This window comes from Bifidobacterium sp. ESL0790, from assembly GCF_029395435.1.
Lineage (GTDB): Bacteria > Actinomycetota > Actinomycetes > Actinomycetales > Bifidobacteriaceae > Bifidobacterium.
In genome coordinates this window covers 1,038,087-1,095,757 of the sequence record NZ_CP113915.1, presented here as the reverse complement: position 1 = coordinate 1,095,757, position 57,671 = coordinate 1,038,087, and the positions used below count along the sequence as shown (strand labels likewise).

Below are 57,671 nucleotides of genomic sequence, written 5' to 3'. Positions count from 1 at the left end.
GCCGTCAATACCATCAATGCCATCGGCATGGCCAGAACCACTTAAACGGTCACCGTCTGCTTGATAGCCAGAGCCACCTAAACCTTCATCGCTTTCTTGGTAGCCAGAACCATCCACGCCATTATCTCGGTTCATATTGCCAACGTCATTCATGTCGTGTGAATTGTATGAGTTGTTGGGGTCTTGTGGCGTGTTCGCCATATTCAACCCACGCAAGCTCGCCTTGCCTTCCGTCGCCTTCTCCCCTGGCTCGACCATGTTCCCCTCCGGTTCTCGACTGTGAAACAATATATTCAAAATAGCATATCCGTATTGATATTCATAATTTATTTAATGTTTATCGTAAACTTCTTGTTGTTTAGTGATATGATACTGCTTGAAATCATACCCCACATGCAAGCAAAGGAGCACCGCAATGTACGAGACGAACAAGGTGGACACCTTCATCAGGTACGCGGCCAAGGTCTGCGAATGGCTCAACATCATCGCCGCCCTGTGGTTGCTCCTGCTCATGCTGTTCCTGGGCGTTTTCGGCAGCATGCCCTGCCCCGCGACCTTCAGCAACGACAAGCTGCCGTCGATCTACGGATTCACGCTCGACGCGACATTCGCCACCGCCACGCAGCACAAGTGGATCCTCTATTGGTACACCCTTGAGGGCATCCTCATCCTGCTCGTCTTCGCGTTCGCCCTGCGCAACCTGCACGATGCGTTCAAGACGATGCAGAGCGAGAGCGACGAGCACGAGGCCACACCGTTCAGCAGCGCCATCACCAAGAACATCCACTCCATCGGCGTATGCCTCATCGTCGCCGCCGTCATCGATTTCATCATCGACGCTAGCATGGGCGCCCTCGCGGGTTGGGACGCGGCGTCGGGTTACGACATCATGGACGGGGTGGACATTGACGGGGAAAGCGGCGGCTTCACCTGGCTCGTCATCGGACTGCTGATATTCTGCATCGCGCGCATCCTACGTTATGGAGAGCAGCTGCAACGTGAGCACGACGAGCTGATCTGAGGAGGGCGACGATGACACTCAACAGGCAGTCCGATTCCGCCAGCGGATCACCAGGCCAGGATTCCTCTCCTGATCAAAGTTCGCCGATAAATGAAACCGGCAACGATATTACCAACGAAACCGTCTCAGACACGGGGAACCTCGACCCGTCCGCGTTGACGTACGACCAGAAGGTGGCCTTGGCCCAGCGACAGCACACCACCATCGACGCCATCACCAATCCGGCTCCCGCCGAGCTCAAAACCAAGGAGCCGCGGGGCAGCATCATGCTCGAGCTCGACAAGGTGATGGTCGACCGGCACATGTCGCTCAAGGAGCTGGCGGACGAGGTGGGCATCTCCAACGTCAACCTCTCGAAGATCAAGAACAACCGCGTGGCCGCCATCCGGTTCAGCACGCTCGCCGGCATCTGCGAGGCGTTGGAATGCCAGCCCGGCGACATCCTCAAATACCAGACCGAGAATGAAGATGACTGAAGGATTCTAAAGAGTCAGGGAGCCCATTACCTATCAACGGCACAGGACCTACTTGTCGGCGTCAGCTTTCGTGTCTTTGCCCTCGTCCTTTTCCGGCAGTGGCAGGATCATATGATGGCGTTTGACGGCTCCGGGCACCTTCCAGTCGAAACGCACGGAGAGCACGCGCAGGATGACGACGAAGGCCACGATGGCGATATCGCCCGCCACCTGGAGCGCGAACGAGATATGACCGCCTTGGTACGCACGGGTGACGAACACGGTCAGAATGCTACCGATCAGCGCGGGGACGGTGTACCAGTGGCTGTCGCGGATGACCGCCGGCACGTCGTTCAGCAGCATGTCGCGGATGAGCCCGCCACCGATGGCCGTGATCAGTCCCATAAAGACGGCCGTCATGCCCGACATATGGTAGATCAGCGCCTTCTGTGTGCCGTTGACCGCATAGAGGCCCAACGCCAGCGCGTCGAGCGCGACCATGGTCCATTTGAGCCGGTCGACCTCCGGGTAAATCACCGTGACGGCCACGCTGGTGAGCAGCGAGGTGATGACCAGGCCGCGGTCGGAGACGCCGACGGGCGGGAACACGCCGAGCAGCACGTCACGGATGATGCCTCCCCCGAGGCCGGTGAGCCAGACGGTGATGAGGATGGCGATGAAATCGTATTTCTTCTTGACGGCGCATAGCCCGCCCAACAAGCCGCAGCAGAAGGTCGCGATGTATTCGATGGCCCAGAAGAAGGCATTGCTTTCCAGCGCCAATTGCATACCGCACACCCTTCATTTCCGTGGCCGATGACCAATAAGCAGGATATACCAGATTGGCGCCAAATTCCACGCCAACACGGCCGTCAGCGGCTCTCCCCTGCCTGCGCATAACAACGTCCGTCGTCCACGACGCGAATCGCCCCGCACGCGACTTCCGTTCGAAAACGTGTCGCATGCGGGGCGATCCATCCAAGCAATAACCCAGATGACTGGTTGCCGAACACTGCCGAAGTCCAAGCCAATCGGTCAGTCTCCGGCGTGAGGTCTCAGCAGACCTTCCACATCCAGTCGTGCGGATCCTCAATCTCGCCAAGCTGGATGCCGAGCAGCTCGTCACGCAGCTTACAGGTCAGCTCGCCGGAGCCGCCGTCCGCGACGGTGACATCGAACTTCTCTGACTTGAAGCGGCCGATAGGCGTGATAATCGCGGCGGTGCCGCAGGCGAAGACCTCGGTGACCTCGCCGGACTTGATGTCGTCGAGCAGCTGGTCGAGCTTGATCATGGTCTCGACGACGTCGCGGCCGTGGTCCTGGGCCAGCTGGATGAGCGAGCGACGGGTGACGCCGGGCAGAATGTTACCGGTCAGCGACGGGGTCTCCAGGTGGCCGTCCTTGTGGACGGTGAACATGTTCATGCCGCCGAGCTCCTCAAGGTAGGTCTTGGTGGCCGCGTCGACGAAGCAGACTTGCTCGCAGCCGTGGTCGGCGCCGCGGTACTCGCCCAGCAGGGACGCCGCGTAGTTGCCGCCGCACTTGGCGAAACCGGTGCCGCCGGGGCCGGTGCGGAACCACTTGTCCTCCACCCAGATGCTCACCGGCTTGACGCCGCCCGGGAAGTACGGGCCGGAAGGCGAGGCGATGACGCAATAATCAACGGTCTGTGGTGCGCGCACGCCAAGGAACGCCTCAGAGGCGAACATGAACGGGCGCATGTAGAGCGTGTATTCGCGGCGGGTCGGCACCCACTCGACGTCCTTCTTGACCAACGCGGCCACGGAGCCCAGGAAATCATCCTTGGAGAGCTCGGGCAGATAGAGGCGCTTGGAGGAGTTGGCGAAACGCTCGGCGTTCGCGTCGGGACGGAAGAGCCAGGTGCTGCCATCGGCGTGGCGATAGGCCTTCAGGCCCTCGAAGCACTCCTGGGCGTAATGCAGGACGGAGGCGCCCGGTTCCATCGCGAGCGGGCCGTAGGGCTCGATCTTCCGATCGCCCCAGCCGCTGTCCTTGTGCCAGACCATGTGGGTCATGTTGTCGCTGAAGAGCTGGCCGAACGCCGGCTTGTCAATGAGCTTCTTGCGCTCTTCATCGCTTGCGGGATGGGGGTTTGGCATGACTTTGAACGGCTCCGTGAGCTTGTTCAACGCTGCTGGATCATGATGGGTTTGCTCAGTCATTTTCACTTCTTTTTCACTGCGACCGCCTTGCGGCCTGCGGATTGTTTTCGCCGTGAGCTTGTGGCTGCGGACTATGCTGCCACTTTCGCACATTGACCCAAGGCTATGAGTGAAAAGGTTCACATACTGAAAAGGCCCACCCGAAGGTGGACCTTTCACATTGATATTCATCCGTTCGCGCCAATGGATTCGCCATGCCACGAAAGCACGATGGCCCCGGCTTGGCGGACGGACGGAGATTCGGACGAAAAAGCCTTACTTCTCCTCGGCGTCGCCGTCGGCCGCATCGGCGTCGCCCTCGGCGGCTTCGCCCTCGGCGCCCTCGGCGGTCTCGCCCTCGGCACCCTCGGCCTCTTCGCTCACGGCGGTGGTCGCGGTGGCGTCCTCCGGGATCTCGACGGAGACGACGGAGTCATCGTCGTTGACGTCGACGAACTCGACGCCCTCGGGCAGCTCGACGTCCTTGGCGAAGACCTTGTCGCCGTCCTGCAGGCCGTCGACGTTCACGTCGATACGCTCGGGGAGGTTGGCCACGTCGGCGCGCACGACCAGGGTCTGCATGTCGACGAACGCGACAGCCGCGCCCTTCGGGGTGCCCACGGCGAAGACGGGCACGGTGACCTCGATCTTCTCGCCGGCCTTGACCTCGTAGAAGTCGATGTGCTCGACGATGCGCTTGACGGGGTTGCGCTGCACGTCCTTGACGACGGCGAGCTTGGAATCTTTGCCGTACTTGATGGTGAACAGCGCGTTCGTGCGTCGCAGGGCGAGGGTGGTCTCCCTCATCGGCAGCTTGACAAAGACGGGCTCGTTGCCGCCGGCGTAGATGGTGGCAGGGATCTGCTGCGCAACGCGCATGCGGCGGGCGACGCCCTTGCCGAACTCGGTGCGGACCTCACCCGAAATCGTGATGGTGTTTGCCATGATGTTCTCCTTGGTATAACCGTTATATCTATCTGATATCGTTTCGTTGTTCCGGCGCACCGATGCGCCGAAGAAACGGTCCAAAAGGAAGACCCATCATTCAGCCCAGTCGATAACGGGAATCGCTTCCCCTCGCCAAAGCGCGACAGGCATTCAGACGTTATGGTCCGATACCCGCCAAAACAACATTTCTATAATACCAGCGTCGGCGACAAACCTGAAGCCGGAAACGACACACGACCACAACGAATACGCGATGATGCCGAAATGACATAAAAGATACCCCTTGCCCTCCCTCCTGCTTATACAATGGAGGCGTAACGGTTGCCTCGCGCCATTCCACCCGTCAAAGGAGTCCTCATGATTCAGCGATCCGCCAGCAAAGTCTGGGGCAAACGCCTGCTCATCGGGGCTTTGGCGGCAACGGGCGCGCTCTATGCCACCGCCGACTACCTCTTCAGGCTGACCCTCGAGCCACGTTGGAAGCACTCGATGCTTCACGGTGAGAGCGACGGCGCGCAACTGCCCGGCCTGAACCCCTCGCACACGCTCAGCCTCGACACCCAGGAGGAGGCCGAGGCGGCGGACTGGTTCGAGGACGCCAAACGCGGGGTGAGCCTCAACGCGGCCGACGGCACCAGGCTGCACGGCTGGATGCTTGATCCGGACTGTGCCAACCCCCAGCGGCATCTCTACGCCATCTGCTGCCACGGTTATTCGGGTGAGCCCGCTGAGATGGCGAAGTACGCTCACCGCTTCGCGCGCCTCGGATTCCGCGTGCTCACACCGGCCAGCCGGGCCCATGAGCTCAGCGGCGGGCACTATATCGGCATGGGCTGGCTCGAGCGGCATGACCTCATGCGTTGGATCGACAGTATCCTCTCCGAGGACCCCGAAGCCCGCATCCTCCTCTTCGGCATCTCAATGGGCGCCTCCACGATCATGATGACCGTCGGCGACCGGCACCTGCCCGAAAACGTCGTGGCGGCGGTGTGCGACTGCGGATTCCACGACGTGTGGCACCAGTTCATCCACAGCGGCAACTTCCTCTATCACCTCCCCGTGGCCCTGATCCAACCGGTTTTGGAGGTGATGAGCCTGATTTCGCGCCATCGTGCGGGTTACGACTTCCATGAGGCCAGCTGCGGGCCTTCGTTACGCCAGGCCAGCATACCGATGCTCTTCATCCACGGTGACGCCGACAAGTTCGTCGATCCGGCCTGCCTCGACGAGAATTTTCGCGACTGCGCGAGCCCATTCAAACGCAAGCTGCTCATCCCCGAGGCCAACCACACGATGAGCGCCTCCACCGACCCGAAACGATATTGGAACGCCGTCACCACGTTCGTCAGGCAGACGTTTGACCTGAAATAACGACCGAGGAAATTCCGCCGTCCGCGTCAAGTTGCAGAACCCGTATATATGAAACAGGACACTCATATATGAAGTGTCCATCCCGATGCGGTATCCGGAATTCCCTCGTTCTCAAAGCCGCCAAATACGCAAAACAGGCCATCGAAACACGCCTACGGCGCAACTCCAGGCTCGGTCGAAATGACCGCGATCCGGTCTGCCCAATAGCTCACAAAAGGCTCTATGACGCCGTTTCCTACGCTACCGTAAGGTGACGGGACCAACCAAATCCGCTAGTATTGGCGTTATCGAATCAAGAGAACGCTAATATTTGGGTCGAGGAGTACCACGTGTCCGTCATGAACTCGTTGAAAGAGCAAACGCTCAAGCTGAGCCAGAAGGCCTTCCATCTCGGAAGCGACTTCGTCCATCCCGTCAACAGCGAGGGCCCCGAGTCCCCCGATTTCAACGATGACAGGCATTTGGCCTCGATCAAGCCGGTCGATATCTCGTCGCTGCCGAAAAGCCACGAGTGGGGCCCCGGCTACCCGACCACGCTCTACGTCGACAAGGAGACCGGCCTGCTCACCGTCTCCACCGCCGGCAACGCGCCCATCGACGACGACATGTCCATCTACGACCTCTACGCCGAACGCTGCGAGCGTATGGGCGATGACCCGCTCTACACCTTCAAGGTTGGCAACACCTGGGTCACCAAAACCGCCAACGAGTTCCTCGCCGACGTGCGCGAGGTGGCCAAGGGCCTGATGCATTATGGCATCGACAAGGGTGACGGCGTCTCCTTCATGAGCCACACCTCCTACGAATGGGACGTGGTGGACGCGGCCGTGATGGCCGTGGGCGGCGTGCTCGCCACCATCTACGACACCGATTCCGCCGAGCAGATCCGCAACATCGTCAACAACTCCGACTCCCGCCTGCTCATCGTCGAATCACTCGACATGCGTGAGAAGGCCGACGGCGCCGTGGAGGACTGCCCCACCCTCGAGAAGATCTACACGCTGGAATCCGGCGCGCTCGACGAGCTCAAAGCCTACGGCAAATCGATCGACGACAAGACGCTCGACGAGCGCATCGACTCGATCAAGAAGACCGACCTGTGCTCCATCGTCTACACCTCCGGCTCCACCGCCGCGCCCAAGGGCGTGGAGATGACGCACGAGCACTACTGCACCACCGCGCTGAACCTGCGCGACTACATGCCCAAGCTTTTGAAGCAGAAGGGCAAGTCCGTGCTGCTCTTCCTGCCCCAGGCCCACACCTTCGCGCGCGCCGTCAACTACATCGTCGTCGCCAGCGACCTGCGCATCTACATCGCCGGCGGCATCAAGACGCTGATCGGCGACCTGCAGGTGGCCAAGCCCATCGTCACCATCCTCGTGCCCCGCGTGCTCGAGAAGGTCTACAACGCCGCCTCGCAGAAGGCCGGGCATGGTGCCAAGGGCGTCGCGTTCGCCGCCGCCGTGGTGGCTGCCCAGGAATATGAGCGCGAGATCAGCGAGACCGGCAAGGCCAGCTTCGCCACACGCGCCCGCCGAGCCGCCTTCGACCCGGTGGTCTACAAGTCGCTGCGCCAGGTGCTCGGCGGCCAGGCCGAATGGTTCGTCGCCGGCGGCGCCCCGCTCGACCCGGAGCTGCTCGCCTTCTTCCGTGGTGCCGACGTGCCGGCCTACGAGGGCTACGGCCTCACCGAGACCACCGCCCCCTGCGCCTTCAATCCCAAAGGCACCCCGTTCCACGAGGGCTCCGTCGGCGTGCCGTACCCGGGCTTCACGATTCGCTTGGCCGAGGACGGCGAGATTCAAGTCAAGGGTACTTGCGTCTTCCATCGTTATCACAAGAACGCCGAGGCCACCGAGCTCGCCTTCACGTCCGACGGCTGGTACGCCACGGGCGACCTTGGCCGCATCAGCGACGACGGCTTCCTCTACATCACCGGCCGCAAGAAGGACCTCATCATCACCGCCGGCGGCAAGAACGTGGCCCCCGGCCCGATCGAGGAGATCATCCAGCGCTGCTCCTTCGTCTCGCAGGCCCTGGTGCTCGGCGACAAGCGTCCGTTCATCTCCGCGCTCATCACGTTGGACGAGGAGTCCCTGCGCTCGTGGCTCGACGCCGCTGGCCTCGACCCGCAGATGCCCATGGAGGAGGCCTGCGAGAACGCCGTGGTGCGCGCCGAGGTGCAGAAGGCCGTCGACAAGGCCAACGAGGGCGTCTCCCGCGCCGAATCCGTGCGCAAGTTCATCCTGCTGCCCGAGGAGTTCACCCAGGAGAACGGCCTCTTGACCGCCTCCATGAAAGTCAAGCGCCCCGCGGTCATCAAGCGCTATGAGAAGCTGCTCAACACGCAGATGTACACCAAGAAAAAGAAGTAAGCTGACGTAGCTGTTTCTGCGCTGCAAGGCCGGATGGGTTGGATTCGTCTCCTGCCCATCCGGCCTTTCGTTTACACGCGGGAATAATCAGGGTAAATACCGAAACCAAAGGTATATATAAAATCCTCGCCCGGTGTTCTAAACCGAAGGCGAGGATTTTATGTTGTTATGGGCGTTTTGCTGATGTCACCATATTGCGAGCGTCAGAAGCCTAGGCGCTCCAGCTGCTTGGGGTCGGACTGCCAGCCTTTGGCGACCTTGACGTGCAGATCGAGCTTGGACTTCTGGCCGACGATGCGGTTGACCGCGGTGCGCAGCCGCTTCTTGACCTGCACCAGGTGCTCGGCGCGGTGGCCGATGATGATGGGCTTCTGGGAGTCGCGCTCCACGTATATGGAGACCATGACGTGGGCCTTACCGTCCTCGGTGGCGGGGTTGTCGGACTCCCCCGGCCGTTCGATGGAATCGACGACCACGGCCAGCGAATGGGGCAGCTCGTCGTCCAGCTCCTCGAGGAACGCGCCGCGCACCAGCTCGGCGATGGTGTCCTCGGGCCGTTCCTCGGTGACCTGGTCGTCGGGGTACATCTGCGGGCCTTCGGGCATGTTGTCGATGAGCACGCGCTTGACCTCGGCCACGTTGTCGTGCTCCAAAGCGCTGACCGGCACCAGTTCGGTGAAGTCGGCGAACTGGTTGATCTCCATGAGCTTGGCCATGAGCTGCTGGCGGTTGAGCTCGTCGATCTTGGTGACGATGGCGATCAGCGGCACCTTCCAGACGAACTTGCCGGTCTTCTCGTCCTTCCGCGCAAACTCGCCGCGCAGACGGCTCAGGATGCGCTTGTCGCCCGGTCCGATCTCCTGGTCGGCGGGCAGCAGGAACGCGATCTCGTCCACGTCGCTGAGCGACTCGTCGACGATATCGTTCAGGCGCTGGCCCAGCAGGGTGCGTGGGCGGTGGATGCCGGGGGTGTCGACCAGCACCAGCTGCGCGTGGTCGGTGGTGACGATGCCGCGGATGGCCTTACGCGTGGTCTCCGGGCGCGAGGAGGCGATGGCGATCTGGGTGCCGACCAAGGCGTTGATCAGCGTGGATTTGCCGACGTTCGGGCGGCCGACCACGGCGACGAAACCGGAACGATATGGTTGTGCGGACTTGATGTCCGTCTTCGTCGCGCTGGACGGTGTGGTCGTGGTCTTGGTCGTGTCAGTGGGTTCAGTCATGCGTGTTGGTTTCCTTTGCGTCCTTCATGGCGTTGTCATCGGTCGTGGTTTTGGTATTGTCTTCGTCGTGTTTGAGCGATACCGGCTCGACCACGATCATCGAGACCTTCTTGCGCCGTCCTGCCGAATCGACGGCGGTGAGCTTGAGGCCTCGGGTGACGGCGCTCATGCCGACCAGCGGCACGCGGCCGAGCAGTTTGGTCAGCAGGCCGTAGACGGTGTCGACGTCGTCCTCGTCGATGTCGACCTCGAAGATCTCCTCCAGGTCGGCGATGGGCGTGCGCGCGGGCATCTGCCAGGTGTGCTCACCGATCTTCTTCGGGTCGGTGTGCTGGATGCGGTCGTGCTCGTCCTCCAGCTCGCCGACGATCTGCTCCAAGGTGTCCTCGATGGTCACCAGGCCGGCGATGCCGCCGTATTCGTCGACCACCACCGCCACATGCTGGCGGGTGCGCTGCATCTCGTGGAAGAGATCGTCGACGGGTTTGGATTCGGGCACGAGCATAGGGTCGCGGCAGATACTCTCCATGGTGCGGGTTCGCGCCTCCGGGTTGAAGGCGGTGACACGCACGGCGTCCTTGAGATAGGCGATGCCCTTGAGGTCATCCACATCCTCGCCGATCACCGGGATACGCGAGAAGCCGGAACGCGAGCACAGTTGCAGGAACCGTTCCAGGGTCTCGCCGTTCTCCACGCAGATCATATCGGTGCGCGGCACCATGATCTCGCGGGTGAGCGTGTCGGAGAGCGTGAGCACATTGCGCAGCATCTCGGCGACCTCGGGGTCGAAATCATCAGCCTCCACCAGGCGATCGATGGTGGCGCGCCCCTGCTCGCGCTGTATCTTCTCAAGCTCCTCGTCGTCGGAGAGCTCCTTCTGCTCCTCGCGACGGCGCTGGGCCTTGTCCTCGCCGTTCTTGGCGAACGGGGTGAGACGCGCGGCCAACGAGACGACGCCGGCATAGCGCAGCATGACGTCCAGCGGCTTCGAGGCTCCCGTCGAGCGGGGACGGAGTAGCACGGAAACCACCGCAACGATCAGCGCGAAGACGATGCCGGAGACCAGCACGGCCCAGAACGGTGCACCGACCAGCATGGCGATGATGGCCACGAGCACGCCGTCGAAGACGTTGCAGGTGATCCTGAAGAAGGCGCAGGAGCCTGATGTGGCGTAACGGTCGACGATGAGGCGCTGGACCTTGTGGATCTTGCCGATCTGCTTGACCTGGGCGAGATGGCCGAGCTCCTCGTTGGTCTGCACCTCGAGGATGCGGTTGTTGAGGCTGGCGCGGGTCACCCTCGAGACGGCGGACTCGCTGGATGCCATGATCAGCGAGAGCCATACGAGCAGCGCGGCGATCACGACCAGAATGGCCATGGTGGTCACCGTCAAAGTGTCCATCTGCAACCCACATTCCTTTCGAAAAATATGTTCAAGGCAATCCTACGTCCCCGGCTCAACCGAGCTATCTCTGCCTTTGCTTTGTTACGACAATAGTGAATATTATCCGGCTTTCACCGTGAACGTTATGCGATATCAACGCGACTAAAACTTAAAGGCATCAAGCATTATCGGCATTATCGACTCGTCGTTGATACGCAAAACTTGTGGCACGAACGGCCCTATCGCCCGATTCCTGGGATATGGCCGCCTCCGGGAAGATTGCCATGGCCCTTGCCCTCCTGCTTGCCCTGACCGTGCTCGGCGTCCCAGCGGTCGAGCAGGTTGGCCGAACCGGCGGGCAGCACGGCCTCGGGGATCGACTCGCCGCGCACCGCGAAGAAGGTGAGCAGCAGCTGGCGTTGCAGGTCGAACATCTGGCGCTCCTGCTCGGGGTCGACGTGGTCGTAGCCGAGCAGGTGCAGGGTACCGTGGATGGCGAGGAGCATCATCTCCTCCATCGTGGAATGGCCGGCCGCGGCGGCCTGCTGGCAGGCGACCCACGGGCAGATGACGATGTCGCCGAGCACGCCTTCCATCGTCACGCCGTCATCGCCGGGGCGCAGCTCGTCCATGGGGAAGCTCATCACGTCGGTGGGCCCCTCCAGCTGCATCCAGCGCATGTGCAGCTGGGCGATGGGGTCGGGGTCGACGAAGAGGATGGTGAGGTCGGACTTGGTGCTCACCTGCATCCGGTCCATCACCCACAGGCCGAGGTCGGAGAAGATCTTCGGGTCGATCTGCCAGACGGTCTCGTTGGTCACCTCAACGCTCACTGCCGGCTCCTTCGCTCGAATCCATGGTCCTGCTACTTGTTTCTATGCTGCTATTCACGTCGGCTTGTGTGCCGTCACCGTCACTGGAATTATCGTGACGCGCGCTTCTGCGCTGACGGGCAGCGTCGTGGGTATCATAGGCCTTCACGATTCTGCCGACGAGCGCGTGTCGCACCACGTCCTTGGCGCCCAGATGCACGAACGCGATGTCATCGATGCCGCCGAGAATCGATTCGATCGACCGCAGTCCGGAATGGGGCACCGTCAGATCGATTTGCGTCACGTCACCGGTGATGACCATCTTGGTGTTGAAGCCGAGGCGGGTGAGGAACATCTTCATCTGCTGCTCGGTGGTGTTCTGCGCCTCGTCGAGGATGACGAACGCATCGTTCAGGGTGCGGCCGCGCATGTAGGCAAGCGGGGCGACCTCGATGGTGCCGTCGGACATGTAGCGGTGCAGCTGGCCGGTGCCGAGCATGTCGGAAAGCGCGTCGTAGAGTGGACGCAGGTAGGGGTCGACCTTGTCGTTGAGGGTGCCGGGCAAAAAGCCGAGGCTCTCCCCCGCCTCCACGGCCGGGCGCGTGAGGATGATGCGGCTCACCTTGCCGTCCTGGAAGGCGCGCACCGCCTTGGCGACGGCCAAGTAGGTCTTGCCGGTGCCGGCGGGGCCGATGGCGAAGGTGATGGTGTTCTCCTCGATCGCGCCGACGTAGAAGACCTGGCCCGCGGTTTTCGCACGCACCGGCTCGCCCGCGGCCATCGTGATAACCCCGGGGATGCGTGGCTTGCGGCGTCCCTCAGACACTGTCTCGTCATCCTCACCGTATGCGGTATCGACGCTGTAATCACGCGCGGCCGAACGATAATCGGAAGAGCCTGAAGCGTTCAGCGAAGCCTTGCCGCTTCTCTCGCCCGTCGCCGTGCCACGTTCCGCATTGCCGTTGAGTCTGGCGTGCCTGCCGATCTCACGGGCCTCAAGCATCCTGCGCACATTGCCCGACTCGACCGGCGACTCGTATGCGGATTGGATGATCTCGGCGAACACATCGGCGACCTTGTCGGCCTCGATCTCATCCCGCTTGGAGTATGCCGAAACCTCGATGCGGTTGCCCCGCACGAACACGGCGACGTGCGGGAAGGCGCGTTCGACCTCGCGCAGCACGTCGTCGCCCGGGCCGAGCACGGCCACCGGGTCGAGGGTGGTGGGGATGGTGATGACTCGTTTAGCGCTTGCCACCGCTCTCCTACTCTTCCAGCTTCTCGCCGGTGAGCACATGCGCGTGGGCGTGCAAAACGGACTGGCCGGCATCCTCGCCGGTGTTGAAGATCAGGCGGTAGGCGCCGTGGAATTCCTTGTCGGCGATCGATTGCGCGACCTCGACGATGTGGGCGAGCTCGGCCGGGTCGGTCTTCGCCAGCTCGGTGACGTTGGCGCAATGCTTCTTCGGCACGATCAGCACGTGGACCTTCGCCTTGGGATTGATGTCCTTAAACGCGTAGGTAGTCTCGTCCTCATACACCTTGTCGCTGGGGATATCCCCCGCGATGATCTTGCAAAACAGGCAATCGTCAGCCATGATGCTCCTTTTACGAACTCGTTTCCGCACGTTGTCGTGCGCTTCACCATTGCCTCCATGCTATTGCCTCGCACGGATAATTACGCTGCCAACCCCACCCTCAAACTGGACCGATATGAATGCCCACAACTAGCGACAAGCGACGATGCCACAAGTAGCAGCACTATTGTGGTGGCTAGGCGAAACGGCCCAGGGCACGGGCCAGTAGCGACAACGCGACCGGGCCGGCGGTGGAAGCGCGCATGATGTTGTGGCCGAGCACACAGACCTCGGCGCCCGCTTCGGTGAAGTTCGCCACTTCCTCGTCGCTGATACCGCCCTCGGGGCCCACGACCACGTAGACGGTCCTCGGCTTGCCGTCATCCAGGCAACGCTGCTCGAGTTTCGCCACGCACTCCTCGACGCCAGCCCAGGTGGTGGTCGCGTCCTGGTGCAGCACAACCACGAGGTCGCCATGCACGCATGCCCTACGGCATATCGCCACCAGCTCCTTGCTCGAGATGCAGTCGTCAAGACCGGGAACCCAGGCGCGGCGGGACTGTTCGGTGGCCGAGACCAACGCCTGCCGCCATTTCCTATCTGTTTTGCCGGCCTTCCATTTGGCTATGGAACGACCAGCCTGCCACGGAATCACCTCGTCCACACCGATTTGGGTGGCCATATCGACCGCATCCGTGTCGTGCCCGGTCTTGGCCAGGGCCTGAACCAGGGCCAGACGAGTGATAGGCCGAGGCTCGGTGGTGAAATTCATGACTTTCGCGGCGCCGTTTTGCGTGTCGACGATCTCGGCGTCGATGCGCAGGCCCTTCCCGTCGGAAAGCTGCAGCTGGTCACCGACCGCGAGCCTCATCGCGCCGATCGCGTGGCGTTTGACGGCGGGAGGCAGGTCGATGGTCCAGCCGGCGTGCAGCGCGTCGGCGTTGAGTGGCACGTCATCGCGGTCGGATTGGATCACGTAGAGGGGATTGGTCATGTATTCACGATAACCGAACACGACAACAAGCGGTGCCGTATAAACCCATGATTTTGGCGAAAGCCCTAAAAACTCCAGCAAGAAGAATCGGCGACGACCTTCGTCAGCCGTGCCTGGATATGACAAGACCCCTTGAATTCCAAGGGGTCACAGGTCTTCAGTTATCGTGCCCAGAACGGGAGTTGAACCCAGTTTCAGCCCCAAATTAAGATTAGCAGAATGTCGATGAAAAACGAGCTAGTCTTACTCCCGATTGCCGTTCAACCCATGAAAATCACGCAAATCACAAAAATGACACGGTTTTAGAAAAATCGTGCCCTTTTTGTGCCCTCGAAATCAACTCGTAGGTGTCTTCGCCATGGTCGTAACCTAGCAAAGACACCTAAAATATAATCAGATGTATCAAAAATGATATCTTCTTTAAGATTCGTAATTTATTTCTTCGGTCTTTGGTACATTTTCATTGTCAATCCCAAAAAAGCTATTTCACTATCCTGGCGATTCTCCATCATTTCAGCTTCGGTAAATAGCTGAGGATAATCCTCATAGGAAGCTAACTGCTCTTCCCGTTGTGGAATGGGCTCATCAACGCTGGAATCAACACATTGCTTTTGCAACTCCATAACCATGACTTCATAAGGTTGTAGGGTATTTTTGATTAATCGATAATCAAGAATCAACCCTGTGGCGTTTGGCAAAATAAGCATCTCTTCTTGATCCCAAAGTGTTCCACCTCCAGAACGATGGAATTGGGATATGTACCCTTCTAATGATTGAGGATTTACCAGTACTATAAGCATCACCCGTTCAGAATCGTTTGGTGTAATATCACCTAAATCAGAACGTAAACTAGATGACCAGAAACAGGGAGTCTCAAAAGAGATCCTGTACTTAGAACGTGTATTTTCATAATCATCTATAATATCTTGGATATCTTTCTTTTTAGCAAGTCTATAAAGTATATAATAATCATCTAAATTTTGAGGCAAACCGTTAATAATTTTATTTGCAGTCACTAGAGCTATATCGTTTAAAAAACGGGTAGGCTTCTTGTTTTTTTTATTCAAATCAGCCAAAACACCATTAATCCGTCCATAATTAATCTTACCTTCGTCCATTGGATGAAGAGGCTGAATAGTTTTTAAACCGACATAACAGTCAAGTGCTTTAAGAAAATCGTTATCTGCATCATTAAAAAGAAATGCCGTTTCCACTTCAAGACAATTCCGGCGCGTGAAGGAACACCGTCTGAACTTCGCGCAACGTCTTTGGTCTAAATCCAAATCTCTTTCATCCCATTCAGCCAATTTATTAATAAGTCGCAATTCGTACCTCATCCATCCTTGCATGATTACCTCCTTTTTAGAATTACTTCTATTAAAATTAACAATATACGGTCTGCGATAATCAAATGCTGAATCTAGTAAATGATTCAGTTTTGAACGTTGCCTCGTGCGACTCCTCATCATTAATAAACATTGTAAATAAACAGACAAATTAGGGTTATAGGTCAAATATTTAGTTTATAATTCTGGCCTATAACCCATAATTCTCAATTGCCTATGCCCTTCCCGACATAGCGTCAGAACTTTTATAAACATCCTATGAACCCCACGACAAGAATCGGCGGCGACCTTCGCCGGCCCTGCCCTTTTGTGCCCCTCTGCCTTGTTAGAGGACTGGGGAAAAGACGAGACCCCTTGATTTCCAAGGGGTCTCAGGTCTTCGGTTATCGTGCCCAGGACGGGAGTTGAACCCGTACTCCTGTAAAATTATAGGAACTAGCACCTCAAGCTAGCGCGTCTACCATTCCGCCACCTGGGCAGGTGTCGTTAAGCAACAGATAGTACTATACACCTTCTCGGCAGAATCCGGCAAGGGTGTGTCGCGGATACCATCAGTCATCAGAAAAGAGGCAAAACGTGCCGGCATGTATTGAACAAGGCTTAAAATGAACACTCGTGCGAGAGAACAAGAAGAGAGCAGAGATTACGATGAGCACCCGCTTCCATACAAAGTCGTTAACGCGAGTCATCTCAACGATTCGACGGTTCATGCCTCTTTTCACCGTGATTCTCACACTACTTATTGGTGGCTACGGCCTCCTGACCACCACACCCGGCCACACCCCTGACGTTTGGGCACACACCTACCGCATATCCGCCATACTCAATGGCTCATCAACACATCACGTCGATTCTCAAAGCTTCCTGCACCACAGCACCGAAAACGTGGGTGGCAAGGTTGATTGGCAATCAATTATGTTTTCGCAGAAAGACTATGACGGCTACGATCCTACAAGGGTGAATTTAAACTCGATTAACGTTAAGGATTCTCAAGGTGCGGACGTCCCGTTTAACAACACCGCAACCAACAGTCCGGTCGCTTATCTTCCTCAACTCATCGGGTTCGGTCTTGGAAAGATTCTGAGTCTGAACACTAGAACCGCGTTCATTCTCGCTGAAACGGTAACGCTGTTGTCGTTTGCCATATTTATGGGGCTTGCCGTCGCGGCGCTACCTGAATGGCACATCATTGTAGGCTGCCTTCTGCCCTTGATCGCTTCCCGTTCGTTCGCGATTTCAGCGGACCCATACACCCTGATGATGGCGACGCTTTTCACATGCATGCTCTACCGATCCATCACTCGAAGAGTTTCCACAACCTATTCGGTCCTGCTATCAGTTACTGGCATCCTACTGTCAATGGGCAAATTCGTCTATGCGCCGTTGACGATTCTGCTATTGTTCGTCCCATGGTTGCAAAGCCATATGGAACAATCGACAAGGTCAGAGCCGACTCGAAAGCGAGAAGCAAAATCACATCCAGCCGAGCCCACTGCACAACCTTCGCAGAGCAAGCTCAAGCGCGTTTTCACTTTCATCCCGATTCTCGGCACCCTGGGCTCGTTCCTCTGGCTTTTCTATTGGATGCACGCGACCAACTGGTTCACCACGACTCCGATGCTCGTTTCCTATGAGTCGATGAACGAACGCAAGCGCAGCTTGTTCACCATCCAAGGTATCACCAGATTTCTTCACGACCTGTGGATCTCAATCTCTCATGTTCAGACCGGCTTTGGCCAACATCGCTTAATCGTAGCTGCAATCTGGCTTCTCCTGGCTATCTTGTTTGTCATGCTCTTAATGACCACATGTTTGCGTCGCCTCGCCACTCAGCAAACAATCTTCTGGTGGACCGGCTACATCATCTCCATCGGCATCATCGTGCTTACTTATCTGGCGATTTGGTTGCAATACAACCCAAGCAACTTCAACGGCATCGATGGCATGCAATACAGATATTTCCTGCCCCTAGCACCTCTTTGGATTCTTTGCGGGCTTACATGCCTCGCAAGTCTCGTTTCCATGCTCTACACCGACACCCATCAAACCGACAAGAAAGCCAAGGTCGACGAATGCCCTCCAAAATCCGTGATTGGAGATACGAACTCCTGAGAATCCTGGCCATGCTGCTCATCGTGGCCACGCATTTCTTCTACAACAGCAACTGGTCGATCAGGACGAATTCCACGAATCTATCGACGTGGTCCAGCGCGCTCTACGACTCGCTATACATGACCGGCCAGATTAGCGTGACCCTCTTCGTGCTCATCTCGGCCTATTTCCTCGCGAACAGCACCTCCAGCCCAGTACCCCGTGCCACACGCCTGTGGATACAGGTTTTCTTCTATTCGTCGGTGATCGTGATCATCTCGCTAGTCATGCACGCGGCCATCAGGTCCACACCGGTCAAGCTCGGTGCCAGGAACATCATCGCAATCTTCCTGCCGATCTCGATGGACAACTACTGGTTCATGTCCGCCTTCTTCTTCCTGCTCTTCCTCGGGCCGTTTCTCAACATGGTCGCCAACACCCTTAACGCACGGAGCACGATCGTTCTGCTCACGGTGATGGTCTGGATCACCTTCATGATCGACATCCTCGACCCCGAACTCCACTATTTCAGCGACATCGCCTACCTGTACACCATCTACATGATTGGTGTCAACATCCGTCATTATGCCGACAAGTTGCCACGAATGCGCCTCTGGTTGGCTTTGGTAATCAGTGCGGTCTGTTTCGCAGTGTGCGTTGCAGGCACGTACGTCATCAAAAACAGCCCGACGCTGCGCGACCAATTCCTCTACCCCACCAACATCCTCGTCGCGGGCTTCGGCGCCTGCCCTATACTCGCGGTGATCGCCGGAAGCTCGATATTCCTGTGGCTGGCGCAACGCCCAGCGCCCATGCATACCGGCATCTTCGGCAAAACCGTGCTGTTACTGGCTTCGGCGACATTCGGTGTTTATTTGATCCATGAGAACGACATCGTTAAACATCACCTTTGGCCGTTCGTCTTCTCCCACCCCGAGCCTGTCTCGTTGTTAGGCAAAATCGTGTTCAGTGTCGTGGCCATCGTGGTGCTATACGTAGTGCTGCTCGTGGTAAGTCTCATCATCAATCTTTGCGTTCTCAAGCCGTTGATTCATCTGTTTGACAAGCTGGTCATCAGTAGAATCCACTTCCGGACACTTGACGATTTGATGGTCAATCTTCCACTGAAAGAACAAGAAACTAGCAAAGTTTGATGGCATCGGAAAGCAGACAAGAACAGCAGTCGTTTGGACACCCCTATCTTCCCGGATTATATTATGCATAAACGATTTCCAACGATTGTGCGACCGAGCTGACAGAGCGACTGATACAGTCGTAGGCAGACTCAGAAACACTGGCATTATGGCAACACGAAAGAAGCGGACGGATGCGACTTATCACCATCGATTCCATTGACGACGAGCGATTGGCCGACTACACCAGCCTCACCGAAGCCCAGCTGCGCAACCGGTTGGAGCCGGAAAAGGGCATCTTCATCGCCGAATCGCCAAAGGTCATCGACCGGGCGTTAGCCGCTGATCGCGAGCCGCTGTCACTGCTAGTCGAGGAGCAGTGGATCGAGGGCATGAGCGACATGTTCGCACGCATCGACGCGCGCTGGGGCGAGGATGTTCCAGTCTATGTCGCCTCGTCGGCGCAACTGGAAAAACTGACTGGTTACCGCCTGCATCGCGGGGCGCTGGCGGCCATGCGCCGGTGGCGTCTGCCTAGCGTGCGCGAGGTGTGCCGTGGGGCGCGGCGGGTGGCGGTGATGGAGAACATCGTCGACCACACCAACGTCGGGGCGCTGATGCGTTCGGCGGCGGCGCTCGACGTGGACGCCGTGCTGGTCTCGCCCTCCAGTGGAGACCCGCTCTACCGTCGCGCGGCCCGCGTCTCCATGGGTACCGTCTTCCAAGTGCCGTGGACCAGAATCGACGCCGAGACGGTGGATGAGGACTCGAATGAAAGCACGGATGCTTCCCTTGACAAGAGCAACGTCACCGCGAACGGCGACGCGAACAATCAGGACCGCACCACCCACACCAAGGAAGAGGACCGCAAATACTGGCCCGACCGCGGCACCGCGCTGCTGCTCGAGCTCGGCTTCACGACGGTGGCGATGGCGCTGACGGACGATTCCATCAGCCTGGACGAGCTGACGCGCCGGCTCAACAACGAGGCCACGGCTCCCGACCATATCGACAAGCTCGCGCTCATCTTCGGCACCGAGGGCGACGGCCTGACGCACCGCACCATCGCCGACGCCGACCTGACCGTGAAGATCCCCATGAGCCACGACGTCGACAGCCTCAACGTGGCCGCCTCGAGCGCCGTCGCTTTCTACGCCACGCGCGTGCGAGAATAATCGCACGTCCCAAGACGATGCACGGTCAAAATAAATAAGACATCGCATTGGCGCATGAGCGGTCATACTTTGGCCAAGAAAATCATCAACTCACATCGCCCGTAATCCGATATCGGCACCCTGCTTTTCGTTGTTCTTAACAGCGTTTTATCGTAACCAAATTCCGTAATACATAAACGGTCAGAGCGCGATATACCGACCAGTTCGCCCGACTCCGATGATGGACTGTGACGGTCGTCTCAATCCGATAGAGTGAGGGCAGCAAAACACATGGCGAGGTAATGGCGGGCGCCGCACGGCAGAAGCCATCGGTTCGAGGGGAGTTGCTGTGGCGAAGAATCCGAAAGTGTTGGCTATCGTCCTGGCTGGCGGCGAGGGCACACGCCTCATGCCGCTAACCCGCGACCGCGCGAAGCCCGCGGTGCCGTTCGGCGGCGTCTACCGACTCATCGATTTCCCCTTGAGCAACCTGGTCAATTCCGGTTACTCGCAGATCGTCGTGCTCACCCAATACAAGTCGCATTCGCTGGACCGTCACATCTCGAAGGTCTGGCGCTTCTCACCGCTACTTGATGCCTACGTCTCCCCCGTCCCGGCCCAGCAGAGGCTCGGCAAGCATTGGTACTTGGGCTCCGCCGACGCGGTCTACCAGACCATCAACATCATCGAGGACGAGCAGCCCGAATATGTGGTCATCGTCGGCGCGGACCACGTCTATCGCATGGACTTCGGCCAGATGCTCAGGCAGCATATCGAATCCGGGGCCGCGTTCACCGTGGCCGGCATCAGGCAGCCGATCGAGGCTTCGAACCAGTTCGGCGTGATTGACGTCGACCCGGACCATCCGCATATGATCCGCGGATTCAAGGAGAAGCCCGCGACCACTGAGGGCATGCCCGGCCATCCCGACCAAATCCTGGCTTCAATGGGCAATTACATCGCCACCACCGACGCGCTCTTCGACGCGCTGGCGCACGACGAGAAGGCCGAGAACACGAAGCACGACATGGGCGGCGACATCGCCCCCTTCTTCTCGCAGCGCCACGAGGCGGGCGTCTACGATTTCAGCGAGAACGAGATTCCGGGAGCCACCAAGTACGACCGCGCCTACTGGCGTGACGTGGGCACCATCAAGCAATTCTACGAAGCGCACATGGACCTGATCGAGTACAATCCTCCGTTTAACCTCTACAACCAGGATTGGCCGATCTATACGCTTTCCGGCAATCTGCCGCCGGCCAAGTTCGTGCGTTCGGAGACCAACCGCATCGGGCGGGCCACCGAATCCATCATCGCCCCCGGCGTCATCGTCTCGGGCGGTGACGTGCAGCATTCGGTGCTCTCGCCAAACGTGCGCATCAATTCTTGGTCGCAGGTGGTCGATTCCATCCTCTTCGACGGGGTCATCGTCGGGCGTCGCGCACGCGTCTGCAAGGCCATCCTCGACAAGAACGTCATCCTCGAGGAGAACGCGACCGTGGGCATCGACCACGAGCACGACCGCGCCCGCGGCTTCACCGTCAAGGACGGCATCACCATCGTGCCGAAGCGCACGGTCATCAAGGACTGACCGGTCAACTAAAAGCTATTACGCATAAAAGGAACGTTGCGCTGAAATCATTTCGGCGCAACGTTCCTTTTGTTTTGCGATATTTAGGATTCAGTATTTCGGCATGTTGTCGAAGTTGAAGCCGATGGCCTCAAGCTGCTCGCGGCCCTCCGGACGGATCATGTCGAGCGACCAGCGCGGCTTCCACGTCCAGTCGATGCGGAACTCCTCGACCAGCCCGGCCAGCGTGGAGGCGCATTCGTCCTCGATGAGGTCGGTCAGCGGGCAGGCGGGGGTGGTGAGCGTCATCGTGATGATGGCGCGGCCCTTCTCGTCGATCTCGATGCCGTAGACGAGACCCAGATCGACCACGTCGATGCCCAGCTCGGGGTCGATGACCTGGTGTAACGCCTCGCGCACATCGGCTGCCGTGGCGCGACCGATGTCGTCGACCGCCGTCAGCGGGATGCCGGTCTCGTCGTCCTTGACGGTGTTGTCGTCGCCGTCGGTCTGGTCTGCCGACTTGCCTCCATCGTCCACGCTCGTATCCGCAACGGAACCATCGCGGGTCAAATCGCCGACCGTCTGCGGATTGGCCACGGCCTGCTGCCCTTTCTCCTCGCTGCCCAGCGCGCGTGACGCCGAATCCAGGATGGTGGACGCGGGCTCGGGCACGAGATTATCGTCGTTGGCCATGATGCTCCTTTATTGGTCGAACGTGTACAAATTCGAATTGAGAGAACGGTTTTTGCCGGCTATTTCGTCGCCAGGGCCTTGGCCAGCGAGTCCTTGAGGCCCGCCCAGCCCAGCAGCGCACACTTGATGCGCATCGGGTACTTGGAGACGCCTTGGAAGACGACCGCGTCACCGATCGCCTCGGCGTCTTCGTCGTCATCCAGGCCCGCGCCGCGAGACTTCATGAGCTTCTGGAAGATGCCCTCGAGCCGCATGGCCTCGTCGACAGTCTTGCCCTCGACCAGGTCGACCATCATCGACAGGCTCGCCGTGGAGATGGAACAGCCGCTGCCGTCCCACACCAGGCGCTCGATCTTCTTCGGATCATCCTTCGAGACCTCGACGTGCACCGTCACCTGATCGCCGCATGTGGGGTTGAACTGGTGGGATTCCCCCGGCATGCAGTATTCGTGGCTGGCACGCACCGTGGTGTCGGCGGTGGAATCGGAGCCACCGTCCTCCTGGGTCAGGTCCGCGGCGAATTTCTCCTTGCCGTGCGGGCGCTTGGAAGCCTCGAGAATGACCTCCTGGTACATCTGTTCGAGGTCGTCGTCACTCATCGCGAAATCACTCATACTCACACCTTAAAGAACGGACGGACTTTCTTGGCCACCTCGACGACCTTGCGGGCCTCGTCGACGGTGTTGTAGATGCCGGTCGAGGCGCGGGTGGAGGCGAAAAGCCCGAAGTGGCGGTGCACCGGCTGGGCGCAATGGTGGCCGACACGCACGGCGATGCCCTGGGCGTCGAAGAACTGGCCAACATCATGCGGATGCACGCCGTCGACGTCGAAGGAGACGGTGCCGATGCGGTCCTTGCTCTCCACCGGCCCGATCACGCGGAAGCCCGGCACATCGTTGATCTTCAGAAGTTCCTCGGTGATGGTGCGCTCGTGGGCCATGAGGTTCTCCATGCCGATCTCGCGCATCCAGTCGGCGGCGACACCGGCCGCGACGACTTGGGCGACCGGCTGCGTGCCGGCCTCGAAACGCTCCGGCGGGGCCATGTATTCCGCGGGCTTGTCCATCCACGCGAGCTCGACCATCGAACCGCCGAAGTTGGCCGGCGGCAAGGCTTCAAGCAACTCTCGCTTGCCGTAGAGGAAGCCGACACCCGTGGGACCATACATCTTATGGGCACTCCACGCGGCGAAGTCGACGTCCATCTTGTGGAAATCGATCTTGAGGTGCGGCACCGACTGGCAGGCGTCAAGAATGAAGATGGCCCCGACCTCATGGGCCCGCTTGACGATGGGCGCGATGTCGGTGATGGCACCGGTGACGTTGCTGATGTGGGTGACCGCCACGACCTTGGTGCGCTCGGTGATGACCTCGTCGGCGGTGTCGGAACGGATACGCCCATCGTCGGTCAGATCGAACCACTTCAACGTGGCGCCGGTCCGATAGGCGAGCTCCTGGAAGGGCAGCAACACCGAATGGTGCTCCGCCTTGGAGACCACGATCTCATCGCCCGGTTTCAACGCGAACCGTTTGGCCGCCTCACCACCGCGCCCGAGCGAGGCGTTGCCAAAGGCCGTCGCGAGCATATTCAACCCACCAGTAGCACCCGGAGTGACCACAATCTCCTCCTGGCCTTCCTCGCTGTTGGCTCCGACGAGCTTGGCCACCTTGGCGCGAGCCTCCTCGAAAGCGACGGTGCTGCGTGCGGCGAGCTCATGCGCTCCCCTGTGCACCCCGGCGTTGATGGTCTCGTAGAACTTGCTCTCGGCGGCGACCACGCACCGCGGCTTCTGCGCCGTGGCCGAAGAGTCAAAGTACACCAGCTGGTGCCCATGAATCTCCTGATCCAAAATAGGGAACTCTCCCCTAATCCGCGAAAAATCCACCATCATTGCCTTCTTCTACCCATCATTTAAATTTTATAAAGTTGAAACTCCCGTGGCGGCGAGGGATATACGACGTTCGACACGCTCCGGGCCGCTCGGCCAAGTCATACGGTCGAACATCGCATATCCCTCACCACCACTCTCAACGGTATCTGACTCAACTGTAGTCAGTACAAGGTCCATTCGCCACAATTATTCCGACCACTCACCTTCCGTTCCCTATTTGGATCCTTAAGCGGAAAAAAGAAACAAAAAACGGAAAAAGAGAAAAAATGGCGAAGCCGCGGATTTCAATACTCGATGTATTGAAATCCGCCAAAGCCCTCCCCAAAAATAACTCTGACGAGCCAACGCCACATAAGCTGATTCGGGAAAATATGCGATGTTCGACCGTATGACTTGGCCGAGCGGCCCGGAGCGTGTCGAACATTGTATATTTTCCCGAATCAGCGACCGACCGCCAAAAGCAAGAAAATCGCAGAAAACTGAATCAGCGACTAGCAACTAAAGCGACCGATCAGAAAGAACCAACCAGATCAGGCCATAGCCGATTCCGTAGCCCCTTCCGGCAGATACTGATCATACCCGGTCTCTTCGAGCTCATCCGCCAACTCCGGTCCCCCAGTCTTGACGAACTTGCCGCCCGCAAACACATGCACGATATCCGGCTTGATGTACTTGAGAATGCGCGTGTAATGCGTAATGAGCATGATGCCCAGCCCGGTGTTCTCCTTGGCACGGTTGACGCCTTCGGAGACGATACGCAGCGCGTCGACGTCGAGTCCGGAATCAGTCTCGTCCATGATAGCGAACTTGGGCTTCAGCAGCTCAAGTTGGAGCACTTCGGCGCGCTTCTTCTCGCCGCCGGAGAAGCCTTCGTTGACGGAACGGGAAGCGAACTTCTTGTCCATGCGAAGGTTCTTCATCGCGTCCTGGAGTTCCTTGGTCCAGGTGCGGATGGCCGGAGCCTTGCCGTCTACTTCGGTCTTGGCGGTGCGCAGGAAGTTGGTCATCGAGACGCCCGGCACCTCGACGGGGTACTGCATGGCTAGGAACAAACCGGCCTTCGCGCGCTCGTCGGCGGTCATCTTGAGGATGTCCTTGCCGTCGAGCAGAGCCTCGCCGGAGTCGACGAAGTACTTCGGGTGGCCGGCCAGCGTGTAGGCCAGTGTTGACTTGCCGGAGCCGTTGGGGCCCATGATGGCGTGCGTCTCGCCGGAGTTGACGGTCAGGGTCGCGCCTTTGAGAATCTGCTTGCGGCCTTCCTTGGTCTCCACCGATGCGTAGAGATCCTTGATTTCCAATGTTGACATTACTTATCCTCCAATACCGCTTGCATGTCTGCGCTCTCGCCTCGCGCAAGCCTGCGGTCGATTACGTTCATAAGGTGTTCGGCGATGCTGGGCACGCCGATCTGTTCGATGAGGTCGGCGAAGAAGCCACGGACCACCAGCTTGCGGGCCTCGGATTCCGTGATGCCGCGCGACTGCAGGTAGAAGAGCTCCTCGTCGTCGAAATGGCCGACGGAGCTGGCGTGGCCCGCGCCGATGATGTTGCCATTCTCGATCTCGAGGTTCGGCTCGGAATCGGCCACCGGGCCTGGCGTGAGCACCAAGTTGCGGTTGAGCTCGTAGGAGTCGGTGTTCGGCGCCTGCGGCTTGATGAGCGCGTTGCCCACCCAGGTCGAATGCGCGTCCTTGCCGTCGAGCGCACCCTTGTAGACCACGCGGGACTTGCATTCCGCGTAGTTGTGCACCACCATCGTGCGGTGCTCGAGATGTTGGCCGGCCTCGGCGAAGTAGATGCCGAGCATGTTGAGATCGCTCTGCGGGCCGCCGAAGTCCTGGTCCATGCGGATGCGGACGACGTCACCTCCCAAGGTGACCATGGCGTGACGCAGCGAACCGCCCTCGCCGACGTGGATGCGCTGGTTGCCGACGTGTTTGGAGCCCTTGTCCCATTCCTGCACGAATGTCGTGGAGATGTGGGAGTCCTTGCCGGTGATGATTTCGACGCCTTCGGCCAGACGCGCCAGGCCTTGGTGGCGCACGACGATGTCGCCATGCGTGCGGTCGGCGGCCTGCAGCACCAGGTGCAGGGAATCGAGATCGGCGCCATGGCCTTCGATATCGACCAGAACCGGCTGCTCGAGCTCGCCGGAGACGGAGACGACGACGGTCTTGTCGCCGGTGTTCCACTCGACGGCCGAGACGCGGTCGTTCGGCTTCATCACGGTGCCCGAAGGCGCGGCGCCACGGTCGATGACCGACTTGGTCACCTGTGTGCCGTCAACCGGCGTTCCGTCGATGTTGCTGACGGTCACCTTGGTCTCGCCACTTGGCGTGAAGATGTTGAAGAACTCCTCGATGCGATCGAGGGGCGTGTAGCGCCAGTCCTCCTGCTTGCGAGTCGGCATCTTGAAATCGTCCACGTCGAACGAGCGGGGCTCGTTGTCGGCGCTGGACGGCATGGCCGCCGGCATCGCGTAGGGATCATTGGGATCCGCCACTGGGATATTCACTTCTTGTTCGGCCATCGATCAGCCCACCGATCCTTCCATTTGCAACTCGACCAGCCTATTGAGCTCCAACGCGTATTCCATCGGAAGTTCGCGGCTGATCGGCTCGACGAAGCCGCGCACGATCATGCCCATGGCCTCCTTCTCCTCCAGCCCTCGGCTCATCAGATAGAAGAGCTGATCCTCGGAGACCTTGGAAACGGTCGCCTCGTGCGCCATCGTCACGTCGTCCTCGCGAATGTCGACGTGCGGGTAGGTGTCGGAACGCGAGTAATCGTCAACCAGCAGTGTGTCGCAGACCACCGAAGAACTCGAGCCCTTGGCTCCATCGATCACCTTGACCAAACCGCGATAGGCGCAACGCCCGCCGCCACGCGAGATGGACTTGGCGACGATGGTGGAGCTGGTGTGCGGTGCCAGATGGATCATCTTGGCGCCGGTGTCCTGGTACTGCCCCTTGCCTGCGAAGCTCAGTGACATGGTAGAGGCCTTGGCATACGGCTCGGCCAGGATGCAGGACGGGTATTTCATGCTCGCCTTGGAGCCGATGTTGCCGTCGACCCATTCCATGGTGCCGCCCTCTTTGACGTAGGCGCGCTGGGTCACCAGGTTGTAGACGTTGTTCGACCAGTTTTGCACGGTCGTATAGCGCACGCGGGCATTCTTGCCGACGATGATCTCGACGTTGGCCGCGTGCAGCGAGTCCGTCGCGTAGATCGGGGCCGTGCAGCCCTCAACGTAATGGACGTAGGAGCCCTCTTCGGCGATGATCAGCGTGCGCTCGAACTGGCCCATGTTCGGCGTGTTGATGCGGAAGTAGGCCTGCAGCGGGATGTCGACGTGGACGCCCTTGGGGACGTAGACAAACGAGCCGCCGGACCACGCCGCCGTGTTGAGCGCCGCGAACTTGTTGTCATCGTAAGGAATGACGGTGGCGAAGTATTTCTTGACCAGATCCGGGTACTCGCGAAGCGCAGTGTCCGTGTCGGTGAAGATCACACCTTCCTTCTTCAGATCCTCCTGAATGGAGTTGTAGATGACCTCGGACTCGTACTGCGCGGCGACGCCGGAGACCAGACGCTTCTTCTCGGCGTCCGGAATACCCAGCTTGTCGTAGGTGGTGCGGATATCCGTGGGCAGGTCTTCCCAGCTCTTGGCCGGCTTGTCGATCGGCTTGACGTAGTACTTGAAGTCATCGGCGTCGAAATCGGAGAGATCCACGCCCCACTTGGGCATGGGCTTTTCGATGAAGGAGCGGTAGCCCTTGAGCCTCATGTCGAGCATCCATTGCGGCTCGCCCTTGTCGGCGGAGATGGCGCGGACGACGTTCTCGTCGATGCCCTTCTTCGCGGCCTCGCCGGCCGCATCGGAATCGTGCCAACCGTAGTTGTACTCGCCGAACTCCTCGATGATCTGGTCATCCTGTTTTATCTTGTCCTCGTTGACACGTTCGCGATCAGCCACATATTGGCTCATCTCCGTGTCCGACGCGGCGTTTGGGGCGTGTTGTTGTGCCACCGTACGCTGCCTCCTAACTTTTGGAAATGCCGTCTCGTTTTTAACGTAACAGAAGTGCCGCCGAATTACTAGGGACGTAACGTAAATCACCCCATAGGCAAACGTGATTTATGGCACATCCTGTTTCGTGGGCGACAATCCCATCGCAACGTGATTATCGCCGACCAACCCGAGATAGCGAAAAGGAACCCACCACAAGCCGGGTTCCTTTTCGCTGTTCGCATGATTACATCATTACCTTCTCGTCGGGCGAAGCCGACCGAAGGCGGATCAGTTCATCGACTGGCCCTCGCCGAGGCGCGCCTCCTGGTGATCGAGCGCGGCGCCAACCAGACCCTTGAACAGCGGGTGCGGCTTGGTCGGGCGGGACTTGAACTCGGGGTGGGCCTGCGTGCCGATGTAGAAGGGGTGCACGTCCTGCGGCAGTTCGACGAACTCGGTGAGCTCGCCGTCGGGGCTCTCGCCGGAGATCTCGAGGCCACCCTCACGCAGGCGGTCCTTGTAGGCCACGTTGACCTCATAACGATGGCGGTGGCGCTCGGTGACATGCGTGGTGCCGTAGAGCTTGGCGGCCAGGGAGCCTTCCTTGAGCTCGGCGGGATAGGAGCCGAGACGCATGGTGTGGCCCATGTCGGAATTGGCGAGGATGTCCTTCTGCTCCTCCATCGTGGCGATGACCGGGTTCTTGCAATCCGGCTCGAACTCCGAGGAGTTGGCGTCGTCGAGCTCGAGGACGTCACGGGCGTATTCGATGACCATGGACTGCAGGCCGAGGCAGAGGCCCAAGGCGGGCAGCTTGTGCTCGCGGGCGTAGCGCAGGGCGCCAATCTTGCCCTCGATGCCGCGGATGCCGAAGCCGCCGGGGACGATGATGCCGTCCATGTCGCGCAACTCGGCGTCTGCACCAGCCTCGGTCTCGCACAGGTCGGCCGCGACCAGCTTGACGTTGGCCTTCACATAGTTGCCGAACCCGCCGGCCTTCACGGCCTCGATAACGGAGAGGTAGGCGTCGGGCAGGTCGATGTACTTGCCGACGATGGCGATGCTGACTTCCTTCTTGGGGTGGTGCACGCGCTCGAGCAGGTCGTCCCACTCGGCCCAGTCGACGTCGTGGACCTGGAGCTTCAGGGTGTTGACCACGTAGGAATCGAGTCCCTCGTTGTAGAGGATCTTCGGCACGTCGTAGATGCTCGGGGCATCCACGCAGTTGACCACGCCCTCCTCGTCGACGTCGCACATCAGGGAGATCTTGTCCTTGATGCCCTGGTTCAGCGGGCGGTCGCTGCGCAGCACCAGCGCGTCGGGGGTGATGCCGAGCTGGCGCAGGGTCATCACCGAGTGCTGGGTCGGCTTGGTCTTCAGCTCGTGCGCCGCGGAAAGGTAGGGCACCAGGGAGACGTGGACGAACACGCAGTTCTCAGGGCCGAGCTCACGCTTGACCTCGCGGGCCGCCTCGAGGAACGGCTGCGACTCGATGTCGCCGACGGTGCCGCCGATCTCGGTGATGATCACGTCGACGTCGTCAGCGGCTTGGGCGCGCATGCGGCTCTTGATCTCGTTGGTGATGTGCGGGATGACCTGCACGCACTGGCCGAGGTACTTGCCGGCGCGCTCCTTGTCGAGCACGGACTGGTAGATCTGGCCGGTGGTGACGTTTGCCTTCTGCGAGAGGAACACGTCGAGGAAGCGCTCGTAGTGGCCGATGTCGAGATCGGTTTCGGCGCCGTCCTCGGTGACATAGACCTCACCATGCTGGAACGGGTTCATCGTCCCCGGATCGACGTTGATGTAGGGATCGAGTTTTTGCTGCAATACGTGGAGGCCACGGCTGCGGAGCAACCGGCCGAGAGAGGATGCCGTCAAGCCCTTACCAAGGGATGAAACGACGCCACCGGTGACGAAAATATGTTTGGTGACATGCCCATGGGAATTATCATTATTTGTTCTTGCCATGGAACTTCAGTCTATCAGCGCCATAGGACTGCGCGTGTTCGTAGGCGGGAGCGGAAAAACAGATTCCACTCCCCACGTTTTCCTTGATTTTGTATTGTACTGAATTCTATTGCGCGAGTAAATGCGCGACGGCGTCGAGGGCGAGCTTGTAGCCGTAGAAACCCATGCCGGTGATGGTGCCGGTGGCGACGGGGCTGATGACGCTGTACTTGCGGAAGGCGTCGCGCGAGGACGGGTTGGAGATGTGGACCTCCATCAGCGGCAAGCCGGCGTCGGTGACCATCTTGGCAGCGTCGGAGAGGCCGTAGCTGTAGTGGGTGAAGGCGGCGGGGTTCATCACCACGGGCGTCTGCTCGTCGACGGCCCGGTGCATCCAGCCAATGACCTCGGCCTCGTCGTCGGACTGGCGCACCTCGACCTCGAGGCCGAGCGCCTTGCCCCATTCGGCGCAGTCGTTGCGCAGGGTCTCAAGGTCCTGGTGGCCGTAGACGTCAGGCTCGCGCACGCCCAGGCGCCCCAGGTTCGGTCCGTTGACGACGATCACTTTGGTCATTTTATTTGTCCTTTTATTGAGTTTGTTGGAATCTTCCCCGCACAAGTCGATAGATGACTTTTTAAGAACCTTGACATTCCGCCAATCCTCAAAACCTATCTACCGACTTGTGCGGCCACGTCAGCCGCGAATCCGAGCGAACGCCTCCTCGAGCGCGTCCATCGGCGGATCCACAAGGTGCATCGGCTTGCCGACGGCGTCCAGGATGATGAAACGCAGCGTATTGCCGCGCGCCTTCTTGTCCTTATGCATCAGCGCCAGCACCTCGTCCCAAGTGCCGCCATCCCACGAGATCGGCAGCCCGAGCGAGGAGAAGATGGAACGGTGCAGGTCGACGGTCTCCAGGTCGATATGGCCGAGGATATGCGAGAGCTCGGCGGCGTAGACGCACCCGACGGCCACGGCGTTTCCGTGGCGCCAGCGGAAATGCTCCAGCTTCTCGATGGCGTGGGCGAGGGTGTGCCCGTAGTTGAGGAACTCGCGCAGACCGGCCTCGCGCAGGTCGCTGGAGACGTGGTAGGCCTTGACCCTCACGGTGCGCTCGATGAGCTCGGCGACCACGTCCTCGAGCGGTGAGCCGAGGAAGTCGTCACCGTTGAAATCGCGCAGCTCTTCGGCGTGCTCCTGCAGGATGTCGAGGATCTTGGTGTCGCGGATGAAGCCGGATTTGGCCACCTCGCCCAGCCCCTCGATGAAGATGTCTTGCGGCAGGGTCTTGAGCGTGCGCAGGTCGGCGAGCACGGCGGCCGGGGTGTAGAACGAGCCGACGAGGTTCTTGCCCTCCTCGGTGTTGATGCCAGTCTTGCCGCCGGTGGAGGCATCGACCATCGCCAGCAGCGAGGTCGGGCAGTTGACGTAGCGGATGCCGCGCATCCAGGTGGCGGCAACGAAGCCGGCCAGATCGGTGGCCGCTCCCCCGCCGAGGCCCACGATGGCGTCGGAGCGGGTGAAGCCCTCCTGGCCGAGCCTGGCCCACACGCCGTTGGCGACTTCGATGGTCTTGCCCTTCTCGGCGTCGGGGATGACGATGTCGTAGACCTCGTAGCCGGCCTGACGCAGCAGGGCGCGCGCCTGGTCGGAATGGCGCTGCACCGGCGTGGTGTGGATGAGCGCGACGCGCAGCACGCCCTCGCCGAGCGCCTCGGGCAGTTGGTTGAGCGCGCCCTCGCCGATGCACACGTCGTAGGGCTCTATGCCGGAGCCGGTGATGTGGATGATGCGTTCGTTGATCATATTGCTCAGCTTTCTCGCCGCGTTGCGGGGCGTGGAACCGTGGGTGTGCACATGCATGTTGGCGATGTCGCGGAAGACGGGGTCGCGCTGCTCGTAGAGGCTCTTCCAGCGTTCGTTCGCGTCGCCGTCGAGCATCGGTCGCCCACCAGCACGGGCCGCGCGCTGCATGGCCTCGCGCTTGTCGGCTTCGAGGTAGACGAGCCTGCCGCCGGATTCGACGTATTCGGCCAGCTTGTGCCGCGTCGATTCGGTCATCGGCGCACCGCCGCCCAGCGCGAGGAGCCCGTCGAAGGAATCCAACAGGTTGGCGATGACGTCGGCCTCGGTCTCACGGAACGCTGGCTCGCCGTATTCCTTGAAATATTCGGGAATCGTCATGCCGATCTCGCGCTCGATGCGGTAATCCGAATCGGCGAAATCGAGACCCAGCATTTTCGCGGCCTCGCGACCGACCCGGGTCTTGCCCGCGCCGGGCATGCCGATGATGACGGCGAACGGACGATGGTCATTCATGCTTCGCGCACCCTGCTTCCCGTGATTCCCAACGAATCGCTTATGACATTTGCTAGCTTAAGTCCAATTTCCTGTGGCCACGCGGATTCAGCGCATATGCTCCGGCCAGGAATCCAGATAGCCTTGGGCGTTGCGACGGACCTCTTCGACACTGTCGCCGCCGAACTTCTCGATGACGAAACGCGCGAGGGTCAGGCGCACCATGGCCTCGACGACCACAGAGGCGGCCGGCACGGCGGTGCTGTCGGAGCGCTGGTTGATGGCCTTGGCGTCGTCACCGGTGGCCACATCGACGGTGCGCAGGGCCTTGGGAATGGAGGGAATCGGCTTCATGGCGGCGCGCACGCGAATCGGCTGGCCGTTGGACATGCCGCCTTCGATGCCGCCCGCACGGTTGGAAAGCCGCACGATATGGCCGTTGTCGTCGGTGGTCATCTCGTCGTGGGCCTGCGAGCCAGGGCGGTCGGCCTCGAGGAACCCGTCACCGATCTCCACGCCCTTGATGGCCTGGATGCTCATCACCGCGCCGGCCAAGGCGCCGTCGAGCCTGCGGTCGGACTCCACATACGTGCCGATGCCAGCGGGCACGCCGTAGGCGATGACCTCGACCACGCCGCCGAGCGTGTCGGCATCGGCCTTGGCCTCGTCGATGCGCGTCATCATCCTCTTCTCGGCGTCCTTGTCGAGCGTACGCACCGGGGAGGCGTCCAGCGCCTCGACATCAGAAGGCGTGGGCACGGGAGCATCGGGGTTGTTGGCCTCGACGCCGCCAAGGGCGACCACATGCGCCACGGTGCGGATGCTGAGCGTCTGCTCAAGGAATTTCGCGGCGACTTCGCCCAAGGCCACGCGCGAGGCGGTCTCGCGGGCGCTGGAACGCTCGAGCACTCCCCTGGCGTCGTCGAAGCCATATTTGCGCATGCCGGTAAGGTCGGCATGGCCCGGGCGCGGGCGGGTGAGCGGCGCGTTGCGGCCGGTGCGGGGCAGCTCGTGGTCGAGCGGCTCGGCGCTCATGACCTCGGTCCACTTGGGCCATTCGGTGTTGGCGATCTCGATGGCGACGGGCGAGCCGAGCGTCTTGCCGAAGCGCACGCCGGTGAGCATCCGCACCTTGTCCTGCTCGAATTTCATGCGCGCGCCACGGCCATAGCCCAAGCGGCGCCGCGCCAAAGCATCCACCACGTCCTGCGAGCGAACCTCAACGCCGGCCGGCAGTCCCTCGATCATGGCCACCAACGCCTCGCCGTGTGATTCCCCGGCGGTCTGCCAACGCAACATATTCGCTCCTTCGTCGTCCACAATATCCGTCCAAAAGATTTCGCACGGAGTCGTCCAAAAATGGGTTTACCGACTATCTTACCGATATGGCCTACATTGACATCGTTCCCGGTCTGGTCTGTGGACTGGCGTTGTGCGTCTCGGACGTGCGGCGCCGCCGCGTGCCCAGAGCGTGGGTATTCGCCGCGCTGGCGGCGCAGTTGGTCTTGCTGGCTGTGGACGCCTTCATCTCGCGCGACCCGTGGCTGGTCTTCGCGCCTGTGCTTTATGGCGTGGCCGCCGGCTTGCTGCAACTGCTGTTAGCCAGACTCGCGCGCGGCTCGCTTGGCATGGGTGACGTGACGTGCACATGGATGGTCGGTCAAAGCATCGGCATGTTCGGATTCGGCGCGTTTGTCCTTTGGTGGCTGGCCATGGGTGTACTTGGTCTCATCTGGATCGGCTTGTGGTCGATATACATCACTTGGCGTGCACACCGGCGACTGTCGACGAAATCGTCGGAATCGCTTAATGACGCGACCAAATACACATCGAAAGCCGCGGCAACAACGTCAAAGTTCACACAAAACAAGGCACCATTCGTACCGGTCATTGTATTGTCCGCGATCATCGCCATTGTCATCACTATGATGACTGCCGCTATTTGACGGCAATCATCAAATAGCGGCAGTCATTCAAGACACTGGCGACAACCTGAAATCCAACGGGGCAAACCGCTCAGTTGGCGTCCTTGTTGTTGTTCTTGTATTCCTGGCGCAGCTGCTCGAAATCGCCCTGGTTGTTGGTGAATTTAGTCTCGCCGGTCTGCAGGTTCGTGGTCACGAAGTAGAGCCAGTCCCCCGGCGTCGGCGACATCGCGGCCTTGATCGCCTCAGTGCCCGGAGAACTGATGGGCGTTGGCGGCAGGCCTTGGTTGACGCGTGTGTTATAAGGATCGGAAGCATCCTGCAGCATCGCCTCGGTCAGGTCGCTGGGCTTCACATCGGCGCCGTAGGCCACGGTGGAATCCATGCCCAGAACCATGCCCTGGTCGAGTCTGTTGAGGATGACGCGCACGACCTTGCCGTAGTACTGCGGCTGGTTGACCTCAGATTCGGCGATGGAAGCTATGTTGAGAATCCGTTCGCGCTCCGCTCCGATCGGGACCTTCAACGCGTCGAGCTTGGCGATGCGTTTGTCGACCATCTGTTTGAGGATGTCCTGCGCCGAGCCCTTGCCCTTGACCTGATAGGAGCCGGGCTCGAACCAGCCTTCGAACTTGCCTCCGGCCTCGGCGGGCAGGATGCCAGCCCCACCGCCGTCGACGATGGCGTCGAACTGGGCCTTGTCGATGCCCGAAAGCTGGGCCGCGGCGGCGATCACGTCGGAGCTGCGCTCACCGGCCTTGACCTCCAGGAATCCTGTGGCCTTGCTCTGGTCGGAGAGGATGGAGACGACCTTGGCCGAGGTCATGTGCTTCTTCAGCGTGAAGGTGCCAGGGTAAAGCGTGCTGTCGTTGGCGGCCACGGTGCTGCTGAACGTCGTCGCGGACTTGACCACGCCAGCCTTGACGAGATCCTTGGCGATGGCCTGCGTGCTCTCACCGGTTTTGATGGTGAACTGCACCTCACCATAACCAGGGCCCTGATAATCCGGCATCTGGGTCTGCGCGTTGTTGGCCGCCCGGATGTGGCGGATGGTGCGCACGCCGAAGAACCCGCAGACTCCCACGACCACCAACGCGATGACGACGATCGCCGCGATGACGGTGCGCTTGTGGTTGCGCTGTTCGCGACGCTGGCGCATTTCACGGCGCGACTGGGGAGGCGTCTCAGGCTCCTCGGGAACCTTCTCGCCTTCGGGGTCGACCCATTCGGCGTTGGTGTCAAACAGCTCGTTGAAGTCCTTTGCCATCACTCTTCTCTCTGTCGTTGATCGCGGTCCAACGCGGATTGCAGGATCAGCACGGCCGACTGCTGGTCGACGACGGGCCGGTGGCTGCGGCTGCCCACCTTGGCCTGGCTCAGCTGGTGGTGCGCGCTGACGGTGGTGAGGCGCTCGTCGACAAGGACCACCTCGGGAATCTGGTCGAGCCCGTATTCCGGGTCGTCGTGGGCGTTGGCGAGCCTCTTCTCCAGATTGGCCGCCCAGCGCCGGGCCTTCTTGGCGCTTTTGCCCGCCTCGCCGCTGAGCAGCAACGGCAGGCCGACCACCACGCGCTCGATGTCGTGGTCGGCGATGAAGTCCACCACGGGGTCGAGCGCCCTGAACGAGTCGCCCATAGCCTCGATATTGCCTTCGGGGTGCGCCAAGGAGAGCTCGGGGTCGCTCATCGCGAGACCGACCCTGGCATCCCCCAAATCAACACCCAGCCATGTCATATGTTTTCAGCCCTGCAACGCTGCCTTGCGCAAAGCGGCAAGGGCCTCGTCGATCTTGGTCGCGTCGCTGCCGCCGCCCTGGGCGAAGTCCGGCTTGCCGCCGCCACCGCCACCGAGCACCTTGGAGGCCACGCGCACCAAATCGCCGGCCTTGACGCCGGCCTTGCGGGCCGCCTCGTTGGTGGCCACGGCGACCATCGGCTTGCCGTCCTCGTTGACGCCGGAGAGCGCCACGACGGCCGACTTGTCGTCACCAAGCTTGGCACGAACGTCCATGGCGGTCTTGCGCAGCGCGTCGAACGAGCCGAAATGACCAATGTTGGAGACCGCGAGGGCCACCGCGTCGTCACTGGCCTGCGCCTCGCTGACCAAGGCGGGAACGGCCGCGGCGAGCTGGGACTCATAGACGGCCGCCAGACGGCGGTCGGCCTCGCGGACCTTCTCCTCGAGCGTGTCGATGCGCTCATCGAGCTCTTCCGGGCGCACCTTGAGCTTGTCAGCCAGACGGGAGACCTCGGCGTGCTGCCTGTGGTTGAACTCGTAGGCCTTCTTGCCCATGAACGCCTCTATGCGGCGCACGCCCGAGCCGATGGACGACTCGGAGGTGATGACGAACTCGCCGATCTTGCCGGTGGCGTTCAGATGGGTGCCGCCGCAGAGCTCGCGGCTCCACGCGTCCTCGCCGATGGTCACCACGCGCACGCGGTCGCCATACTTCTCGCCGAAGAGATGCATGGCGCCGAGCTTCAGGGCGTCGTTGTAGTCCATCTCCTCCATGGTGACGGGCAGGTCGTCGCAGGCGCGCTCGACGACGCGCTCCTCGACCTTGTCCATCTCCTCCTTGGTGGGGGCGGTGGGCCACTGGAAATCGAAGTGCAGGTAGTCGGGGGCCACAAGCGAGCCACGCTGGGTGGCCTGGTCGCCGAGCACCTCGCGCAGCGCCTTGTGCAGCATGTGGGTGGCGGTGTGCGAGCGGCCGAGCGCGTGGCGGCGCTCCACGTCGATGCTGGCGTTGACGTCGTCGCCGACCTTGAGCGTGCCCTCGGTCAGGCGGCAGCTGTGCACCGTGAGGTTCTTGATGGGCTTCTGCACATCGTCGACCTCGAGCACGGCGCCGTCGTCGGAGATGATCTCGCCCTCGTCGGCCAGCTGGCCGCCCTGCTCCGCGTAGAACGGCGTGCGGTCGAGCACGATCTCGATATTGGCCGGCCCCTCGACGGAGGTGACGCTGCCCTTGCCCTCCTGGAAGATGCCCAGCACCTTGGAGCGGCTGGAATAGTCCTTGTATCCGACGAACTCGACGGGCTCGGCGAGCGTCTTCTTGAAGTCGTCGTAGACTCTCACATCGACGTTGTGGCGCTTCTTCAACGCATCGGCGCGGGCGCGCGACTTCTGCTCGGCCATGAGCTCCTCGAAGCCCTCGTCGTCCACCTTGACGCCCTGCTCGCCGGCCATCTCGCGGGTCAGCTCGATCGGGAAGCCGTAGGTGTCGTGCAACGCGAACGCGTCCTTACCGGAGACGACGGCCTTGCCGCCGTTGTCCTTGGAGAACTCCTTGGCCTTCTTCACGGCGGTGTCGAGGATGGTGGTGCCGTTCTCGAGCGTGCGGCGGAAGGCGTCCTCCTCGCCGTAGGCGGCCTCGGAGACGTCGTGGAAGGTCTCGTTCAGCTCCGGGTAGCTGGGCGCCATCGCGTCCTTGGAGACTGGGAAGAGCGTCGGAAGCACGGAATCGTTGACCCCGAGCATGCGCATGGAACGCACAGTGCGGCGCAGCAGGCGGCGCAGCACATAGCCACGGCCGACGTTGCTGGGGCGCACGCCGTCGCTCATGATCATCAGGGCGCTGCGCACATGGTCGGCCACCACGCGGAAGCGCACGTCGTCGCCCTCGTTGTCGCCATACTTGTGGCCGGAAAGCTTCTCGGCGGCCTCGATGACAGGGTAGACCTCGTCGGTCTCGTAGATGTTCTGCTTGCCCTGCATCAGGTAGGCCAGGCGCTCGAGGCCCGCGCCGGTGTCGATGTTCTTGTTCTCAAGCTCGCCGACGATGTGCAGGTCGGTCTTGGACTTGACGTTGTCGACCTCGTAGTTCTCGAAGACGAGGTCCCAGATCTCGATGTAACGGTTCTCGTCGGCGCTGGGGCCGCCTTCCTTGCCGTACTTGGGGCCGCGGTCGACGTAGATCTCGGAGCAGGGGCCGCCGGGGCCGGGGCCGCCAGTGGTCCAGAAGTTGTCCTCCATGCCGAGGATCTCCATGTGCTCAGGGTCGAAACCCTCGTTCTTCCACAGGCTGCGCGCCTCGTCGTCATCGGTGTAGGTGGTGACCCACAGGGTCTCCGGGTCGAAGCCCAGGCCGCCCTGGTCCTGCGGCTTGGTCAAAAGGTCCCACGCGTAGTGGATGGCCTCGGCCTTGAAGTAGTCGCCGAAGGAGAAGTTGCCGAGCATCTGGAAGAAGGTGCCATGGCGGGTGGTCTTGCCGACCTCGTCGATGTCGAGGGTGCGCACGCACTTCTGGTTGGAGGTCACGCGCCTGCTCGGTGGGGTCTGCTCGCCCAGCAGGTAAGGGATGAACGGCACCATGCCCGCGATGGTGAAGAGTGTCGTCGGATTCGGCGAGATCAGCGACGCGGAGGGCAGGACCAGATGACCTTGGCTCTCGAAATACTGTTGGAAACGCTTTGCGATTTCAGAGGTGCGCATTGGTTTGAATTGCTCCTTGGCCTTGGTCGCAGCCCTGTGCTGCGAGTTTCTTCAAAAAGTTTGCTGTCTATTCCGTTATTTATTGTCGCGGTCTGTACGTTCATCGAACGCTCGACACGGTATTGAAACCATTGAATGGATATCAATACACCTTGTCGAACTCAACCGATGGACGACCGACGCTATTTGCCCACGTGGTGGGCGTATTTGCTGTTGAGCTCGGTCTCCCGGCTGCGGCGCGTCTCGTTGAACTCGCCGAGCAGCCCGCGCAAGGTGCGCACGGCCACATGATCCTCGTCGGGCCCGAGCACGAACTGCCTGGCCACATCGGGGGTGTTGGCGCGCACGTAGGCCTCGGCCTTGGAGACGGCCACCACGCCGGCCGCGAAGCCGAGCGACATCCAAAAGATCCTCTTGACCATCGATCACTCCCTGCCCGTCTTCGTTGCGCCAGTCTTGGCCGTGTTCGGCACGCTTGAGGCGGACTTCGTGGCGTTGGCCGCGCCGCCTTTGCCGTTCGCCTTGCGAGCGTTGCCGCCCTGCTTGGCGAGGAAGCTCTGCATGGTGGCCTTGAACGCGTAGGCCGAGGAGGCCAGCTTGATGACGGGCTTGCCGAGGAACGAGCCATAGAGGTCGGCCAGGGCCCCGACGTTCGTCGCCGTGGTGGAGGCCGCCGAGGAGATGCGGTTGACGTCCTCAAGCGACTTGTTGACCTGACGGACGGTCGTCACACCCTCGTCGAGCGCGGGAATCGCATGGTCGCCGGAATCCTTGACGGTCCTGGCCAGCTGGTCGAACAACTTGCCAAGACGGATGAGAGGATAGATGAGGAACCCGGCCAGCACCGCGAACGCGATCGCGGCGATGAGTCCTGCGATGTCTCCGATACTCATGTAAGCCTCTTTCCTTGTGGGCATCTCCGACTTGTATCGACAATACTCGCTCAAGATTAGCCAACGCCCGCGACGCTGGGGCGACTCGCTATTGGTTGTAGGAGACGACGGTGACGGCCTCGCCGATCGGCTTGGTCGTGTCGAAATCGAGGCTGGTCACGCTGCCGTTGGCCGGGCGCTCGGAGAGGTCGTAGCCGGGGCCCGCGAAGCGGTGCATGAGGCTCAGCAAGGTGTTGCCGTGCGAGATCTGCAGCACGTCGTCGCCGTCCTTGAGATCCGGGTTCGAGGCGATCAGCGCGAAACCGGCCTCGACACGACTCCAGTACTCGTCGTCGCTTTCGGCGTCGTGGAAGGGGTCGGCCTCCTTGAGGAAGTCGCGCGTGCCCTTGAGGCCGTATTGCTCGACGATGGCGTTGTAGGTCTTGGCTCCATGCGGGGCGCCCGCGGCCCACCAGGCCATCGCCATGTCCTGGCCCTCGAAATAGCCGTAGAACTGTTCGCGGAAGTGCATGTCGGCGACGAGCTTTGGGCGGCTGTGCCCGGCCTGCTCGTTGATGTCGAGGATGCGCGCGGCGGTCTGCTCGGCGCGGGTGGTGTCGGAGCAGTAGGCGGCCGTGAAATCGAAGCCCTTGAGCTTCTCCCCCGCCTTGTCGGCGTCGGCGAGGCCGGCTTCGGTCAACGGCGAGTTCGACCAGCCCTGCAGGCGGTTGTAACGATTGAAATAGGTCTGCCCATGGCGGACCAAGTGAAGATGAAGGATCATGGCCCCATTATCGCACCAAATCTCACCGACGGCGTATCGGCCGGCGCGGACGCCCCGCTCTGGCATAATGGCGTCAATGAACGGATTTCTGACTCGCTGGCTTGTCCTGACCATCGCCGCGGCGGTGATGGTCCTCCTCCTGCCCGGCATGCAGCCCATCGGCCACCCGCCAATCCTTGGCATCGCCGTCTTCGCGCTGTTCCTGGCGCTGGTCAACGCGTTCGTCAAGCCCATCATGAACTTCGTCACGCAGGTCTTGGCGCTGCCGTGGTCGATCATGTCGCTGGGCGTCGTGGCGGTCATCATGCTGCTGGTCGTCAACTGGCTGTGCATGGAGCTGGCGTCGTGGCTGGCCATCTCGCTGTTCGGCGTGGGCGTGGTGGTCTCTGGCTTCTTCACCGCGGCGCTCGGCACCATCATCATGGCCGTCGTCTCGAGCCTCGTCAACGCCATCATCGGCAAGTAGTCGCATAACTATTCGTCCGACTATGTATAGAACGTATAGGTGAAATTCTTGATGGCGGATAAACGCTGAGCGAGGGGCCAGCCTCACTGCCGAACACCCCTCACATAGCACGGTGCCCCGCGAGCAGAACTCGTGGGGCACCGGCTGTATGTATGTCCTTAACGGAATGGGATTCAGTCTTTAGTGGGCGTAGTACTCGACCACGTACTGAATGTTGACCTCGACCGGAATCTCGGAAGTCTCCGGCTTGCGGGTCAGGGTCGCCTTGAGCGACGGCAGGTTGACGTCCATGTAGCCGGGGACGGCGGGCAGCACATCGCGGTGCACGCCCTCAGCGGCGATCTGGAAGGGAACCATGGTCTGGCTCTTCGGCTTGACCTGGATGGTCTGGCCGGGCTTGACACGGTAGGACGGACGGTCCACCACGTTGCCATCGACCATGATGTGGCGGTGCACCACGAACTGACGAGCCTGGGCGGTCGTGCGGGCGAAGCCGGCACGGAGCACGAGGTTGTCCAGACGGGTCTCGAGATCGGTGAGCATGGCGTCGCCGGTCTGGCCCTTGGTGTGGGTGCCCTTCTCATAAGCTGCGCGAAGCTGCTTCTCGGAGATGCCGTACTGGGCGCGCAGACGCTGCTTCTCGCGCAGACGAACCGCGTAATCGGATTCGGTGCGGCGACGCGTGCGGCCGTGCTCGCCGGGAGCGTACGGGCGCTTCTCGAAGATGCGCTGAGCCTTGGGGGTCAGTGCGATGCCGAGGGCGCGCGAAAGGCGCACCTGACGGCGAGAACGCTGAATGTTGGTCATTCTGTTGTTCCTTTGTATTCTGTCGTTATCTGAACGGAACGCGGAATCATGCGAAACCGCGCTGAGCCGGGCCTCTCCAGTGCTTCTAGGCGCCAAGCGCCAACGACATCCTCTGCTTGCGCTTAAGGTTGCCGCCGACCCACTGATGGGCTAAGACTCCAGATAATGCCCGCCTTATGGCAGACACAAAGTTTTATTTTACTCGCGGGGTACGGACGTAAAATGGCCGCCGCCAATCGAGGCGACGACCATAATGACGATGCCCTATGGGATGGCGGGCCAAGAAGTTCAGTGCGTATAGGAATTATCGATGAAATTCTTGATGCCGCCGAAGATGCCCATGCAAAGCGCGACCACCGAACGGGAGCTCAGAATCAGGGCGACGAACAGGCAGACGAACAGCCACACATCGCCACGGATGGTGATCTCGTTGAAGGTCTTCGTCTTCCTGGCGACGAACCCATGGCTGCTCTTGGGCACATAATTGCCGCAGATCACGAACATGCCGACGGAATCAAGCAGCATGTAGACCAGAAGGCAAACGCAAAGGATGGCGCCGGCGGTCAGCTGGATGATGTCGAGCCAATCGGCGAAAACGCATTGCTGCCTGTTGTTCCATATGATGATGAAATCGTCGATGAATTTCCTGTGCCATTGGCCACCGGTGCCTTGCAGCAGCTTGCTGAAACTGCCCGCGATGCGGGAGGCCTCGATTTGCCCGTCGGTGTACAACGTGATCAGAAGCAGGGCGAAGAACTCCGCGCACCTGGTGAGATACTGGCTTCTTTTCACCGCGAAGGAACCGTTCAACAGCATGAGCGCCAACGACAGCACGTATTGCACGAGTATCGCGACGATCAGCACCGTGGAGACCGTGGAATACGCGAGCGACAGGTACACAAAGAAGAAACCCACGAAGATTCCGCCGAAAACATAGCCGGCCCAACCGCCGGTTCCGCGGGCGTTGGTCGAGGTGAGGCAGTTGTTGATCTCGACTTGGTAATCGCTGTTCATTTGCTCTTGGGTGTTCGCCTGCGGACTGCCGACGAACATCGAACCGCGATTGTCGGCAAAACCACTTCCCTCGGCGGGCGCCCCAAAGCTATCGACCGTATGTTTTTGGCACAGATATACGATCAGCGCGACAACCAGTCCGGCCACGACCTCTAAGACTATCCCCATCATTCCTCGCTATCCCTTATCCAACTCATACCCATTAAAACATATCTCATAAGAGTCTCATCGTGTTGTATATGTTCACAACTTCTCGATCGGGGCGACGCGCAGCATCAGGCGTTTGACGCCGTCGGAGCCGAAATCGACCGTAATGATCGAGTTGCGGCCCTTGTCCTGCGTGTCGACGACGGTGCCCAGGCCGTACTGGTCGTGGGTAATCTTGTCGCCGATGCTGAAGTCGGAGATGTCGAGCCTGTTGTCCTTCTTCAGCGCCGAGGCCGGCACGGAGCGCGATGATTTCGGCGCGGTGTGGCGCGTGGTCACCTTGCCGCCACGGGTGCGGGAGCCGGAGCCATACGACGATGAGCCGTAGCGCGAGCCGTATGAGGAGCCGCCGGACGAATGGGAACCGTAGCCTGATCCATAGCCAGAACGGGATGATGAGGAACCATAATGCGAACCTGATCCATAGCCAGAACCGTAATGGGACGAGGAACCCGAGCCATAGCTGGAATGGCAGGAACCATACGATGAACCGGAACGTGAGCCGTATGAGGAACCATAACCGGAATGACCAGAACGCCCGGAGCCGTGTGAGCCGTATGCCGACGAAGAGCTAGAGCCGCCGAAGGTCGTGCCGCCGGAGAAACCGTCATCATCGTCCCAACCGCCGAACTCGTCGTCGAAATCGCCGCCGCCATTGGTCCACCCGGAACGCATGCGTTCGACGCCGGCCTCGCGTCGCTTCCACTCGATGAGGTTGTCGGGAATCTCGTCGAGGAACTGGCTGGGCATCATGTCGTTGGCCTGGCCCCACTGCGAACGCACGGCCGCGCGGGTGACGTAAAGCCGCTGCTTGGCGCGGGTGATGCCCACATAGGCCAGGCGACGTTCCTCGCTCAGCTCCTGCTCGTCCTCCAACGAGCGGGAGTGCGGGAACGTGCCCTGCTCCATGCCGGTGAGGAAGACGACGGGGTATTCGAGGCCTTTGGCCGTGTGTAGGGTCATCAGCGTGACCTTGCCCGTATCCTCCCCCTCGTCGGGCAGCTGGTCGGAATCGGCGACCAGCGCGGTGGTCTCGAGGAACGCCGCGAGCGAGGCGTCGGGCGTCTTCTGCTCGAATTCGGCGGCGACGGATTGCAGCTGTGAGAGGTTCTCCACGCGCGAGGCGTCCTGCGGGTCGTTGGAACGTTCGAGTTCCTCAAGCAAAGTCGACTTGTTGAGCACCTCGGCCACAATCTCGGAGGGCTTGGAATCGTGCTCGGAGGCGAATTGCGCCAGGCCGTGCATCAGCTCGCGGAACTCGCGCAGCTTCGTGCGTGTACGCGTGGGCAGGTCGGGGATGTCTTCCATATGCTCGACGCCCTCCCAGAACGGGACGCTGTGCATCTCGGCGTACTCGGCGACCATCGATTCGGCGCGCGCGCCCAGGCCACGCTTCGGGGTGTTCATGATTCGGCGCATGTTGACGCTGTCAGCCGGGTTGGTGATGGCCTGCAGGTAGGCGATGGCGTCCTTGACCTCGCGGCGCTCGTAGAATCGCGTGCCACCGACGAGCTGGTAGGGAATGCCCGCATTAATCAGGGCCTCCTCCAGCGCGCGGGACTGGGCGTTGGCGCGGTACATGATGGCGATGTCGGAATAGCGGTAGCCGTTCTCGCTGCGTAGGTTCGCGATCTCGTTGGCGATCCAGCCGCCCTCCTGCTGGGCGTTGTCGGCCGCATAGCCGACGATCGGCTCGCCTTTGCCGAGGGCCGTCCAGAGTTTCTTGGACTTGCGTCCGGAGTTTTTGGCGATGACGGCGTTGGCCGCGTCGAGGATGGTCTGCGTAGAACGGTAGTTCTGCTCGAGCATGATGGTCAGCGCGCCCGGGAAGTCCTTCTCGAAGTCCTGGATGTTGCTGATGTCGGCACCACGGAAGGCGTAGATGGACTGGTCGGAATCGCCAACGACGGTGACCCAAGCGGGCCCTTCACGTCCTGCCGCGCCCGCCACCGCGGAACCCATCGCCGGCCGCTTGTCGTCATCGATGCCGGAGAGCTCGCGGACCAGCATGTATTGTGCATGGTTGGTGTCCTGGTACTCGTCGACGAGGATGTAGCGGAACTTGTGATGGTAGTAGTCCGCGACCTCGGGATGGTCATGCAGGAGCTCGACGGTGCGCACGATGAGGTCGTCGAAATCGACGGCGTTGGCGGCCGCGAGCCGGTATTGGTATTCGGCGTAGACGACGGCGTAGAGCTCCTCCACATTGTCGTAGCGGCCGAGCTGATAGCCGCGCTGCCCCGGCTTGTAGTCGGGCGCGTATTGTTTGAGCAGGCCGGAGGAGGATTGCAGGTTGTTCTTATAGTCCGAGATCTTGGCGAGGATGCTGCGGGGCGTATAGCGCTTCTGGTCGATGTTGAGGCTGGTGCAGATGAGTTTGATGAGCCGCTGGCAGTCGGCGGTGTCGTAGATCGAGAAGCTGGAGCTCAGGCCGATGGCCTTGCCGTCGCGACGCAAAATACGCACGCAGGCGGAGTGGAAGGTCGAAATCCACATGCGTTGCGCAACCGGACCGATCAACGCCTCAAGACGTTCCCTCATCTCGGCGGCGGCCTTGTTGGTGAAGGTGATGGCGAGAATCTGGCTCGGCCACGCGCCGAATTGCGAGAGAATCCATGCCACGCGGCGAGTGAGCACACGGGTCTTGCCGGAACCCGCGCCCGCGCCGATGAGCAACGCCGGACCCCGGTATTGCACCGCCTTCGCCTGCTGCTCGTTCAGGTCGCCAACCAATTCCTCGGCGCTGCGTGCGATGAAATCCGGATCCTGTGCCACACCCATTCCCTTCGTTTTCCCCTGTTTTCGTACGTTCCGCGAGCGCCCGCCAACCGCCGGCCCGCCCGCCGCATAGGTCTCCATTTCTATCACACCAGCTGGTCTTGGTGAAAGACCGAATTCAAGTGTGAAAACACCGCTCAAACAAAATGGAAATATATCGAGAACCTAGAATTGCGCAGTACTCTCGGCAAAATATGGTCCTACGGCCCAAAGCGGAATATTTGTCATCCAATCCTGCTCCCGGTAGCCTGACATGGAGGTTCGATAACCGTGCAATCCCGTTCGGCTGCATAGCGATTTGAGGCTTTTCGCCCTCAGATTCTCCTCGGCTTTCGCCTCAAGAGGTGCCACGACACCCTCGTGCTCGATGATGAAGTCCACCTCCCCAGGTCTGCTGTCTCCAGCCGTCCAGTAATAGGGGGAAACGCCATTCGCCACGAGTTGCTGGCAGACATACTGCTCGGTCATCGCTCCTTTGTATTCCTCCAACGCGGTGTTGGACAGCAGCAGGTCACGCGCCTTGATGTGCATCGTCGCCCCAAGCAATCCAACATCATGAAGGTAGAGTTTGAAAGCGGACAAATCTCGATAGAACTTAAGAGGCTTCACCAATTTATCCACACGATAGACACGATTGGCCAGGCCCGAATCGATGATCCACTGAATGGATGTCTCGAACTGACGCGCCCTCGCGCCCGGCGCTATGTGGCCGAACACGAACTTGTGGTTTTCACGTCCGAGATGCGCTGGGATGGAATCAAAGGCGAGACGTATACGCTCCGCCTCGGTGGGATCGGACACATGCTTGGAAAAATCGGCATTGTAGGCGTCAAGCAGACGCATTTGGATCTTGCGGGCGGCTTCATAATCCTCATGCCCGTCTCCGGATATGAACCGTTCGACAGCCTCTGGCATTCCTCCGACAAAGTAGTATTGGCGCAGATACCGCTCAAGGCGTTTGGAAAACGGCATGATCTTTTCAAAGTCCAAACGCTCGACCGCCTCGGCAAGCAGCTGCTCGCCGCATGCATGCAGGAACTCCATGAAGGTCATGGGATACATGTCAAGCATCTCGACCTTGCCCACCGGAAAAGAGACACCGGCATGAAGCGTGATTCCCAAATACGAGCCGGCGGCAACGATATCCTGCTCGGGCATTTCCTCCCTGAAGGCTTTCATCAAGGTCATCGCGGAAGGCACTTCCTGAATCTCATCGATAATCACCAATGTCTTGCCCGGCACGATGGACTGTTGGGTGAGGATGCCTATGTTTTCCATGACACGCTTGGCGTCGTAGCCGGCGCTGAATACGTTTTTGGCGGTATCCTCCATGAGGTTGACATACGCGCATGACTGGTATTCGCTTTTGCCGAACTTTTTCAATATGTAGGTCTTGCCGACTTGGCGCGCGCCGCACAACACCAAAGGCGAATGGTGCGAATCATTCTTCCATGCCTTCAGATTCCGCATAATAGAACGGTACATCACAACCCCCTGCCAGTTTTACCATAGCAAAATTTTGCGTTTCTGCCAGTTTTACCATAGCAAAATTTCCCGTTTCTGCCAGTTTTACCATAGCAAACTGAATATTATGGATCATTTTCTATCAGAAAATGACCACAGCGAAACCGGAAATCAATCGCTGACGCAAGTAGAACGTATTGGCGAGATGCTTGGAACCCACACGAATGCCACGACTAACTGGGATTTGTCTGGTGGCTCGTCACCGGCAACGGTTAAGCTCATACACCATATATGCGCGTGGCCCGGGCCCGCGAAAACACCGTTTAAGGAGCACAAGGACATCATGAAGGAATTGGAAGACAGGATTCGGCGTGACGGAGCGGTGAAGCCTGGAGATGTCCTCAAGGTGGACGCCTTCCTCAACCACCAGTGCGACGTGACGCTCTTCGACCACATGGGCGCCGAATGGGCCCGCATCTTCGCCGGCAAGCGCATCGACAAGATCCTCACCATCGAGGCCAGCGGCATCGGCATCGCCTGCTGCGTGGCCCGCCATTTCAACAACGTGCCGGTCGTCTTCGCCAAGAAAACCCAGTCCATCAACCTCGACGGCGACCAATACACCGCCCATGTCTACTCCTACACCAAGCGCAAGGAGTTCCCGGTCATCGTCTCCAAGCGCTTCCTCACCAAGGGCGAGCACGTGCTGCTCATCGACGACTTCCTCGCCAACGGCAAGGCCATGCACGGCCTCATCGACATCTGCAACGAGGCCGGCGTGGTGATCGAGGGCATCGGCATCGCCATCGAGAAGGGCTTCCAGCGCGGCGGCAAGGAGCTGCGCGACGCAGGGTACAACGTGGCCTCGCTGGCCATCGTCAAGTCCATGGACGGCGAGAAGGGCACCATCGAGTTCGCCTGATCTCCTTCGCTTTCAACGGTTATTTGGCCGTGGCGGGTTCCGTATGAAACAGGAACCGCCACGGTTTTTCATATCATCTTTATTAACTTGACAGCTTAGCTTTCATTCATCTTAAAACGATGAATATCCATGGATGACATCATCTTCGGCAACTTCCGCGAAAAACTATCCGTCCCAGAAACACCGTGGCTTCTCCCAGCTACCATCAAGCGTAGAATAAGATTCCGTCAGCACTATCTCAATTTCATCATGAAAAGAGACCCTTTGAGCACTGATCAGGATTCATCAAGCGAAGCTACCCATATCCAGGATTCGCAATCCACCTCCCTCACCGACGGCATGAAAAAAGACGATACAACGTCTTCCGCAGCATCATCCGTTTCGCATGATTCGCATGGTTCAACGAATCATCACAAGTTCCCGCATACCCCCTTCGTCCGCAAATCCCAAAGCGAACGCGATGCCGAGACAACCAGCGCCGCCACAATGTCGACGCAGGAGGCGCTGCGCAGCTTGGACGGCAAGATCTCCTTCTGGCGCGGTCTCCCCTTCGGCCTGCAACATGTGCTCGCCATGTTCGTCGCCAACCTCGCCCCCATCTTCCTGGTAACCTCGGCCGCCAAGCTGACCCCGGCGCAATCGGCCCTCATCATCCAGAACGGCCTGCTCGTCGCGGGCTTGGGCACCTGCCTGCAGCTCTACCCGCTGTGGCGCGTTGGTAGCAAACTGCCCATGGTCACCGGCATCTCCTTCACCTACGTCGCCGCGGCCGAGGCCATCGTCGGCAAACAGGGCTACGGCGCGCTCGTCGGCGCGGTCATCGTCGGCGGCCTCATCGAGCTGGCGCTCGGCCTGACCGCCACGTTCTGGAAACGTTTCGTACCTCCCATCGTCTCCGCCATCGTGGTGACCTCCATCGGCTTCTCACTACTCTCCACCGGCGCGGCCTCGTTCGGCGGCGGCCAAGGCGCCAAGGACTTCGGCAGCTGGCAGAACCTCACGCTCGGGCTGATCTCGCTGGTCGCCTGCCTCGCGTTCCAACTGCTCATGAAGGGCACCGCCAAGCAGCTTTCGGTGTTGTTCGGCCTCGTGGTCGGCTATGTGATCGCGATTTTCATGGGCAAGGTCGATTTCTCCGGCTTCCAGCACCTGCAGGCCGTGAGTCTCCCCCATTTCATGCCGTTCACACCGACGTTCGACGCCGGCTCCATCGTCTCGTTCGCGTTGCTCTACGTCGTCTCATCGGTCGAGGTTCTGGGCGACACGGCCGCGTTGTCGAATGTGGGGCTCAACAGGCTCCCCACCGACCGCGAGACGTCGGGCGCGATCGCGGGCGACGGCCTCATCTCGACCGTCTCCGGCCTCTTCGGCTGTCTTCCGCTGACCTCGTTCGCCCAGAACATCGGCCTGGTGGCGGTCACCAAAGTGGTCAACCGCAAAGTCATCCTCTCCGGCGGCCTGCTGCTCATCGTCGCCAGCTTCGTGCCGGGCGTGGCCCAAGTGTTCAACTCGATGCCCCAGGCAGTGCTCGGCGGCTGTACCATCATGATGTTCGGCAACATCATCCTCTCAGGCTTCCAGATGATCGCCGAAGCCGGCTTCACCCAGCGCAACACCACCATCGCGGCGCTCTCGCTTACCATCGGCATCGGCTTCACGCAGGTCGGCGGCATCTTCGCCCAGTTCCCGCAACTCTTCCAGTCGATTTTTGCCACCAACTGCATCGCCGTCTCGTTCGTGGTCGCCGTGATTCTGAACGCCACGCTCCCCAGCGAGGAGCATTTCCTGGTGAGCACGAGCGCCAACACAGGGAAGGAAGACACCAAGGAAACGAAAGACTGACAGCAAAGCCTCCGATATAAAACAAAGTATGGCCTCACCGAAATCCATATATTCGGTGAGGCCATTCCATTCTCGTCATCTGGACCAGACAGAAAACCATCTAGTCCAAACGAATATATAAATGCAGTGCGCTACTTCTCGATGCCCATGTATTCGTTGATGATGTCGTCGTAGATGCCGATGAAGTCGAAGTACATCTGCTTGGGCAGGCTCTCGTTGACGCAGTGCATGGTGTCGTTGCCCGGTCCGAACATCACGTAGGCGGTGTCCTTGGGGCTGTCGAGCAGGAGCACGCTGCCGTCGGTGCCGCCGGAGACGCCGAACATCGGGATCTCGGCCGGCTTGCCCTGCTCCTTCAGGTGGCGCTCCCCCACGGACTTGACAACGTCGACGAGCTTGGCGTCCTTCGGTCCGATGACGGGAATGATATCCATGCCCACGGTGTAGGAGACGGTCGCCTTGTGGCTCGCGTTGAACTTGGCGACCTCGTCGTCGAGGATCGCGAGGATCTCCTTGTTGCTGAACTCGGGGATGATGCGGATGTTGATCTCGGCGCTGGCCGATTCGGGAATGGCGTTGACCTGCTGGCCGCCGCGGATGACGTCGATGTTGTAGACGGTGTCGCCGAGGTCGGGGTTGCTCTTGCCCGCGGCCGCGGCCTTGATGCGCTTGGAGATGACATCAAGGAACTCAAGCAGGTTCTCCACCGCGTTGATGCCCAGCGCCGGGGTGGAGCTGTGCGCGGCCTTGCCCTTCATCGAAATGTTGAGGTTGAGCTCGCCCTTGGTGGCATAGACGATGTTGTAGCCGGAGGGCTCACCCACGAGCAATGCCTCCACGCCCTTCATATAGCCCTGCTTCTCCAGCGCCTCGGCGCCCGGCATGCCGACCTCTTCGCCCGCGGTGGCCAGGAAGCGCACGGTGCCGTGCATCTTATCCTCGTGCTTCTTGAGGTTGAGCATGGCGAAGACCATCGCCGCGAGGCCCGCCTTCATGTCGGTCACGCCACGGCCGTAAATCAGGTCGCCGTCCTCGGTGATCTCGAACGGATCGGTCTTCCAGCCTTCCTGCTGGGCCGAAACGGTGTCCATATGCCCGGTGATGCCGAGAACCGGCTCACCGTGGCCAAGTTCGGCGACCAGGTTCGCGCGGGTCGGGTCCTCCTCGAGCGGGAGCACCTTGCAAGGTACGCCGGCCTTGTCAAAAATCGCCTTGATCTCGTCGGCGACGACCTTCTCGTTGCCGTTCTCGGTATGCAGCCCGACGAACTTCTTCAGCAGGTCCATGGCTTCGTTCTCGTTCATTTCTTTCCTTTCGAAGGCGTCATATCGTCCGGTTCCATTAAATCACGGCAGGATGTCGGCGATGTCAACAAGCATCCGACGCATATTCCCAGCATATACATCGCATATCGCATACAAGGCTTACGCGGTGTACTCGGCATGCAAGCGCGCCAATCGTCAAACCAGACCAAACACCGCGCGGTGTACACTTCCTTATGTCAGTTTGTCTTCCAAATTTCAAAGGAATCGGTGGTGTTCATGGAAATCGGGTCGGTTGCGGAATGGGCCACGGCTTGTGCCGAGACGGCGGCTGTGCTGGTGGCGCTTTTCCTGCCCTATGTCGAGCGGCGCAGGGCGGATCGGAAGAGCACGAGGAACCTCAAGATGATGCTTCTGGGCATCGTCAACCGGGCGCTGGAACAGAACGATCCGAAATCGCTTGAGACCTTCCTGAGCGTCTCGGCGTTCACCGACGCAGCCGAGCGCGACAAGGATACTCTCGACGTCGCCCGTCAGATTCTCGAACTGTTCAAGTCGGGCAAGGCCGACGGCGATACCTCTAGCCGCGACAAGGAGATCAAGGCCCTCTTGCAGACCATCAAGCCCTGATTCGGCAATCGCAAGAATCCCAAGCCCTGGGCTCGCCGGTCAATGTCGATCGGACGAGCGCGGACTTGGGATTTTTCCATACCTTTATATAGTTATGCGGTTTTATCTTTATTCCGCATCACGTCTGCTCAGTTCAGCCCCTCGTAGATGTCGTGGTGGCGGATGATGAACAGGCCCGCGCAGAACATGGTGACGATGACGACGAGCACGAGGATGATGATCGGCGTCCACGAATGGATCAGCCCGTTCAACGCGCCCAGCGCGACCGGGCCGATGGCCGCGAACAGGTAGCCGCCGGACTGCGCCATGCCGGAGAGGCGCGCGGTGTCGGCCGCCGACGAGGTGCGCTTCTGGAAGAAGACGATGCAGATGCTGAACGACGCGGCCGTGGCGAGCCCCATGCACACCGCCGAAACCACGTTGAGCGGCAGGTCGGCTCCAGGAATGAGAATGCCGAGCACACCCAGGGCGAAACCTCCCCCGGCGATGCCGTTGACGATCGCCAGGCCGTGCTTGCGCTCGGCGATCAGCGGCACGGTCATCGTCAGCGGCATGCCACTGAGCTGGAAGAGCGTGGCCAGGTTACCCGCTGCCACGGCGCCGAAGCCGGCCGCCTGCCATATCGACGGCAGCCAGGTCAACAGGGAATAATAGAGCATCGACTGCATGCCGAAATAGGCCAGGATCACCCATGCGAGCAGCGAGCGCCAAGGCGTCCTATCCACCATCGGACGGGCGACGTCCCTTCCACTCGCCTCATGCTGGCGGTGCGAACCGGAAAGCATGATGACCAACCAGGCGACCAGCGCGATGGGTCCAAGCAGGGCGAAGATGCCCATGCTGCCTTTGATGCCGATATGCGAGGCCAGAACGCCAGACGTCGCAGTGCCCAATGAGGCGACCAGGACCTGCGCGGTGGTATACAGCGTGGTCTTGCCCGCGACGCTTTCGGGGAACCGTTCCTTGATGACGGCCGGCAGGAGCACGTTGCCGCCGGCGATGCCGATGCCAAGGGCGGCGGTGCCGATCATCAGCGCCCATACCGAGGGGATGATGCGCAGGAAGCTGCCAAGGCTCAGCACCGCGAGCGCCATGACGAGCACCTTCTCGCTGCCGTGCCTGGCCCCGCTCCTGCCCATCAGCGGCGAGGCGAGCGCGAAGGCCAGCAGCGGGATGGTGGTGATCAGCCCGGCCAGCGAGGTCGGCAGGCCGATCTCGGTTTTCAAATCAGGCAGGAGCGGCGGCATCATGGTGATCGGCATACGCAGGTTCGCGCCCGCGAGCACGAGCCCCAGCACGGTGAGCCATGCCAAACGCTTTCTGTCGGCCTTATGGGCCGTCTCATTCAATTCAGTCATTCTTCTTATCACTACTCAATATCAATCTGTGCACGATGCCCTGCTGCATATCGTGCCCGAGCGGGAACACAGTGGTGCCCACCTGCTCGAATCCCATCTTCCTATAGAACGCCAGCGCGGGTTTGTTCTTCGGGTAGGCCACCAGCCACAGCGAGCGGTATCCATGCCTCACGGCCCAACCGCATATGTGCTGGAACGCCATGGTGCCGAACCCACGATGCTGGGCTTCGGGCAGGAAGTACAGGCGTTCAAGCTCGCATTGGTCGTCCTGGGGATCGTCGACCAACGTGTTGACCAGGTCGAGCTTGCAATACCCGACGAGCCGATTGGCCGCATAAATCAGCCAGTACGGCTGGTGCTCGTCCTTCAGCTGCCGCGCGAACTCGCCCTCGCTCATCGCCTGGGAGAAATAGAGCCGCATGTTCTCGGCGGTGTTGAAGCGCCCGTAGGTGTTCTCGAAGGTGGTCATGGCGATCTCGTGCAGCACAGGCAGGTCCCGCGCCACGGCCCTTCTATACGTCAATTCCATAATCATCCCCACCAGTCCATATAGGCCAATCCTCTAACAAACGACATGGGCCGCCGTCCGGCCATCACCGGCGGCGACCCACATATTCTCAACGCTCCCCTCCCTTAAAGCAAAGAGGGAGAACGCCCGTCACTCCCATTCGATGGTGGCCGGCGGCTTGGAAGTGCAGTCGAGCACCACACGGTTGATGCCGCGGCACTCATTGGTGATGCGCGTGGAGATCGTCGCCAGCACGTCGTAAGGCAGTCGGTACCAGTCGGCGGTCATGGCGTCGTCCGAGGAGATCGGGCGCAGCACGATCGGCGAGCCGTAGGTGCGTTCGTCGCCCTGCACGCCCACAGAATGGACGTTGGCGAGCAGGACCACCGGGCACTGCCAGATGTCGCGGTCAAGCCCGGCCTTGGTCATCTCCTCGCGGGCGATGGCGTCGGCCTCGCGCAGCAGGTCGAGGCGTTCCTTGGTGACCTCGCCGATGATGCGGATACCGAGGCCCGGACCGGGGAACGGCTGGCGCCAGACGATATTATCCGGCAGGCCGAGCTTGGTGCCGATGGCGCGCACCTCGTCCTTGAACAGGTTGCGCAACGGCTCGATGAGCTTGAACTTGACGTCCTTGGGCAGACCGCCGACGTTGTGGTGCGACTTGATGTTGGCAGCGCCGTCACCACCACCGGACTCGACGACGTCCGGGTAGAGCGTACCCTGCACGAGGAACTTGACTTCCTTGCCGCGCGCGCCGGCCTCCTCGAGCACCTGCTGTTGGGCCTTTTCGAAAGTGCGGATGAACTTCTCGCCGATGATCTTGCGCTTGCGCTCGGGCTCGGTGACGCCCTTCAGCGCGGTCAGGAACTCCTCGGAAGCATCCACCTCGATAAGACGGATGCCGGTGGCCTCCACGAAATCGTGGCGGACCTGCTCGGCCTCGCCCTTGCGCAGCATGCCATGGTCGACGAAGACGCAGGTGAGCTGGTCGCCGATGGCCTTGTGCACCAGGGTCGCCGCGACGGCGGAATCCACGCCGCCGGAAAGCCCGCAGATGACCTCGGCGTCGCCGACCTCCTCGCGGATCTTCTTGACCTGCGTGTCAATGATGTTGTCGGCGTCCCAATCGCTGGGCAGGCCGGCGCAATCATGAAGGAACGTGGAGAAGAGCTCGTTGCCGAGCGGCGTGTGCTTGACCTCAGGATGCCACTGCACGCCGTAAAGCTTACGGGACTCGTCCTCCATGGCGGCCACTGGAGCGCCCTCGGTGTGTGCCAGAACCTTGAAGCCTTCCGGCGCCTCCTCGACGGCCACCCCGTGGCTCATCCACGTGGTCTGCTCGGCGGGAGAGCCGGCGAGTACGCCCTCGGCGTCGTCGATCACGGCGTCGGTCTTGCCATATTCGCCGAGCGCGGCCTTGTCGACCTTGCCGCCCAGGTCGTGGGCCATGACCTGGAAGCCGTAGCAGATGCCGAGCACCGGCACGCCCGCGTCGAAGATCTTCTTGTCGATGTCGGGGGCGCCAGGCTCGTAGACCGAGGCCGGGCCGCCGGAGAGGATGATGGCCTTCGGGTCCTTGGCAAGCATCTCGTCCACCGGCATGGAATGGGGCACCAGCTCCGAATAGACATGCGCCTCGCGCACGCGCCGCGCGATAAGCTGGGCGTATTGCGCACCGAAGTCAACGACGAGCACTGGACCGTTTGCCATGATTCTCCCTACTGGTTCATTGTGAAAAACGATGAATACAACTTATATATCCAAGACACACCCTATTCTCGTGGTTAAAGGCGACAAAAGCAAGGGTCGGCGGCGTACTCAATCGCACATCACAACCACGCAACAAAAAAGAACATTGCCAAAAACAACACGCCGCGTGAACTTTCTGTGAATCGAACATGCCTAAGCCTTGCAAGCACAGTATTTTTGGCTTCGTTTCAACGTTTGGCAGACGGGTTATTCCGTGCGAAAAACGAACATTTTCTTGTTCGAATCCAACGTTAGATAACAAAATAATCACTTTTACGCACACAGGTGCAAAAAAACGTCCAAAAGTCTGAGAGTCCACGTAAAGTGAGCCTCGATTGGGTGCAAACCCATAGCGACAGCAACAGTATCAATGGTTTGCGCCTGAAGAAAATAATCAATTGCACACAATATGTGCAGGAGTACAGGAGCATACATGACTAGTCCTGTTATTGGCACCCCGTGGAAGAAGCTCGGCAAGCCGGTCTCTCAGGAGGCTCTTGAGGGAGTCGACAAGTACTGGCGCACCGCCAACTACCTTTCCATCGGTCAGATCTATCTGCGTAGCAACCCCTTGATGAAGGAGCCCTTCACCCGCAAGGACGTCAAGTACCGTCTGGTGGGCCACTGGGGCACCACCCCCGGCCTGAACTTCCTGTTCGGCCACATCAACCGCCTCATCGCCGACCACCAGCAGAACACCGTGTTCATCATGGGTCCCGGTCACGGCGGCCCCGCGGGCACCTCGCAGTCCTACCTCGACGGCACCTACACCGAGTATTATCCGAACATCACCAAGGACGAGGCCGGCCTGCAGAAGTTCTTCCGCCAGTTCTCCTACCCCGGCGGCATCCCCTCCCACTTCGCTCCCGAGACCCCGGGTTCGATCCACGAGGGCGGCGAGCTCGGCTACGCGCTGAGCCACGCCTACGGCGCCATCATGAACAACCCGAGCCTCTTTGTGCCCGCGGTCGTCGGCGATGGCGAGGCCGAGACCGGCCCGCTGGCCACCAGCTGGCAGTCCAACAAGCTCGTCAACCCACGCACCGACGGCATCGTGCTGCCGATCCTGCACCTGAACGGCTACAAGATCGCCAACCCGTCGATCCTCGCCCGTATCCCCGATGAGGAGCTCCACGAGTTCTTCGAGGGCATGGGCTACGAGCCCTACGAGTTCGTCGCCGGCTTCGACAACGAGGACCACATGTCCATCCACCGTCGTTTCGCCGACATGCTCGAAGAGGTCTTCGACAAGATCTGCGACATCAAGGCCAAGGCCCAGACCGACGACATGGATCGCCCGACCTACCCGATGATCATCTTCCGCACGCCGAAGGGCTGGACCTGCCCGAAGTACATCGACGGCCAGAAGACCGAGGGTTCCTGGCGCGCCCACCAGGTGCCGCTGGCCAGCGCCCGCGACACCGAGGCCCACTTCCAGGTCCTCAAGGGCTGGATGGAGTCCTACAACCCGGAGGAGCTCTTCGACGAGAAGGGCGCCGTGCGCCATGAGGTCACCGACTTCATGCCCACCGGCGAGCTGCGCATCGGCCAGAACCCGAACGCCAACGGCGGCCGCATCCGCGAGGATCTCAAGCTCCCCGAGCTGGAGAACTACGAGGTCAAGCAGGTCAAGGAGTACGGCCACGGCTGGGGCCAGCTCGAGGCCACCCGCCAGCTGGGCAACTACACCCGCGACATCATCAAGATGAACCCGGATTCGTTCCGCATCTTCGGACCCGACGAGACCGCGTCCAACCGTCTGCAGGCCGCCTACGAGGTCACCGACAAGCAGTGGGACAACGGCTATCTCTCGCAGCAGACCGATGAGCACCTGGGCGTCACCGGCCAGGTCATCGAGCAGCTCTCCGAGCACCAGATGGAAGGCTTCCTCGAGGGCTACGTCCTCACCGGCCGCCACGGCATCTGGAGCACCTACGAGTCCTTCGCCCACGTGATCGACTCCATGCTCAACCAGCACGCCAAGTGGCTCGAGGCCACCGTCCGCCACATCCCGTGGCGCAAGCCCGTCGCCTCGATCAACATGCTGATCTCCTCGCACGTCTGGCGCCAGGACCACAACGGCTTCTCGCACCAGGACCCGGGCGTCAGCTCCGTGCTGCTGAACAAGACGTTCAACAACGACCACGTCATCGCCGAGTACTTCCCCGCCGACGCCAACATG

49 protein-coding genes, 1 tRNA gene and 2 pseudogenes (2 of these 52 cut by a window edge) are annotated in these 57,671 nt (G+C 60.4%); 15 read left to right on the top strand and 37 right to left on the bottom strand.

The genetic code is table 11. From position 1 onward, the window contains the following. Nucleotides 1-258, bottom strand: the 5' end (the start) of a protein-coding gene (locus OZY47_RS04010) for a type II CAAX endopeptidase family protein (RefSeq protein ID WP_277178973.1). 1,071 nt of this gene lie to the left of the window's left edge; the window shows 258 of its 1,329 coding nt (coding positions 1-258); the start codon lies at nucleotides 256-258; its stop codon lies beyond the left edge, outside the window. A gap of 157 nt (nucleotides 259-415) precedes the next feature. On the opposite strand from OZY47_RS04010, the gene OZY47_RS04005 reads away from it, so the two are divergent. Together OZY47_RS04005 and OZY47_RS04000 are read left to right on the top strand one after the other, a co-directional pair. Then, the gene (locus OZY47_RS04005; RefSeq protein ID WP_277178971.1) at nucleotides 416-1,021 is read left to right on the top strand and encodes a DUF2975 domain-containing protein; all 606 of its coding nucleotides are present in this window, start codon (nucleotides 416-418) and stop codon (nucleotides 1,019-1,021) included. 11 nt (nucleotides 1,022-1,032) lie between these two features. After that, nucleotides 1,033-1,497, top strand: coding sequence for a helix-turn-helix transcriptional regulator (locus OZY47_RS04000; protein WP_277178969.1), 465 nt, complete (start codon nucleotides 1,033-1,035; stop codon nucleotides 1,495-1,497). Nucleotides 1,498-1,545: 48 nt separating this feature from the next. On the opposite strand, the gene OZY47_RS03995 is transcribed toward OZY47_RS04000, so the two are convergent. From OZY47_RS03995 to OZY47_RS03985, 3 genes are all read right to left on the bottom strand, one after another. Next, nucleotides 1,546-2,265: a TRIC cation channel family protein gene (locus OZY47_RS03995; RefSeq protein ID WP_277178967.1), complete on the bottom strand. Its 720-nt coding sequence runs from the start codon at nucleotides 2,263-2,265 to the stop codon at nucleotides 1,546-1,548. A gap of 266 nt (nucleotides 2,266-2,531) precedes the next feature. Beyond that, a complete protein-coding gene (locus tag OZY47_RS03990; RefSeq protein WP_277178965.1) occupies nucleotides 2,532-3,659 on the bottom strand; it encodes a branched-chain amino acid aminotransferase in 1,128 nt (375 codons plus the stop codon). 255 nt (nucleotides 3,660-3,914) lie between these two features. Further along, complete coding sequence (locus OZY47_RS03985) at nucleotides 3,915-4,583, bottom strand: 50S ribosomal protein L25/general stress protein Ctc (protein ID WP_277178963.1); 669 nt, start codon at nucleotides 4,581-4,583, stop codon at nucleotides 3,915-3,917. A gap of 360 nt (nucleotides 4,584-4,943) precedes the next feature. On the opposite strand from OZY47_RS03985, the gene OZY47_RS03980 reads away from it, so the two are divergent. Both OZY47_RS03980 and OZY47_RS03975 read left to right on the top strand, forming a co-directional pair. Further along, the gene (locus OZY47_RS03980) at nucleotides 4,944-5,957 is read left to right on the top strand and encodes an alpha/beta hydrolase (RefSeq protein ID WP_277178961.1); all 1,014 of its coding nucleotides are present in this window, start codon (nucleotides 4,944-4,946) and stop codon (nucleotides 5,955-5,957) included. 329 nt (nucleotides 5,958-6,286) lie between these two features. Beyond that, the gene (locus tag OZY47_RS03975; protein ID WP_277178960.1) at nucleotides 6,287-8,332 is read left to right on the top strand and encodes a long-chain fatty acid--CoA ligase; all 2,046 of its coding nucleotides are present in this window, start codon (nucleotides 6,287-6,289) and stop codon (nucleotides 8,330-8,332) included. Nucleotides 8,333-8,535: 203 nt separating this feature from the next. Here the strand turns inward: OZY47_RS03975 and era are convergent, their stop codons facing one another. From era to OZY47_RS03935, 8 genes are all read right to left on the bottom strand, one after another. Continuing rightward, complete coding sequence (era, locus tag OZY47_RS03970) at nucleotides 8,536-9,555, bottom strand: GTPase Era (protein ID WP_277178958.1); 1,020 nt, start codon at nucleotides 9,553-9,555, stop codon at nucleotides 8,536-8,538. Next, the gene (locus OZY47_RS03965; protein ID WP_277178956.1) at nucleotides 9,548-10,957 is read right to left on the bottom strand and encodes a hemolysin family protein; all 1,410 of its coding nucleotides are present in this window, start codon (nucleotides 10,955-10,957) and stop codon (nucleotides 9,548-9,550) included. Before OZY47_RS03965 ends, era begins: the two co-directional genes overlap by 8 nt. A gap of 221 nt (nucleotides 10,958-11,178) precedes the next feature. After that, the gene (ybeY, locus tag OZY47_RS03960) at nucleotides 11,179-11,772 is read right to left on the bottom strand and encodes an rRNA maturation RNase YbeY (RefSeq protein ID WP_277178954.1); all 594 of its coding nucleotides are present in this window, start codon (nucleotides 11,770-11,772) and stop codon (nucleotides 11,179-11,181) included. Further along, complete coding sequence (locus OZY47_RS03955; protein ID WP_277178951.1) at nucleotides 11,762-13,009, bottom strand: PhoH family protein; 1,248 nt, start codon at nucleotides 13,007-13,009, stop codon at nucleotides 11,762-11,764. Before OZY47_RS03955 ends, ybeY begins: the two co-directional genes overlap by 11 nt. Nucleotides 13,010-13,016: 7 nt before the next feature. After that, nucleotides 13,017-13,349 carry a histidine triad nucleotide-binding protein gene (locus tag OZY47_RS03950; protein WP_277178950.1) on the bottom strand — a complete coding sequence of 111 codons (333 nt, stop codon included), beginning with the start codon at nucleotides 13,347-13,349 and terminating at the stop codon, nucleotides 13,017-13,019. 175 nt (nucleotides 13,350-13,524) lie between these two features. Beyond that, a complete protein-coding gene (locus OZY47_RS03945; protein WP_277178948.1) occupies nucleotides 13,525-14,322 on the bottom strand; it encodes a 16S rRNA (uracil(1498)-N(3))-methyltransferase in 798 nt (265 codons plus the stop codon). A 434-nt stretch (nucleotides 14,323-14,756) separates the two neighbouring features. Continuing rightward, complete coding sequence (locus OZY47_RS03940) at nucleotides 14,757-15,671, bottom strand: hypothetical protein (RefSeq protein WP_277178946.1); 915 nt, start codon at nucleotides 15,669-15,671, stop codon at nucleotides 14,757-14,759. A gap of 386 nt (nucleotides 15,672-16,057) precedes the next feature. After that, a tRNA-Leu gene (locus tag OZY47_RS03935) sits at nucleotides 16,058-16,146 on the bottom strand. A gap of 137 nt (nucleotides 16,147-16,283) precedes the next feature. Between OZY47_RS03935 and OZY47_RS03930 the strand changes: the two genes are divergently transcribed. The 5 genes and pseudogenes from OZY47_RS03930 to glgC all read left to right on the top strand — a co-directional run bounded on the left by OZY47_RS03930 (nucleotide 16,284) and on the right by glgC (nucleotide 21,637). After that, nucleotides 16,284-17,780 (top strand): DUF2142 domain-containing protein, encoded by a 1,497-nt coding sequence (locus OZY47_RS03930; RefSeq protein WP_277178944.1) that lies wholly within the window; start codon nucleotides 16,284-16,286, stop codon nucleotides 17,778-17,780. An 11-nt stretch (nucleotides 17,781-17,791) separates the two neighbouring features. Further along, on the top strand, nucleotides 17,792-18,913 hold the full coding sequence (locus OZY47_RS03925; protein ID WP_277178942.1) for an acyltransferase family protein: 1,122 nt from the start codon (nucleotides 17,792-17,794) through the stop codon (nucleotides 18,911-18,913). A 173-nt stretch (nucleotides 18,914-19,086) separates the two neighbouring features. Further along, nucleotides 19,087-19,635: pseudogene (locus tag OZY47_RS08480) on the top strand (TrmH family RNA methyltransferase); the annotation flags it as partial. A gap of 117 nt (nucleotides 19,636-19,752) precedes the next feature. Then, nucleotides 19,753-20,067: pseudogene (locus OZY47_RS08475) on the top strand (TrmH family RNA methyltransferase); the annotation flags it as partial. Between the two features lie 328 nt (nucleotides 20,068-20,395). Next, entirely contained in the window at nucleotides 20,396-21,637 is a 1,242-nt protein-coding gene (gene glgC / locus OZY47_RS03915) for a glucose-1-phosphate adenylyltransferase (protein WP_277178938.1), read from the top strand. 90 nt (nucleotides 21,638-21,727) lie between these two features. Here the strand turns inward: glgC and OZY47_RS03910 are convergent, their stop codons facing one another. The 10 genes from OZY47_RS03910 to aroC form a co-directional block, all read right to left on the bottom strand. Continuing rightward, entirely contained in the window at nucleotides 21,728-22,312 is a 585-nt protein-coding gene (locus tag OZY47_RS03910; protein ID WP_277178936.1) for a metal-sulfur cluster assembly factor, read from the bottom strand. A 59-nt stretch (nucleotides 22,313-22,371) separates the two neighbouring features. Continuing rightward, entirely contained in the window at nucleotides 22,372-22,926 is a 555-nt protein-coding gene (gene sufU, locus OZY47_RS03905) for a Fe-S cluster assembly sulfur transfer protein SufU (protein ID WP_277178934.1), read from the bottom strand. A gap of 2 nt (nucleotides 22,927-22,928) precedes the next feature. Then, on the bottom strand, nucleotides 22,929-24,200 hold the full coding sequence (locus tag OZY47_RS03900; RefSeq protein ID WP_277179137.1) for a SufS family cysteine desulfurase: 1,272 nt from the start codon (nucleotides 24,198-24,200) through the stop codon (nucleotides 22,929-22,931). 533 nt (nucleotides 24,201-24,733) lie between these two features. After that, nucleotides 24,734-25,510: a Fe-S cluster assembly ATPase SufC gene (sufC, locus tag OZY47_RS03895; protein ID WP_277178932.1), complete on the bottom strand. Its 777-nt coding sequence runs from the start codon at nucleotides 25,508-25,510 to the stop codon at nucleotides 24,734-24,736. Further along, nucleotides 25,510-26,733, bottom strand: coding sequence for a Fe-S cluster assembly protein SufD (sufD, locus tag OZY47_RS03890; protein ID WP_277178930.1), 1,224 nt, complete (start codon nucleotides 26,731-26,733; stop codon nucleotides 25,510-25,512). Before sufD ends, sufC begins: the two co-directional genes overlap by 1 nt. A 3-nt stretch (nucleotides 26,734-26,736) precedes the next feature. Next, on the bottom strand, nucleotides 26,737-28,233 hold the full coding sequence (gene sufB / locus OZY47_RS03885; protein WP_277178928.1) for a Fe-S cluster assembly protein SufB: 1,497 nt from the start codon (nucleotides 28,231-28,233) through the stop codon (nucleotides 26,737-26,739). A gap of 270 nt (nucleotides 28,234-28,503) precedes the next feature. Further along, nucleotides 28,504-30,186: a CTP synthase gene (locus OZY47_RS03880; protein WP_277178926.1), complete on the bottom strand. Its 1,683-nt coding sequence runs from the start codon at nucleotides 30,184-30,186 to the stop codon at nucleotides 28,504-28,506. 106 nt (nucleotides 30,187-30,292) lie between these two features. After that, the gene (locus OZY47_RS03875; RefSeq protein WP_277178924.1) at nucleotides 30,293-30,739 is read right to left on the bottom strand and encodes a type II 3-dehydroquinate dehydratase; all 447 of its coding nucleotides are present in this window, start codon (nucleotides 30,737-30,739) and stop codon (nucleotides 30,293-30,295) included. A 120-nt stretch (nucleotides 30,740-30,859) separates the two neighbouring features. After that, nucleotides 30,860-32,485 carry a bifunctional shikimate kinase/3-dehydroquinate synthase gene (locus OZY47_RS03870; RefSeq protein ID WP_277178922.1) on the bottom strand — a complete coding sequence of 542 codons (1,626 nt, stop codon included), beginning with the start codon at nucleotides 32,483-32,485 and terminating at the stop codon, nucleotides 30,860-30,862. Between the two features lie 87 nt (nucleotides 32,486-32,572). Further along, nucleotides 32,573-33,763 (bottom strand): chorismate synthase, encoded by a 1,191-nt coding sequence (gene aroC / locus OZY47_RS03865; protein WP_277178920.1) that lies wholly within the window; start codon nucleotides 33,761-33,763, stop codon nucleotides 32,573-32,575. An 86-nt stretch (nucleotides 33,764-33,849) separates the two neighbouring features. Here aroC and OZY47_RS03860 point away from each other — a divergent pair, with 86 nt between their 5' ends. Next, a complete protein-coding gene (locus OZY47_RS03860; protein WP_277178918.1) occupies nucleotides 33,850-34,410 on the top strand; it encodes a hypothetical protein in 561 nt (186 codons plus the stop codon). A gap of 70 nt (nucleotides 34,411-34,480) precedes the next feature. Here OZY47_RS03860 and mltG read toward each other — a convergent pair whose 3' ends face one another. The 6 genes from mltG to OZY47_RS03830 all read right to left on the bottom strand — a co-directional run bounded on the left by mltG (nucleotide 34,481) and on the right by OZY47_RS03830 (nucleotide 40,479). After that, nucleotides 34,481-35,656, bottom strand: coding sequence for an endolytic transglycosylase MltG (mltG, locus tag OZY47_RS03855; RefSeq protein ID WP_277178916.1), 1,176 nt, complete (start codon nucleotides 35,654-35,656; stop codon nucleotides 34,481-34,483). Beyond that, complete coding sequence (ruvX, locus tag OZY47_RS03850) at nucleotides 35,656-36,123, bottom strand: Holliday junction resolvase RuvX (RefSeq protein WP_277178914.1); 468 nt, start codon at nucleotides 36,121-36,123, stop codon at nucleotides 35,656-35,658. The genes mltG and ruvX overlap by 1 nt, the downstream gene beginning before the upstream one ends. 6 nt (nucleotides 36,124-36,129) lie before the next feature. Next, on the bottom strand, nucleotides 36,130-38,823 hold the full coding sequence (gene alaS, locus OZY47_RS03845; protein WP_277178912.1) for an alanine--tRNA ligase: 2,694 nt from the start codon (nucleotides 38,821-38,823) through the stop codon (nucleotides 36,130-36,132). 182 nt (nucleotides 38,824-39,005) lie between these two features. Further along, entirely contained in the window at nucleotides 39,006-39,245 is a 240-nt protein-coding gene (locus OZY47_RS03840) for a hypothetical protein (RefSeq protein ID WP_277178910.1), read from the bottom strand. Nucleotides 39,246-39,248: 3 nt separating this feature from the next. Beyond that, a complete protein-coding gene (locus OZY47_RS03835; protein WP_277178908.1) occupies nucleotides 39,249-39,716 on the bottom strand; it encodes a DUF948 domain-containing protein in 468 nt (155 codons plus the stop codon). A gap of 88 nt (nucleotides 39,717-39,804) precedes the next feature. Further along, nucleotides 39,805-40,479 (bottom strand): histidine phosphatase family protein, encoded by a 675-nt coding sequence (locus OZY47_RS03830; protein ID WP_277178906.1) that lies wholly within the window; start codon nucleotides 40,477-40,479, stop codon nucleotides 39,805-39,807. A 76-nt stretch (nucleotides 40,480-40,555) separates the two neighbouring features. Here OZY47_RS03830 and OZY47_RS03825 point away from each other — a divergent pair, with 76 nt between their 5' ends. After that, entirely contained in the window at nucleotides 40,556-40,945 is a 390-nt protein-coding gene (locus OZY47_RS03825; protein ID WP_277178904.1) for a phage holin family protein, read from the top strand. A 180-nt stretch (nucleotides 40,946-41,125) separates the two neighbouring features. Here OZY47_RS03825 and rpsD read toward each other — a convergent pair whose 3' ends face one another. The 5 genes from rpsD to OZY47_RS03800 form a co-directional block, all read right to left on the bottom strand. Next, a complete protein-coding gene (rpsD, locus tag OZY47_RS03820) occupies nucleotides 41,126-41,752 on the bottom strand; it encodes a 30S ribosomal protein S4 (protein ID WP_277178902.1) in 627 nt (208 codons plus the stop codon). A gap of 288 nt (nucleotides 41,753-42,040) precedes the next feature. Then, nucleotides 42,041-42,805 carry a hypothetical protein gene (locus OZY47_RS03815; protein WP_277178900.1) on the bottom strand — a complete coding sequence of 255 codons (765 nt, stop codon included), beginning with the start codon at nucleotides 42,803-42,805 and terminating at the stop codon, nucleotides 42,041-42,043. Nucleotides 42,806-43,009: 204 nt separating this feature from the next. Next, nucleotides 43,010-45,748 (bottom strand): UvrD-helicase domain-containing protein, encoded by a 2,739-nt coding sequence (locus OZY47_RS03810; RefSeq protein WP_277178898.1) that lies wholly within the window; start codon nucleotides 45,746-45,748, stop codon nucleotides 43,010-43,012. A 168-nt stretch (nucleotides 45,749-45,916) separates the two neighbouring features. Next, on the bottom strand, nucleotides 45,917-47,221 hold the full coding sequence (locus OZY47_RS03805; protein ID WP_277178896.1) for an ATP-binding protein: 1,305 nt from the start codon (nucleotides 47,219-47,221) through the stop codon (nucleotides 45,917-45,919). Beyond that, nucleotides 47,193-47,327 (bottom strand): hypothetical protein, encoded by a 135-nt coding sequence (locus OZY47_RS03800; RefSeq protein ID WP_277178893.1) that lies wholly within the window; start codon nucleotides 47,325-47,327, stop codon nucleotides 47,193-47,195. The genes OZY47_RS03805 and OZY47_RS03800 overlap by 29 nt, the downstream gene beginning before the upstream one ends. A 231-nt stretch (nucleotides 47,328-47,558) precedes the next feature. Between OZY47_RS03800 and OZY47_RS03795 the strand changes: the two genes are divergently transcribed. Further along, nucleotides 47,559-48,137, top strand: a complete 579-nt coding sequence (locus tag OZY47_RS03795; RefSeq protein WP_277178891.1) for a xanthine phosphoribosyltransferase — start codon at nucleotides 47,559-47,561, stop codon at nucleotides 48,135-48,137. 486 nt (nucleotides 48,138-48,623) lie between these two features. Then, the gene (locus tag OZY47_RS03790) at nucleotides 48,624-49,979 is read left to right on the top strand and encodes a nucleobase:cation symporter-2 family protein (protein WP_277179135.1); all 1,356 of its coding nucleotides are present in this window, start codon (nucleotides 48,624-48,626) and stop codon (nucleotides 49,977-49,979) included. Nucleotides 49,980-50,110: 131 nt separating this feature from the next. Here the strand turns inward: OZY47_RS03790 and OZY47_RS03785 are convergent, their stop codons facing one another. Further along, nucleotides 50,111-51,283 carry an ArgE/DapE family deacylase gene (locus OZY47_RS03785; RefSeq protein ID WP_277178889.1) on the bottom strand — a complete coding sequence of 391 codons (1,173 nt, stop codon included), beginning with the start codon at nucleotides 51,281-51,283 and terminating at the stop codon, nucleotides 50,111-50,113. Nucleotides 51,284-51,520: 237 nt separating this feature from the next. Between OZY47_RS03785 and OZY47_RS03780 the strand changes: the two genes are divergently transcribed. After that, complete coding sequence (locus tag OZY47_RS03780; protein WP_277178887.1) at nucleotides 51,521-51,871, top strand: hypothetical protein; 351 nt, start codon at nucleotides 51,521-51,523, stop codon at nucleotides 51,869-51,871. 128 nt (nucleotides 51,872-51,999) lie between these two features. Here the strand turns inward: OZY47_RS03780 and OZY47_RS03775 are convergent, their stop codons facing one another. The 3 genes from OZY47_RS03775 to guaA all read right to left on the bottom strand — a co-directional run bounded on the left by OZY47_RS03775 (nucleotide 52,000) and on the right by guaA (nucleotide 55,450). Continuing rightward, nucleotides 52,000-53,229, bottom strand: a complete 1,230-nt coding sequence (locus OZY47_RS03775) for an MFS transporter (RefSeq protein WP_277178885.1) — start codon at nucleotides 53,227-53,229, stop codon at nucleotides 52,000-52,002. Continuing rightward, the gene (locus tag OZY47_RS03770) at nucleotides 53,222-53,764 is read right to left on the bottom strand and encodes a GNAT family N-acetyltransferase (protein WP_277178883.1); all 543 of its coding nucleotides are present in this window, start codon (nucleotides 53,762-53,764) and stop codon (nucleotides 53,222-53,224) included. Before OZY47_RS03770 ends, OZY47_RS03775 begins: the two co-directional genes overlap by 8 nt. A 123-nt stretch (nucleotides 53,765-53,887) precedes the next feature. Then, entirely contained in the window at nucleotides 53,888-55,450 is a 1,563-nt protein-coding gene (gene guaA, locus OZY47_RS03765) for a glutamine-hydrolyzing GMP synthase (protein ID WP_277178881.1), read from the bottom strand. Between the two features lie 472 nt (nucleotides 55,451-55,922). Here guaA and OZY47_RS03760 point away from each other — a divergent pair, with 472 nt between their 5' ends. Further along, nucleotides 55,923-57,671, top strand: partial view of a phosphoketolase gene (locus tag OZY47_RS03760; RefSeq protein ID WP_277178879.1) — the 5' portion only. It continues 732 nt past the right edge of the window; 1,749 of the gene's 2,481 nt are visible here — the first part of the coding sequence; its start codon is at nucleotides 55,923-55,925; its stop codon lies beyond the right edge, outside the window.

What these genes read in the sequence shown, in the direction of transcription:
- OZY47_RS03925 (WP_277178942.1), top strand. Translation starts at nt 17,792, where the DNA reads ATGCTGCTCATCGTGGCCACGCATTTCTTCTACAACAGCAACTGGTCG.
- OZY47_RS03835 (WP_277178908.1), bottom strand. Translation starts at nt 39,716, where the DNA reads ATGAGTATCGGAGACATCGCAGGACTCATCGCCGCGATCGCGTTCGCG.
- OZY47_RS03825 (WP_277178904.1), top strand. Translation starts at nt 40,556, where the DNA reads ATGAACGGATTTCTGACTCGCTGGCTTGTCCTGACCATCGCCGCGGCG.
- sufU (WP_277178934.1), bottom strand. Translation starts at nt 22,926, where the DNA reads ATGAGTGATTTCGCGATGAGTGACGACGACCTCGAACAGATGTACCAG.
- OZY47_RS03815 (WP_277178900.1), bottom strand. Translation starts at nt 42,805, where the DNA reads ATGTTCGTCGGCAGTCCGCAGGCGAACACCCAAGAGCAAATGAACAGC.
- mltG (WP_277178916.1), bottom strand. Translation starts at nt 35,656, where the DNA reads ATGGCAAAGGACTTCAACGAGCTGTTTGACACCAACGCCGAATGGGTC.
- OZY47_RS03790 (WP_277179135.1), top strand. Translation starts at nt 48,624, where the DNA reads ATGTCGACGCAGGAGGCGCTGCGCAGCTTGGACGGCAAGATCTCCTTC.
- rpsD (WP_277178902.1), bottom strand. Translation starts at nt 41,752, where the DNA reads ATGACCAACATTCAGCGTTCTCGCCGTCAGGTGCGCCTTTCGCGCGCC.
- sufD (WP_277178930.1), bottom strand. Translation starts at nt 26,733, where the DNA reads ATGGCCGAACAAGAAGTGAATATCCCAGTGGCGGATCCCAATGATCCC.
- OZY47_RS03800 (WP_277178893.1), bottom strand. Translation starts at nt 47,327, where the DNA reads ATGGTAAAACTGGCAGAAACGGGAAATTTTGCTATGGTAAAACTGGCA.
- aroC (WP_277178920.1), bottom strand. Translation starts at nt 33,763, where the DNA reads ATGTTGCGTTGGCAGACCGCCGGGGAATCACACGGCGAGGCGTTGGTG.
- ruvX (WP_277178914.1), bottom strand. Translation starts at nt 36,123, where the DNA reads ATGACATGGCTGGGTGTTGATTTGGGGGATGCCAGGGTCGGTCTCGCG.
- OZY47_RS03805 (WP_277178896.1), bottom strand. Translation starts at nt 47,221, where the DNA reads ATGCGGAATCTGAAGGCATGGAAGAATGATTCGCACCATTCGCCTTTG.
- OZY47_RS04005 (WP_277178971.1), top strand. Translation starts at nt 416, where the DNA reads ATGTACGAGACGAACAAGGTGGACACCTTCATCAGGTACGCGGCCAAG.
- OZY47_RS03940 (WP_277178946.1), bottom strand. Translation starts at nt 15,671, where the DNA reads ATGCAAGGATGGATGAGGTACGAATTGCGACTTATTAATAAATTGGCT.
- OZY47_RS03950 (WP_277178950.1), bottom strand. Translation starts at nt 13,349, where the DNA reads ATGGCTGACGATTGCCTGTTTTGCAAGATCATCGCGGGGGATATCCCC.
- OZY47_RS03870 (WP_277178922.1), bottom strand. Translation starts at nt 32,485, where the DNA reads ATGAATGACCATCGTCCGTTCGCCGTCATCATCGGCATGCCCGGCGCG.
- OZY47_RS03860 (WP_277178918.1), top strand. Translation starts at nt 33,850, where the DNA reads ATGGCCTACATTGACATCGTTCCCGGTCTGGTCTGTGGACTGGCGTTG.
- alaS (WP_277178912.1), bottom strand. Translation starts at nt 38,823, where the DNA reads ATGCGCACCTCTGAAATCGCAAAGCGTTTCCAACAGTATTTCGAGAGC.
- OZY47_RS03900 (WP_277179137.1), bottom strand. Translation starts at nt 24,200, where the DNA reads ATGGTGGATTTTTCGCGGATTAGGGGAGAGTTCCCTATTTTGGATCAG.
- OZY47_RS03990 (WP_277178965.1), bottom strand. Translation starts at nt 3,659, where the DNA reads ATGACTGAGCAAACCCATCATGATCCAGCAGCGTTGAACAAGCTCACG.
- OZY47_RS03880 (WP_277178926.1), bottom strand. Translation starts at nt 30,186, where the DNA reads ATGGCAAGAACAAATAATGATAATTCCCATGGGCATGTCACCAAACAT.
- OZY47_RS04000 (WP_277178969.1), top strand. Translation starts at nt 1,033, where the DNA reads ATGACACTCAACAGGCAGTCCGATTCCGCCAGCGGATCACCAGGCCAG.
- OZY47_RS03980 (WP_277178961.1), top strand. Translation starts at nt 4,944, where the DNA reads ATGATTCAGCGATCCGCCAGCAAAGTCTGGGGCAAACGCCTGCTCATC.
- OZY47_RS03770 (WP_277178883.1), bottom strand. Translation starts at nt 53,764, where the DNA reads ATGATTATGGAATTGACGTATAGAAGGGCCGTGGCGCGGGACCTGCCT.
- OZY47_RS03785 (WP_277178889.1), bottom strand. Translation starts at nt 51,283, where the DNA reads ATGAACGAGAACGAAGCCATGGACCTGCTGAAGAAGTTCGTCGGGCTG.
- OZY47_RS03875 (WP_277178924.1), bottom strand. Translation starts at nt 30,739, where the DNA reads ATGACCAAAGTGATCGTCGTCAACGGACCGAACCTGGGGCGCCTGGGC.
- OZY47_RS03965 (WP_277178956.1), bottom strand. Translation starts at nt 10,957, where the DNA reads ATGGACACTTTGACGGTGACCACCATGGCCATTCTGGTCGTGATCGCC.
- guaA (WP_277178881.1), bottom strand. Translation starts at nt 55,450, where the DNA reads ATGGCAAACGGTCCAGTGCTCGTCGTTGACTTCGGTGCGCAATACGCC.
- OZY47_RS03840 (WP_277178910.1), bottom strand. Translation starts at nt 39,245, where the DNA reads ATGGTCAAGAGGATCTTTTGGATGTCGCTCGGCTTCGCGGCCGGCGTG.
- OZY47_RS03985 (WP_277178963.1), bottom strand. Translation starts at nt 4,583, where the DNA reads ATGGCAAACACCATCACGATTTCGGGTGAGGTCCGCACCGAGTTCGGC.
- OZY47_RS03795 (WP_277178891.1), top strand. Translation starts at nt 47,559, where the DNA reads ATGAAGGAATTGGAAGACAGGATTCGGCGTGACGGAGCGGTGAAGCCT.
- OZY47_RS03830 (WP_277178906.1), bottom strand. Translation starts at nt 40,479, where the DNA reads ATGATCCTTCATCTTCACTTGGTCCGCCATGGGCAGACCTATTTCAAT.
- OZY47_RS03780 (WP_277178887.1), top strand. Translation starts at nt 51,521, where the DNA reads ATGGAAATCGGGTCGGTTGCGGAATGGGCCACGGCTTGTGCCGAGACG.
- era (WP_277178958.1), bottom strand. Translation starts at nt 9,555, where the DNA reads ATGACTGAACCCACTGACACGACCAAGACCACGACCACACCGTCCAGC.
- OZY47_RS03775 (WP_277178885.1), bottom strand. Translation starts at nt 53,229, where the DNA reads ATGACTGAATTGAATGAGACGGCCCATAAGGCCGACAGAAAGCGTTTG.
- OZY47_RS03995 (WP_277178967.1), bottom strand. Translation starts at nt 2,265, where the DNA reads ATGCAATTGGCGCTGGAAAGCAATGCCTTCTTCTGGGCCATCGAATAC.
- OZY47_RS03945 (WP_277178948.1), bottom strand. Translation starts at nt 14,322, where the DNA reads ATGACCAATCCCCTCTACGTGATCCAATCCGACCGCGATGACGTGCCA.
- sufC (WP_277178932.1), bottom strand. Translation starts at nt 25,510, where the DNA reads ATGTCAACATTGGAAATCAAGGATCTCTACGCATCGGTGGAGACCAAG.
- OZY47_RS03910 (WP_277178936.1), bottom strand. Translation starts at nt 22,312, where the DNA reads ATGGCCAACGACGATAATCTCGTGCCCGAGCCCGCGTCCACCATCCTG.